A 57,671-nucleotide genomic window follows, 5' to 3' on the forward strand; every position below is an offset into this window, starting at 1 on the left:
CAAGTTGACGATCTCGATACGGCCCTCCGGATCATCGAAATCATAGATCTGCCGATGGGTGTCATGAAATGCCGTGGCGATCCGGGTCGCATCGGTCAGCCAGTCAGGCTCCAGTGCTACCTCGATCTCATAGCTCTGGCCGGCATAGCGCATATCGGCTGACAGCCGAAGCTCCGCCGCCCCGTCATGGCCCTGCGCGGCCAGCCATTCCTGCCCCTCGGCACAAAGCGCCCGGAACTCAGCGCCCAGCCCCTGCAAGGCGGCGGCATCCAGATCGGCATAGACCGTGCGGATGAAATCCCCCCGGAAATCCGCCACCAGCCCGCCAAGCGCCGAGACGACTCCCGGCCAGCGTGGTGCGATCACCCGGGGCATACCCAGTTCACGCGCAAGGAATGCGCCCAGCATCGGACCGCCGCCGCCAAAGGGCATCAGCGCGAAATCCCGCAGATCGACCCCCGCGCGGGAGGACAGCTTTTCCACCTCGACGAACATCTCGGAAATGGCGATGTCGAGAATGGCCTGTGCGGTCTCTTCCACCCCGCGCCCAAGCCGGTTAGCCAGTTCCGAGACCGCCTGCCGGGCCAGTCCGACATCCATCCGCAACTGTCCATAGGCCATCTCGGAATGACCCAGCCAACCGCAGACGGCCATCGCATCGGTCACCGTCGCCCGGTTGCCGCCGCGCCCGTAACAGGCCGGGCCGGGGCTGGAACCCGCCGATTCCGGCCCCACGCGCAGCACGCCCTGACCGTCCACCGTGGCGATGGAACCGCCGCCGATGCCGATGGAACTGACCGAGACCGAGGGGATATGCAGCGGAAAATCCCCGATCAGTTCGTCACTGCCATATTGCACCGCCCCGTCCACGATCAGCGCGAAATCCGCCGAGGTGCCGCCGATATCCAGCGTCAGCACCCGCGCCTCGCCCGCCTGCCGCGCCAGCCATGCCGCGCCTATGACGCCCGAGGCGGTGCCCGACAGCAGCATCGACACGCAATCGCGCCGTCCCTCGCCCGCGCTCATCAGGCCGCCATTCGATTTGGTCAGCATCGCCCGCGCCGGCACACCGCGATCCCGCAAGCGGTCCTCCAGTGCCGTCAGGTAGCCCGAGACACGGGGATGGACATAGCCGTTGAGGATCGCCGTCGAACTGCGTTCATATTCGCGGATCACCGGCCAGACCTCGGAAGAGGTAAAGACGAACAGCTCGCGCGCGGCGGCCTCGACCATCGCCTTGACCGCCGCCTCCTGGGCGCAATCGCGCCAGCTATGCAGAAGGGTGATGATGATGCCCTCGGCCCCGGCTTTCCGCGCTTGCGCGACGGCCTCGGCCACCGCCTCCGGATCGGGGGACAGGCTTTCGGTGCCATCGGCGCGCTGCCGTGCCGGAATGCCAAGGATGCGATCACGCGGGATCAGCGGTTCGGGGCGGTGACAGAACAGCGAATACATGTCGGGCATGCGCAGCCGGGCCAGCTCGATCACGTCCTCGAAACCCGCATTGGTGATCATCGCCAGTCGCGCACCCTTGCGCTGCAGGATGGTGTTGATCCCCACAGTAGTGCCATGCACGAAACGGCTGATCCGCGCCGCGTCCAGCCCCTCACGCTCGGCCAAAAGGTCCAACCCGGTCAGCAGTTCCGCGCCGGGATCATCGGGGGAAGTCAGTACCTTCAGCGATGCGATCCGGCCCGAACGGGTTTCGAGCGCGCAGAAATCCATGAAAGTGCCGCCGATATCGACACCTACTTTCCAATCAGCAAGCGGGATGCTGCCATCCATATGAGTCGTCCTTTTCCGGTCTGCCGTCCAAAACCGACCAGAAACCGCGTCCCGCGTCCAAGACGCATCCTGCATCATGGCATAAGGATAACTTATGGATGTTCGACCTGGATTGCCCGCAGATGCGTTCTGATGAATTCCTCGGCGCGCGACAGCGCCTTGCCGCGCAGGCTCAGCAGGGATAGCGGCAATGCCGGACCACCTGCCAGCGGACGAACCGCGATCCCGGAGAACTGCGCCCAGGGAAGCAGCGAATCCACCACCGCGACGCCCAGTCCCGCCTGCACGAAACCGGCTGCCGCGATCGAGGAATCGATCTCGATCCGGGGAGTGAAGCCGGTTCCTTCACGCCGCGCCGCCGCCTGCAATTCGTCATAGGGGCGGGTCATGCTACGATAGGAAATCACCGTTTCCTCCACCAGATCGGCAAAGCTCACCGCATCGCCTCTCACTAACGGATGCGTCCCGGGCAGCAGGCAGCAGAAGGAGGTGCGGCCGATCCGCTCCACCTCGATATCGGGCGGCAGATTATCGTCCAGCGCCAGTGCCAAGGCGGCATCACCGGCACGCAGCATGTCCACCATCGCGGCGATGGGCGCCACATGCGTGCGCAGCAGGATATCGGGATGCCGCGCCCGAAACGCCGCCAATACCTGCGGCAAAAGCGACATGGCCGGCGGCGGGGAAGCGGCGATCCGCACCAGCCCCGCCCGCCCGAGCCGCAGATCGGCGGTCTTGCGCCGCAATCCCTCCAGCCCGCCGAACAGCCGCTCTGCCTCGGGATAAAGCTCCAGCGCCTCGGGTGTGGGCTGCAACCGCCCTTTCTCGCGGTCGAACAGGGCGAAGCCCAGCTCGTCCTCGGCATGAATCAGGATCTGACTGAGCGCGGGCTGAGAAATATTGAGCAGCCGCGCCGCGCCGGTCACGGTGCCCGCCCGCATGACGGCGGTGAATACTTCAAGCTGACGTGCGCGCATGTGATCTCCATAGGCTTGACTTATAGGATGCCCCGTTTCTCGTCTTTGACGCAAGCGGTGTCGCGGCGTTCTGATGGGACAGGTATCTGGCGGGCGGAAGGCGATGGAATGAATGTTATCGTTCTGGGCGGCGGGCTGATGGGGACGGCTTCAGCCTTCTTTCTGGCGCGGCGCGGCCTGCGAGTGACGCTGATCGAGCGGCATCGCATCGGCGCAGGCGCCACAGTTGCCTCCTTCGGCAATATCCGCCGCAGCGGACGATACCTGCCGCAATTGCCGCTGGCGCATCGTTCGCTGGCCTTGTGGAATCAGGCGAACAGGTTGCTTGGCCGCGACGTGGAGTTTCGCGCTACGGGACATCTGCGATTGATCTTCGACGAGGACGGGTTGAGCGACATGCGCGGTTTTGCCGATGCAGCCCGCCCTTGCGGACTCGACCTCGAAGAGATGGAGCCCGCAGATATCCGCCGCCGCTTTCCCGGCCTTGGACCCGATGCCATCGCGGCCTCCTTCTCGCCACAGGATGGCTCGGCCAATCCCCGGCTTGTCGGCCCCGCCTTCGCAGCGGCGGCGGCAGAGGCGGGGGCCGAGATCGTCGATCAGGCGCCGGTGCTCGACATCACCCGCAATGCCTCCGGCTTTGCGGTTCGCACGGGGCGGGGCCGGTTCGAGGGCGCTGCGCTGCTCAACTGTGCCGGGGCATGGGGAACCGGAATCGCGGCGCGTTTCGGCGAGCATGTTCCGCTGGACACATTTGGCCCGCAAATGGCCGTGACCGAGCCGCTGCCCCACCGTATCCTGCCAGTCGTCGGGGTCTGGTCACGCGCCCACGGCGCCTATCTGAGGCAGGTCGAGCGTGGCAATGTCGTCTTTGGTGGCGCGGTCGAGCGCGTCCCGGTCGATCCCGATCCCGGCCATGCGCGCGCCGATCCCGCGCGGCTGCCCGAACAGCTTCGCGCGGTGCTGCGGCTGGTGCCCGCACTGCGCGACGTGGCGGTGATCCGGCAATGGTCGGGCTGCGAAGGCTATGTAAGAGACGGGTTGCCGGTCATGGGGGCCTCGGCCACGACGCCGGGCCTGTTCCACGCCTTCGGCTTCTGCGGCCACGGTTTTCAGCTTGGCCCCGGCGTGGGGGACGCCATGGCCGAACTGATCGCCACCGGCGAATGCGAAACCCCGCTTGCGCCGTTTTCGATCCGGCGCTTCGCGGCATGATCCCGGCTGTTTCGTCAGAACTTGGCCACCTTTCCCCATTGCCGCTGATCGAAGCGGGCAAGGCGGTATTGCCCGGTTGCCGTAATCGGCTGGCGACCAAGGACCAGATCGGCAACGAGATGCCCTACCCCCGGACCGATGCCAAATCCGTGCCCCGACAGCCCCGCCGCCAATACCAGCCCGGACAGACCTATGTCGGCGTCGATCACTGGCACCCCGTCGGGCGTGCTGTCGATATAGCCCGCCCATTGCGCCTGCACGGGCCGGGGCTTCAGCGCCGGCAGCAGGCGATGGGCGCGGGTCAGCGTTTCCCGTATCAGCCGGGCGGAAGGGCGCGGGTCGAGAATGCGCATGCGTTCCATCGGCGTCTCGCGGTCCAGCGCCCATTTGCTCCGGGTCTCGAAACCGGCGCGCCATGCCTGCGGTCCACCCGGCGCCAGCGATCTCCATCGGCCGGCGAACATGGGCAGGAAATGCCTGGCGCCCCGCAGTGCACCCGGCGTCGGATCGAGATTGGCCCGGCCAGAGATAGCCAGCGTATGCCCGCCATCGCCGCGCCGGGTCACCGAGACGGCGGCGGTATGCAACGCGGCGGGCAAGCCCTTGGCCCCCGGAGCGACCGACAGGATCGAGCTGCGCACCGAGGCCTGCGGAAAAGCGATCCCAAGCTGATGCAGGAAACTGGCCGCCCATGCCCCGCCCGCGACCACCGCCTGCCGGGTCCGGATGGTTCCATGTTCGGTGACAACGCCGGAGACGGCCCCGCCAGAGGTTTCGATGCCCCGCGCGGCACAGGATTGCAGCACGATGCCGCCATGCCGGATGACCCCCTTGGCGATCAGCGGTGCCGCGCGCGAGGGATCGGCAGTGCCATCGGTCGGCGACCAGACGCCACCCTTCCAGATCTTGCCGGTCGCGGCTCCACGCTCAGCCGCTTCGGCAGGGCCGATCATGCGCGTATCCACCCCCTCACCGCGCGCGAAACGGCCCCATTCCGCCCAGCCCTCGATCTCGGCCTCGTCATCCGACAGATACAGCAGCCCGCAGCGCCGGAAACCGAGATCCTCGCCGATATCGGCAGTCATCTCTTCCCACAGATCGAGGCTGCGGGTGGACAGCGGCAATTCGCGGGCGTCGCGGTTCTGCTGGCGGCACCAACCCCAGTTGCGGCTGGACTGCTCGGCGCCGACCCGGCCCTTTTCCAGCAGCACGACCCGCTGTCCCGCCCGTGCCAGCCAGTAGGCAGCGCTGACGCCGGTGATTCCGGCACCGATGACGACGCAATCTGCCTCGGCAGGCATTTTGCCGGGAGCGGTTTCGATATGCATGAGGGGCGCGGGCATGGCAGTCTCCGATCTTTTTTCGAAACCTTATCCGCACTCTGCCAAAGGCATCTGCCGGATCATTGGCAAAGGGCAGCATTTCATGTTGAAGCATGTTGACCTGGCAGGGTTATACGTCTTTCACAACAAAGCCCCGTCCTGCCGGGAGCGAAGGAGCGAACCGATGAGCACCCGTCTGAAACTGGATCGGATCGATATCAGGATTCTTGCCGAATTGCAGCGCAACGGGCGGATCACCAATGTGGAACTGGCAGAACTGGTGCATCTGTCGCCCTCTCCCTGCCTGATGCGGGTCAAGAAACTGCAGAAGGCGGGATATATCTCGGGCTATTCGGCCCAGATCGATGTCGCCAAGCTGGGCGAAACATTGACCGTCTTTACCGAGTTCACGCTCAAGAACCACCGGCAGATCGATTTCGCCCGCTTTCAGGAGGCATTGGAAAAAATCGATAGCTGCGTCGAGTGCCACCTGATTTCTGGCGGTTATGATTACCTGGCGAAATTCGTCACGGCGGGAATCGTCGATTACCAGACTATCATCGAGGCACTGATCGACCGCGAGATCGGGATCGACCGCTATTTCAGCTACGTCGTGATAAAGACCCCCTTCGTCAAGACGCAGATCCCGCTGACCCGGCTGTTTGCGGACAGGGACTGACCGATCACCGCTGCGCGAAGGCCGCGACCAGTTCGGGGTCCTGTTCCAGCCCGGCCAGCCAACCGGTATCCAGCTGCGGCACCGAGGAAATGAGCAGCCGGGAATAGGGATGCGTCGCCTCGCTGGACATCCGGGTAGCGGGCAATGCCTCGACCACCTCGCCCTTGTACATCACCAGCACGTCGTCACAGATCGCCTCGACAGTCGAAAGGTCGTGACTGATGAACATGTAACTCAGGCCCAACTCACCCTGCAGTTCCTTGAGAAGGTCGAGAATGGCGGCGGCGACCACCGTATCCAGCGCCGAAGTGATCTCGTCGCACAGGATCAGTTCCGGTTCCGCGGCAAGGGCACGGGCAAGATTGACCCGCTGCTTCTGGCCCCCTGAAAGTTCGGCAGGCAAACGGTGACGCAAAGTGGCGGGCAGGCGAACCATGTCAAGCAACTCGGCCACCCGGGCATCGCGTTTCGCGCCGCGCAATCCGTGATAGAAGCTCAACGGCCTGCCGATGATCGTGCCGATGGAATGGGCCGGGTTCAGGGCGGTATCGGCAAGCTGGAAAACGATCTGGGCACGGCGCAGGTCCTCCTTGCTGCGGGCGTGCAGGGCAGGCTCCAGTTTCTGCCCGCCCAGATGCACCGATCCGCGATAGGCGGGCAGGATACCGGCAATCGCCCGCGCCAATGTCGACTTGCCCGAGCCGCTTTCGCCGATCACGCCCAGGTTCCTGCCGCGTTCAAGGCGGAAATTCACGTTCTTCAGAACCTTCGCCTTGGGCTCGCCATTGATCGTCGCACCGTAACCCGCGCAGAGTCCGCTGACCTCAAGAACCGCCCTGTCCTCGGGCACGTCCCGCCCGCCGACGGGCACATGTGGCACGGGCTCAAACGCGGCCAGCAATTCCCTGGTATAGGGATGGTGAGGAGAGTGGATGATCTGTTCGGTCGTGCCGACCTCCTGGATCTCTCCGTCCTTCAGCACCACGATGCGATCCGCGATCTGCGCCACAACGGCAAGATCGTGGCTGACATAGACCCCCGCCATACCGGTCTTTTCCATCACCGAGCGAAAGGCGCGCAGCACCTCTATCTGGGTTGTCACGTCCAGCGCGGTAGTGGGTTCATCGAAAATCACCAGTTTCGGATCTCCGATCAGCGCCATCGCCGCCGAGAGGCGTTGCAATTGACCGCCCGAGACCTGATGCGGATAACGCTGCCCGATCCCGTCGGGATCGGGCAATGCCAGCGCCCGGAACAAGTCCCTGGCGCGCGCTTCCGCCTGTTTGCGGGGCATCAGCTTGTGGATAGCGGTAATCTCGATCACCTGATCCATGATCCGCTTGGACGGGTTGAACGCCGCCGCCGCCGATTGGGGCACGTAGGACACCTCGGTGCCTCGTAATCCCGCCCGCCTTGCCTCGGACATGCCGGTGACATCATGGTCGCCGACACGGATATTGCCACCGTCGATGCTGCACCCGCTACGGGCATGCCCCATCAGCGACAGCGCGATGGTAGTCTTGCCCGAGCCGGATTCCCCGATCAGGGCAAGGATCTCACCGGGGGCGATGTCGAAGCTTACGCCGCGGATGATCTCGACCTTGCGGCCCGCATCGGTGACGGCGCCGATCTTCAGGTCACGGACGGAAACGAGGGAAGTGCCGGTCATCAGTCGCTCCTGTCGCGGATCCTGGTGGGAAGATTGTCGATGAACATGTTCACCGATATGGTCAGAGAGGCGATGGCGATCGAGGGAAACACCACGGCCGGTGCGCCAAGGCTCAGCCCCTCGATGTTCTCCCGCACCAATGCACCCCAATCCGCATTCGGCGGCTGCACGCCCAGCCCAAGAAAAGACAGCCCCGACAGGACCAGCACGATGAATACGAAACGCAGTCCCAGATCGGCCAGCACCGGGCCGAGGATGTTGGGGAAAATCTCGCGGGTGATCAGATAGGCCGTGCCCTCGCCCCGCGCCCGGGCCACGGTAACGAAATCCATCGTGTTGATATTCACGGCCAGCGCCCGGGCGAAACGGTAGGAGCCGGGCATGTAGATTGCCGTCAGCGTCAGGATCAACACCGGGATGGATGAACCCACGGCAGCCACCACCACGAGACCGAACAACAGCGAGGGGATGCCGTTGAAGGCATCAAGCAGCCGCGACAGCAGCGTGTCGAACCAACCGCCCAGCACCGCGGCGATCATGCCGAGGACGACACCGATGGCCACGGCGAGCGTCACCGCTCCCAAGGCGATGCCGACGGTATAGCGCGCGCCCATCAGGATACGCGAAAGGATGTCACGGCCAAGATAATCGGTGCCCATCCAGAATTCGCGGCTCATTCCACCGAAATAATCCCAACCGACGATCTCGCCCGGCGGATAGGGAGCAAGCCATTGTCCGGCAATGGCGACCACCGCCCAGAACAGCATGACAGCCAGACCGATACGGCCGGCCCAGTTGAAGGAATAGCCCAGGTTCCGGGGGGTGGGCAGACGGAGAAAGCGGGTGGATCTGGAAGAAACGGTCATCAATGGCGCAGCCTCGGGTTGGAGAGGATGGCGATCATGTCGGCCAGGGTCGTCAGGCTCAGATAGCTGACGCAGAAGATCATGGCGCAGGACTGGATCAGCGGCAGGTCGCGGGTGGATACCGCATCCACCATCAGCTTGGCGACGCCGGGATAGTTGAACACCGTCTCGACGATGATCACCCCGCCGACCAGATAGGACAGCGACAGCGCCACGGCGTTGGCAATGGGTCCAAGCGCGTTGGGAAGGGCATGGACCAGCACCATGCGCCAGCGCGAGGCACCCTTGAGCAGCGCCATCTCGACATAGGGAGTGTTGATGGTTTCGATCACCGCCGCGCGAGTCATCCGGATCATCTGGGCAGACACGACGAAACTGAGCGTGATGACAGGCATCGCATAAGCGCGCAGCATGGCGCCAAGGCTATCCACATTGACGCCATAGCTGAGCGCAGGCAACCAGTCGAGCCAGACCGCGAAGATCAGCACCGCCAAAGTCGCGACCATGAATTCGGGCACAGAGATGACCGAAATGGTCAGCATCGACACCACCCGGTCAAGCAGGGTTCCCCGCCACATCGCCGCAGCGATGCCAAGGGAAAGCGCAACCGGCACGCATATGACCGTGACGATCCCGGCAAGCCGCAGCGAATTGGCCAGCCGACCGGACAGCAACTCGGCGATCTCCATCTTGTTGACATAGGAGGTGCCCAAATCCCCGGTCAGCAAGCCGCCGAGCCAGCCCAGAAAGCGCATCAGCGCGGGTTCATCAAGGCCCATCGCCTTGCGCAAACCGGCCACGGCCTCGGGGGTGGCGGCCTGTCCCAGAAGGATCTCGGCCACGTCTCCGGGCAGAAGTTCGGTCGCGAAGAAAACCGCGAAAGACACGATCACCAGCGTGATCAGCGCAATCCCGAGCCGCTTGCCGATCAGCAGCCATGTCGTTTTGGATCGAAGCAAGACCTGTCTCCCTGAATCGAAGGGGCGTTCGCCCGCGCATTGTCACATGCGCGGGCCGTGTCGGGCAGGCGGGTCAGCCTTCCAGCCAGACATATTCCGCGAAAGCGTAGCCCATCTGTCCGCCCAGGGGATTCGGACGCAAGCCCTTCAGCCGCGTCGAAAGCGCATCGACATTCGAGATATAGGCCGGGATAATCGTGCCCGCCTCGTTGGCGACCATCTCCTGCATCTCCCAATAGATGGCGGTCCGCTTCTCTTCGTCCAGAAGGCCACGCGCCTCGACCATCATCTTGTCGAATTTCTCGGACTTGTACTGGCTTTCGTTCCACGGCGCATCCGAGGCATAAAGCAGCGAGAACAGGATATCGGGCGTCGGACGCGGATTGATATTGCCGAAATGGACCGGTTCCTTCAGCCAGTAATTGGACCAATAGCCGTCGGACGGAACCCGCTGCACATCGAAGGGCATGCCGATCTCGGCCCCGGCCTGCTGCACCACCATGGCCATGTCGATGGCCGAGGTCGCGGCATCCGAGGTGACGATCGGGATCGCCTGCCCCAGCACGCCCGCCTTCTCGAACAGCGACCTGGCCTTTTCGGGATCGTATGGGCGCGGTTTCAGTTCCGGGTTGTGATAGCGGTCCACGGGGGAAACGGGCTGGTCATTGCCGATCTCGGCCAAACCGCGCAGCACGGATTTCTGGATCGCCTCGCGATTGACCAGATACTTCATCCCCTCGATGAATCCGGCCTTGGCGCCGGGTTCCAGGTCGAGCCGGATATTCAGGTTGGTATAATTTCCTCCCGTGGTGATCGATGTCTCCACATGCGATTGCCCCTCGAGCATCCGCAGCGAGCGCGGGTTCACCGCTGCCGCAAACTGGATGTCGCCCGAAAGCACCGCGTTCACCCGGGCATTGTTATCCGAGATCGCGAAATACTCAAAACTGTCGAGATAAGGTCCCTGTTCCTTGAAGTAGTTCGGGTTCTTCACCGCGATCGAGCGCACGCCGGGCTCGAAAGATTCGCAAATGAAGGCGCCGGTGCCGTCGGCGGTCGAAAAGTCAGTGACTCCGTCCGCGATGATCATGAAGTGATGCAGCGACAGAATGGTGGGCAGGTCGGCATTGGGCTCGCTCAGCACGATCTTGACGGTCAGGTCATCAACCGCCTCGATCTCGGCCATCTGCTTGGCGATCGAGTTGGCCTTGGAGCCGACGCTCTCGTCGAGATGCCGCTTGAGCGAATAGACGACATCGGCCGAACTCAGCGTCTTGCCGCTATGGAAGGTGACGCCGGATCTCAGCTTGACCTGCCAGGTCCTGGCGTCATCCGATTCGACCGTTTCGGCCAGTTCCATCTGCACATCGCCGTTCTCATCCAGGAAGGTGAGACGGTTGTAGAAGGCGCAGCAGCGCGTGTAATCGGTCGAAAGCGACGCCTTGGCCGGATCAAGCGTGTCAGCAGTCGAAGCCGACCAGCCCGCCGCCTTGAGATTGCCGCCGCTGACCGGGGTCGCGGCCACGGCCTCGCCCGCGCGCAGCAACAGCCCGCTGCCCATCGACAGCGCCACGCCCGAGCCCATCAGCATCTTCAGAAGTTCGCGACGCGACGCACCGCGACGGATCGCGTTCTCGACCATCGCATCGTCACGGCCGGTCCAGTTGGTAGGTGTATTCCTGATCATTTTCGCATTCCCTGTTGTTATGGCCCCATCCGGTTCTTGCCGCCGTTTCGGGCCTTGTGGTGAAGTGATCTCATCGACCGAAGGCGCGATCGGCCGTCTCGGCCAGTTCGATCAGCGCGTTGAAGCGGTAATCGGGTTCCGTGAACCGCGCGGGTTCGATGGTTCCGCCATATCCCTGCTGCGCATGGCGGCGCGCGATCCAGGCATTGGTCATGCCCAACTCGCGAGAGATCCCGATGTCGTGATACTGACTTTGCGCCGTGTGCAATATGTCGGCCTTGCTGCCACCATCGCGCTCTACATGCGCGAACACCTGGTGGAAAAAGGCCGGATCCGGCTTTTCCGTGCCGGTCTCATCCGTGGTGAAGCTGGCCCAGAACGGCATTCCCAGCTTTTTCTCGTATTTCTCGAAGGCCCAACGGCGCGCATTCGTCATCGCGATCAGCTTGTAGCGCGCCTTGAGCCTGGCCAGCGCCCCGATGCTGTCGGGAAAAGGCTCCGCCTCACCCACGGCATCGATCATCAGGCGGCGGTTCTCTTCATTATCCGGCAGGCCCAGTTCGGCAGCGATTTGGCTGTAGCAACGGCCAAGATCGTCGGGAAAGCGCAGTGCATCGGAATGATAGCGTGCGTTGCGATAGACGGTCAGCGCGGCTTCGCCATCGATATCGACCCCGGCTTGCCGGGCGATCCGGGCCAGCCCGTTCTTGATCGCTCCCTCGAAATCGATCAGCGTGCCGACGACATCGAAGCTGACATAGGAAAACGCGGTCAGCGGTTTCACAGCGGTTTCTATCGCCATCTTCGGCAGTCCCCTTCCTGTCTGTGCCGCAAAGCGTCATCCGCGGCGAATTCCATGTCAGCGAGCGGCGCAAAGCCCCCGGATCATCGTCCTGTTCCCCTCAGCATCATCGGAATTCCTGATATCCTTGCGCTGAATAACAGCAGGGGAGCGGCAGATTCTTTTGTATTGGGATGGGGGGCGGTCAGATATGCCGCGCCGCCCTGTGGTGTTTCAATAGCCGCGACCGGGGTCCACCAGGCCGGGAATCGGCCGGCCCTCGCGGCTGGCGCGGATCACCGCCAAGACATGGCGCGCACCCTCTTCGGGATCGGTATGCGAGGCGACATGCGGGGTCACGACGACCCTTGGATCGTGCCATGCCCAGTGACCGGGGGGCAATGGTTCGGGGTCTGTGACATCCAGCATGGCAGAAGCCAACCGGCCGCTATCCAGCGCCTCGCGCAGCGCCCCCATGTCAAGCTGCGGTCCGCGCCCCGCATGAACAAGGCGCGCCCCGCGCGGCAATCGCGCGAATAGTGGCGCGTTCAACAGCCCCCGCGTCTCACAGGTCAGGGGCAGCAGGCAGATCAGCAGATCCGTCCGCGCCAGGAAATCGCCCATGGCGTCGGCGGCAAAGACCTCCAGCCCCTCAACCGGTGCGCCAGAACGGCTCCAGCCGGCGACCGGAAAACCCAGGGCCGCAAGACTCTGCCCCGCAAGCCGCCCGATCCGGCCCATCCCCATAATGCCAACGCGGCAGGTCCGGGCCAACCGGGCGTGATGCGTCACCCATTCCCCGCGTCCGGCCTGATCCAGATAGCGCGGCATGTCCCGATGCAACATCAGCGACGCCATCACCACCCAGTCCCGGACCATCTCTTCGATGCCCGGAGCAATCGTCCGCGACAAGGCCACCCCTTTTGGCAGTGGCGGCATCTGGTCCACCCCGGCCCCGACACTGATCACGGTTTTCAGGTTGGGATAACGCGACAGATCCCGCGGCGGCATCCAGCAAGCGATATGGGTGATCGCAGCCGGGTCGGTGACCGCCTCTTCACCGATCACCATCTCCTCGCCTGCCTCGGCAAGCAGCGGCGCCCAGACCGCGATCCGCTCGGGTGTCGAGAGATAGAGCAGCGTCATCCGCGAAGCACCTCGCGGATCTCGGGATCTTCCAGCGTCAGGTCCAGCACCTTGCGGCTGCGTTCGACGATGGCGTCGATCTCGTCCGCCGTGCAGCAAAGCGGCGGCGCATAGCCAAGGATTCCCTGCGCAAAGGACCGGACGATCAGGCCCTGCTCCCATGCCCGGTCAAACAGGCGGTTGGCAGGATCCAGCGCCGCGGGAAGCGGGGTCTTGTTGTGCTTGTCCGTGACCAGCTCGACCGCCGCCAGCATGCCCCGGCCCCGCACATCGCCGACCAGGGGATGATCGCGCAGCCCCGCGAGCCCCTCCATCAGGCGCGCGCCCATCCGGCGGCCATTCTCGAAAAGCCCGCCCTCGTAGAGCGCCAGCACCTCCAGCGCGACTGCTGAGGATACCGGATGCGCGGAATAGGTGAAGCCATGCCCCACCGCCTTCGCGCCCGCGCCTTCGGCGATTGTCTCGTAGACATGGTTGCGCATGAACACCGCACCCATCGGCACATAGCCCGAGGTCAGGCCCTTTGCGACGGTCATCAGGTCCGGCACGATTCCCTCGTCCTCGCAGGCGAAAAGCGGGCCCGTGCGCCCGAAACCGGTGATAACCTCGTCGGCGACGAACAGGATCTCGTGCTCGGCGCAAAGATCGCGCATGGCCTTGATCCAGCCCTGCGGCGGCACCAGCACCCCGCCCGATCCCTGGATCGGCTCCACATAGAAAGCCGCCACGCGATCCTCGCCGATCTCGGCCAGCTTGGCGCGCAGTTCCGCCAGCGATGCATCGATAATCGCCTGCGGGTCCTGTCCCACGGGATTGCGATAGATGTAATGCGACGAAATCTTGTGCTGCCAGTCATAGGGCAGGCCGAAGCCTTCGTGGAAAACCGGCAATGCCGTAAGCCCGGCCCCGCCCGAGGCACTGCCGTGATAGCCCTGCCCGACCGAGATGAACTGGTCGCGCCGAGGCTTGCCCCTGGAATGCCAGTAATAGCGGATGAAACGGATCGTGCTGTCCACCGCATCCGAACCGCCAAGACAAAAATAGACATGATCCAGATCGCCCGGCGCCCGCTCGGCCAGTTCGGCGGCCAACCGGATCGGCGCCTCGGCCCCCAGATCGAAATAGCCGGTCGCATAGGGAAGCTGGCGCATCTGCGCGGCGGCAGCCTCGACCACGCTTTCATGGCCGTAACCGGCATTCACGCACCACAGCCCGGCGAACCCGTCGATCAGTTCACGCCCCTCGGCATCGGTCACGACCGCGCCCCGTGCGGACTGCAACAGCCTGACGCCGCGCGCCTCGTGGCCACGGAAGGACGAGACCGGGTGGACGAGGTGGCGGCGGTCCAGTTCGGCAAGGGAATTGCTCAGCATGTTCATCTCCGTGAAATCAGCCCAAAGCCTGCGAGACGAGGGCATAGGTCGTAAAATCTTTCTGTTCCGGTGCAATCGCCGCCCGGCATGTCATCGCGGTGCCCCCACCGACATGGGCAAGCCCCAGAGAGGCGGCATGATCGGACAGCCCGCGTTCCAGAGGCAGATCAACGCGCAGGAACCCGCCCGCGCAGCGCCTTACCCCTTCGGCGATCAACGCACGCGCGGTCGCCGCATCACGCGCCACGACCGGCCCCAGCACATGGCCCCTGCCGAATTCGCGCAGCATCGCAAAGCCGTCCTCGGCAAGCAGCACCTGCCCTTGCCCGGCAATCCGCCGCAGCAACTCGATCCGTGCCATCCCCGAAGCGGTGCGATCCATTGCGGCGAGCCGTTCGACATCCCCGGAATCCCCATCGCTCACCGGCAGGTCGGGTATCACGGATTTGGCGATCCCCTGGTGCTGGGCGATCTGCCCGATCGCGGAGAAACCCAGTTTTTCATACAGGGGCAATCCCTCCTGCGTCGCTACCAGCCGCATCTCGCGCGGGCCCGCCATCGCTATTACCGCCTCCATCACGCGGCGCCCCAACCCACGCCCACGCATCCGCGCATCGACGATAATCATGTTGAGCAGGGCCACGTCACCGAAAACGGTGCAAAAAGCCGTGCCGACCACCCTGCCACCCTCCAGCGCAACCACACCTCTGGAGACCGATGCATTGAGCGCCCAGTCCTCGATCCGGTGCGGCCAGCCTACCTGCTGCGAAAGTTGCAGGGCGGCGTCCAGATGCTCTTCGGAGAAATGTTCGAGCCGCAGATCCTGCGGTGCGATGACGGGGGAGGAATTCTCGGCAGAGGTCATGAGTTTTGTATCCGTATTTCGTCCTCTTCAGCCTAGGCAAGGGAGAACGGCATGTTTGCCCTGATCGCGGCGCGCAGCGGCAGTTTGCATCGCTCCCCCCGTCTTGCGCCGCAGAAAATGCCGCGCTCAGGCGGCAAGTTTTCGGCCAAGTGCCAGCACCATCTCGCACGCACCGTGCAATTCGTCGCGGGTCAGATATTCCTCGGGCCGATGTGCCCGCGCAATATCGCCCGGCCCGCAGATCACCGATGCAATGCCAGCGGCCTGGAACAACCCCGCCTCGGTGCCGAAACTGACTGCATCCAAGGGCGATCGCCCGGTCAGTTCCTGCATCAGCGAAGCCAGCGGATGCCCGGGTTCGAGCGCCAATGCCGGATAGCTTGACAACCATTCCACCTCTGTCCCTTCTCCCGCCATGGCTGCGATCGGGGCCAGCAGGTCGCGCGGCTCAACCCCCGCAATGGCGCGCGCCTCGATCTGCGCCTCGGCCCGATCCGGGATGATGTTGAGCGCCTGTCCACCCGACAGCGTGCCGATCTGCAGGCTGGACCAAGGCGGCTCGAAACGGTCGTCCTGCGGTCCCCGCTCCAACTCGCGGGCCTGCGCGGCGGCTGCCTCCAGCACCGGCAGCAAGGCATGGATCGCGTTCACGCCCAGATCCGGGCGCGAGCTGTGCCCCGACCGGCCATGCGCCACCAGCCGCAGCGCCGCCTTGCCCTTATGGGCGAGAACCGGCACCAGACCCGTGGGCTCACCCACGATGCAGCCCGCTGGCGCCGTGCAAAGCGAGGGCAGCGCCGCGATCAGATGCGGCACACCACGACAACCCGCTTCTTCGTCATAGGACAGCGCGATATGAATCGGAGATTTCAGCGGCAATGCCACGAGCCCCGGCACCATCGCCAGAACCGCCGCGACGAAACCCTTCATGTCACAGGCCCCGCGCCCGATCAGCCGTTCTCCTTCACGGCGTAGATGGAAAGGATCGCCGCGCCATTCGGGCTCACCCGCGGGAACGACATCGACATGACCCGACAGGATATATCCCGGAAGCCCGGCATCGCCGATCGTCGCGAAGAGGTTGCAGCGATCACCCTCGGGACCGGTCAGAAGCTGGCAGGAGACACCATGGGCTTTGAGGAAATCCCCGACGAAATCCATCAACCCGGTATTGGACCGGCCTACCACGGTCTCGAATCCGACCAGCCGGGCCAGCATCTCTTCGGGGGAATAACGCGCGGTCATGATGCGGCTCCGTATGCGATATATGCGACGGTGATGATCTGCTTCGGCAAGGTCATTGTTTGGCTTTCATGTGTTGAATCGGGCTTTATCTCGACCATGCCCCCTTCGCCGCCACCATCGACGCCGATCTTGGCGGACAGGCAGCACCTTTTGCCGCCAGCTGTCCGCGCAACGGAATATCCTGCGCTGAAATCGCCAAACGCGGCAATCCCTGTCGCGGCAAAGCGGTGATGCTTGGAACATCGATGACCTCCGGAGAGAATAATGACCTTCCGCCCCAAATTCATCACCTTCGACTGCCACGGCACGATGATCTTCTTCGACATGGCGGGCGCCGCGCGCCACCATTACGCCGAGAGGTTGTCTCCCGAGAAGATGGAGACATTCATCCGCGATTTCGCCGCCTATCGGCTGGACGAGGTTCTGGGGGCGTGGAAACCCTATGCCGAGGTGGTCCATAACGCGCTGGAACGAACCTGCAAGCGCAACGGAGTGGCATTCGACCCGGCAATCGCCGCCGATATCTACGAGCGAGTGCCAACATGGGGGCCGCATCCCGATGTGCCCGCCGGGCTGGCGGCAATCGGGGACAGGATCCCGCTGGTCGCGCTGACCAACTCGATGAACAGCCAGATCCCGCATAATATCGCCCGGCTCGGCGCGCCTATCGCACATGTCTTCACAGCCGAGGACGCGCGGGCCTACAAACCGCAGATGCGCGCTTTTGAGTATATGTTCGACATGCTGGGATGCGGCCCCGAGGATGTGCTGCATGTCTCGTCGAGTTTCCGTTACGATCTGATGACCGCCCATGACTTGGGCATCAGGAACAAGGTATGGGTCAATCGCGGCCACGAGCCCGCCAATCCCTTTTATGGTTATACAGAGATTCCCGACGCATCCGGCCTTGCCGCGCTGGTCGGGCTATAAGGGCCGGAGGCCGCGATGAAATACATGTCCTACTGGCATGACACCGCCTCTCCCTTCACCGGCGCCGAACCGGGGCCGGTCGAGGGAGCCTATGATGTCGCGGTGATCGGAGCCGGTTTCACCGGTCTGAATGCCGCACGCAAATTGGCCCGCGAAGGGTTGCGCGTCGCCGTGCTTGAGGCATATCACGCGGGCGCGGGCGGGTCGGGGCGCAATGGCGGCCATCTCAATAACGGGATCGCGCATGGCTATGCCGAAGCCAAGGCCCATCTGGGCGCGGAACGCGCGCATGCGCTTTATCACGCCTATGACCGCTCGATCGACATGATCGAGCAAGTCATCGCCGAAGAGGGGATCGACTGCGATTTCCGGCGCTCGGGCAAGCTGAAACTCGCGTCGAAACCCTCGCATGTGGCCGGGCTTCGGGCGAATTTCGACCTGATCCATCGCGAGGTGGATGCAGATACACGCTGGCTCGAACGCGGCGAGTTACGGGACGAGATCGGTTCGGAAGCCTTTCACGGTGCGATGCTCTATGGCAAATCCGCGATGATGCATATGGGACGCTATGTGGTCGGGCTGGCCCGTGCCGCACAGCGCCACGGCGCGCGCATCTGGGAGAATGCCCCCGTCACCGAACGCCGCGCCACCTCCGGTGGCTGGGAGCTGGTGACGCCGAAAGGCAGGCTTCGCGCCGGGCGGGTGATCGCCGCCACAGGCGCCTATTCCAGAGAGAGCCGCGGCGAGGTGCTGCGCTATTTCCGGCGGCGGATCATCTCGGTCGGCTCATTCATCATCGCGACAAGACCGCTGACCGCCAAGGAAATCGCGGCCACCCTGCCGGGCAACCGGACCTGCGTCACCTCAATGAATATCGGTAACTATTTCCGCCTGTCGCCCGACAACCGGCTGATCTTTGGCGGGCGGGCGCGGTTCTCGGCAGTCTCGAACCAGCAATCCGATGCCAGATCGGGCGAGATCCTGCGGGCATCGATGATCCGGATCTTTCCGCATCTGGCAGATGTCGAAATCGACTATTGCTGGGGCGGTCTTGTGGGCATGACCAAGGACCGGTTCCCGCGTGCAGGCGAGGCCGACGGCATGATCTATGGCATGGGATATTCCGGCCATGGCGCGCAGATGTCGACATTGGTCGGGCAGGCGCTTGCCGACATGGCACTGGGTCGCACGGACAGCAACCCGCTTGACGGGCTGGACTGGCCCGCCATCCCCTTCCACAGTGGCAAGCCGTGGTTCCTGCCGCTGGTCGGGCTGTGGTTCGGGCTGAAGGACCGGTTATCCTGACGGCCGGACGGCATCAGCCAAGGGAATGCGAGGCCAAGCCGTAGATCTGCGACCCTTCCAGCGGCCGCCGCTGCGCTCCGTGATACATCTCGGTTACCGTGTCATAAAGCCCCATGCCCGCATTGGTCAGGAATGCCGAGAAGTCCTCGCTTTGCACCGGGGTATCGAGGCGCACGAACCCGCCCTGATGGCGCTGGATCAACGGTGCGGCCAGCGCCATCGCCATACGGTCATCCTCGGCCACCAGCGGCCCGATCACCATGCCGCGCCCGAATTTCCGCTGCATCGCAAAGCCGCGAATCTCGCCATTGATCTCGCTGACGAGCCCTGAAGAAAGTTCCAGCATCCTGTCCAGCGTCACGCGCCGCTCCGCTCCATAAGCATGATGGTCAAGCGCCCGGATGGCCGGAACATCCGCAGCGGTCATCGCCCGGATGGACATTCCGGGCACGGACTCCGGCACGGCAACGCCACGAACCATCCCCTGGTGCTGCCGGATAGTATGCAGTGGCGTGAAACCCGCGCTTTCATACAGCCGATAGCCCTGCCGCGTCGCGCTCAGCCGCAGGTCGCAGCCTTCGCAATCCTGCATGACCCGGCGCAAGAGCCAGCGACCCGTTCCCAGGGTTTGCAGTCGCGGCGCGGTAACCATCATGCCGAGCATTGCGAAATCATCGCCCGCACGGAAATACATCGCCGAACCCAACGCCCGTCCGATTTCATCAGTAGCAAGATAGCCCTCGCCCAGGGAAATGAACACGTCAAGGTCATGTGCCCGATGCGGCCAGAGCACGCCAACGGTCAGTTCATGCAGCAGCGCACGATCCGCGGGGGTGATCCGTCTTGCTCGCACATCGAAATTGTCGACCCGCATGAAGTCCGTCCGAGTCGCGCCGTCCTGCCCCGTTCCATCGCCCGCCATGATCACACCACCTTGCCATACCGCGATTGACCGCTCTGCCTCCGCCGGCAGATCAGGTCCTTGCGCCAATGTCGCGCAGAACCCGCGCATTTTTCTGCCGTATCCCGCCTGCAGACCACAGCATTATGTGGCGAAGCCTACCGGGGAAAGAGACCATGGCCTGCCAACGCATAACGATCCCTCCGGCCCCCGGTTCGAACACCAGTGATCACGCAGGCTCTGCAACCGGAACGCCGTTATCACTTTTCCCGGCATTCAGGCGAAGACCGATCGGTTTCACTCCGGAAGTGGCCCTTCCGTCAGTCCTCAAGCACGAAGGCAGGATCGTAACTGATCGGGAAGTTTACCGAACGCGCGATAAAGCAGACCTCGTGGATGCGATGGTGAATTTCTGTTGCCGCCTCGATATCCGTCCCGGCTCGGACCGTGATACGTGGACGCAGCGTCGCAGAGACAAAACGTCCCGCCCCACCCTTTCCGACCTCCCCGACGGCATCCGGGCTGTCCTCGTAGCCAGTCACCACGATCCCTGCATCCGAGGCATAATGCAGATACCATAGCATGTGACATGCCGACAAAGCAGAGAGCAGCAGATCTTCAGGATTCATCTTGGCGGGATCACCACCAAGCAGCGGGTCATTCGAGCAATGCATGACGGGTTTTCCCGGCACCGCGATATCCCAGGTCCGGTCATAGGCGCGATAACCCGCCGTCCCTTCGCCCCGATTTCCGGTCCAGACCACACGCGACGAATAGCTGTGACCCATGATGCTACCCCTTGTTTTTCCATACTCATATACTTGTATGTGAAAATATATCAAAGGCATAATGGCAGGATGAGATCTGCGTCCCCCTTTCGCCATCATATCGTTGCCGCAAGGGATCGGTCGCAGGGCGGCAAGCAGGCTGCATCGCACTATCGGCTTCGCGCTACACTTTAAGACAACAGGTGACAATTTCCGGCAGATCGCTACCCTCATCCGTGTTCCGCCAAGCCGAGGAAAGATATCATGACATTCGAAGCCGCCGCCGCCGCCGTCCCCACCGTGCTTGCCGAGGACGACCGCATGAAGATCACCCGTTGGGATTTCGCGCCGGGCGCCACGACCGGTTGGCATGAGCATGAAATGGATTACGCGGTGGTCATCCTGACGGACTCGACGATGGCTTACGAGGCAAACGGCGAGGTGACCGAGAAACCCGTTAAAGCCGGTGACAGCTATATCCGCCGAAAAGGCGTGCAGCATGACGTCAAGAATGCGGGCCCCGGTCCGCTGTCGTTCATCGAGATCGAAACGAAGAGATAGCCAGGACCCCGGGATGTAAGCAGCTCCCTGGATGTTTCCGCGATATCCTTTTCGCATGAAACAGTGGGAAGAGGCGCACACATCCACGCCAAAACATTGTTGTGCGCCCCGACGGGCCCTATATAGCTGTGAGGGAGGTGGAAGTGCCATATCTCAAGCGGTTGCGTCGCCTCATTGCGGCCCTTGCCGTCTTGCTGATGGCCGCAATTCCGACAGCGGCGCAGAAATCCGACGATTCCGAAACCGGATCGTTCGTATTGATGTCTGCGATCGAGGGCCCGATCGGCCCGGCGACGGTCAGACATGCCGGACGTGTCATCGGCCTTGCCGAGGACCGGCGGGCGGCGGCTGTCATCCTGCGGCTGAACACCCCCGGCGGACTGGCCGATTCCATGCGAGAGATCATCTCGGAGATCCTCGCCTCGGATGTGCCGGTCATCGGATATGTCGCCCCCTCCGGTGCGCATGCCGCGAGCGCGGGCACATATATCCTTTACGCGGCACATGTGGCCGCGATGGCGCCCGGTACGAATATCGGCGCGGCTACTCCCGTCCAGATCGGCGGATTGCCCCAGGGTCTGCCCGAAGATGCACCCGGCGAAGAGGGCGATTCAGACGAAAGCGGCAAGGACCGGGATAGCGCCGATGAGGAGGCCCCGAAGCCTGACAGCAAACCACTGAGACCGGACGATGCGATGTCGGCCAAGGCCACGAACGACGCCGTGGCCTTGATCCGGAGCCTGGCCGAACTGCATGGCCGCAATGCCGAATGGGCCGAGCGCGCCGTCCGCGAGGCGGCAACCCTGTCATCTGACGCGGCATTGAAAGAGGGTGTCATCGACATACAGGCCGATGACGTGGACGAACTGCTTGCCGCCGCTGACGGACGGAAAATCGAAGTCGGCGGCAATGAACGGATCCTCGTCACCGCGGGGCTGCCGGTCGAGATCGTCGAGATGGACAATATCACCCGGATCCTCAGCGTTCTGTCCAATCCGAATGTTGCACTGGTCCTGATGATGATCGGAATTTACGGACTGATCTTCGAGTTCTGGAACCCCGGCGCGACGGTCCCGGGCGTGGTCGGCGCGATCAGCCTCACGCTGGGGCTTTACGCGCTCAATCAGCTTCCTTTCACCTATACCGGGCTTGCATTGATTGGTCTTGGCATCGCCTTCATGGTGGTCGAGGCGCTGACCCCGACCTTCGGCATTCTGGGATTCGGCGGACTGGTGGCTTTCGTTCTCGGGGCGTCGATGCTGATAGACACGGATCAGCCCGCCTATCAGATATCGTGGTGGATGATCGGGACCATGGCGGCGATCAGCGGCGCCGTGCTGATATTGCTGCTGGGTTTCACCCTGCGCGCCTATCGGAGCGCGCCGGTAATCGGCAAGTCATACATGATCGACAGAACGGCGAAAGTGCTGGAGTGGTCCGGTTCGGAAGGCTTCGTGCTGGCTGACGGCGAACGCTGGCACGCCAGAGGAGGCGCCGATCTTGTCCCCGGGCAGCCGGTCCGCATCCGGGACGTCATCGGACTGACACTTGTCGTCGAGTTCGCTTCGGAATCGGAAAGGATAGGTTAGTCATGCAGTTCGACATTTTCGGCTGGATATTCCCACTGGCTGGTATCGCGCTGGTGGTTCTCGTCCTCTACAATGCCATCTACATCTTTCGTGAATACGAGCGTGGCGTGGTATTCACGCTTGGGCGCTTTACCCGTGTCGGAGGCCCGGGACTGGTCATCCTGATCCCCTTCGTTCAGCAGGTGGTGCGCACCGACCTGCGCATGTTTGTCGAGGACGTTCCAAGCCAGGACGTGATCAGTCGCGACAATGTTTCGGTCAAGGTCAACGCGGTGATCTATTTCCGCATCGTCGATCCGCAGCGCGCGATCATCAATGTCGCCGATTTCGCCGTCGCCATCAGCCAGCTGGCGCAGACCACCCTGCGTTCGGTGCTGGGCAAGCATGAGCTGGACGAGATGCTGGCCGAGCGTGACAAGCTCAATGTCGATATCCAGGAAATTCTCGACCGCCAGACCGAGGCCTGGGGCCTCAAGGTGGCCAATGTCGAGATCAAGCATGTCGATATCGACGAAAGCATGGTCCGCGCCATCGCGAAACAGGCCGAGGCCGAAAGGCTGCGGCGGGCCCGGGTCATCAACGCCGAGGGGGAGCAGCAGGCAGCCGTCAAGCTGGTCGAGGCCGGCAGGATGCTGGCAACGCAGCCCAACTCGATGCAACTGCGCTTCTTCAACGCACTCAGCGACATCGCCACCGACAAGACCAGCACGGTCGTGTTTCCGCTTCCTGTCGATCTATTGCCACAGGGCTTGCGCAAGCCGGACGAAAAACCAGAATGAAAAGGTTTTCCGGAGCAGCCTTTCATTTACGTTCCGCGCCCTTCCCCGGACGGGGATATCGCTTGCCGGTCGGTTCCAGACAGGCCGTAGGTCGACGGACCTGAACGGGCCTCCAATACAGTATCCGTAACCTCGGTATGGGGGCCGGCCTGCCCGCCCGAACCCGCCGGCGCGGACGCACTGAAGGAACCGGTCGATGCGCATGCAGGCCGGTCCGCCGAAGGTTGCGGCGGCGCGGTCGGTCAACGCGGGTGACCGGCAAAGCGGAGCTTCAGGCAAGCGCGCTTGACATTTCGGTTTCGGGGACTTCGATCAGGGCGGGTTTCCGGGTATCAATGGCCGCGCGAAGCGCAGCGCGCAACGCATTGGACGCAGCCGCCTTACACGAGGCAATGCCATAAGCGGCGGCCAGAACCTTTGGCAGATCGGACAGATCCTGCAGCGTGTGGCTGAAAACCGTGACCTGCTGCATCAGTGACTGCTGATAGGGAGGTTCATGCAGATATCCTTGACCGAACTCCATATGCCGGCGGCTGCCGACGGAAGAAATCATCAGCGTGGGCAGCGATTCCGCTTAGGCCTGCGCGACCGGCGTGATGATATTCGTCACTCCGGGACCGGTAATGACAAAGCAGACACCGGGCTTGCCGGTCAGGCGCGCATAGCCACCGGCCATGAAACCGGCGCACTGCTCGTGCCGCGGGGTCACATGCCGAAACCCGCTTTCTGCCAGATCATCGTAAAGCGGTATCGTGTGGACACCGGGAATGCCGAAAACGGTATCGACGCCATAGACTGTCAACAGATCGTGGATCCACGGTCCTGCGCAGCGTTCGGACTTGCTCACGCGGATTGCTCCTCAAACGCTCAGGCTGACGCGATTGCGGCAAAATTCGGTGATGCGGCGCCCCGCCTCGATAAGGGTGCTCTCGTTCAGGGTGAAGGACAGCCGCAGATGGCCCGCCGCGCTGGCTCCGAATGCCGTGGCATCGAGGGCCGAAACCCCGGTCTCGCGGAACAGTTTCCAGGAGAAGTCGCGGGCGGACAGCCCGGTTCCCGTGATGTCGAGCATCAGGAACATCCCGGCCTCCGGCGTCAAGGCCCGGACACCCGGCGCATGCGCCAGCGCCGCAAGCAAGGCGTCGCGGCGGCGAATATAGATTTCCCGCATATCGGCCACGATGGATTCGAATTCTTCGAGTGCCGTTTCCGCAGCCTGCTGAACAAACCCCGGCAGGCCGTAAAGCATGCAGAGCGACAGGTTGCCCGCATGGGCGACCGCCTCTTGCGGACCGATCATCCAGCCGCAGCGCCAACCGGTCATGGCATGGCTTTTGGACAGGCTGGAGACGGTCAGCGTCCGCTCGGCCATCCCCGGCAGCGATGCAATGGAAACATGCGGGACTCCGAAGGTCAGGCTGGCATAAACCTCGTCGCTGATGACCCAAAGATCGTGACGCCGTGCGATTTCGGCAAGCGCCTCGGCCTCATCGCGGGTGGTCACTGTGCCGGTCGGGTTATTCGGACTGGCCAACAGCATGGCCCGCGTGCGCGATGTGACCCGCGCGGCAAAGGCCCCGGGATCCGGGCGAAAGCCACCACCGGATCTGGGTGGCACGGGAACCGGAATCGCCCCCGACGCCCGGATCGTAGCCTCGTAGGTCACATAGCAGGGATCGGGTATCAGCACCTCGTCGCCCGGGCGCAAAAGCAGCATCGACGCATAGAAAAGACCATTCTGCGCCCCGGCGGTCACGCAGACATTGGCTGTATCGACCGGCATACCCATTATGCCGGAAGCATGGCGTGCAATCGCGCCGCGCAGGGCAGCTGTGCCTTGAACGGCCACATAATGAGAATCGCCCTCGCGAAGTGCGGAAACCGCGCGTTCGGTCACCGCCGCCGGGGTATCCATGTCGGGATCCCCCACGCTCAGCACGATCACATCCTCGCCCCGGGCCCTTGCCGCCATCGCCTCGGAATGGATCGCCCATGCCGCTGCGCCTTCGCCTGCGATTCTTTCTACAAGAGGTGAATATTCCATGGCGACCTTCCAACAGCCCCTTTTCTCCCTGCTAACTATTGTTGAACGAATGTTCAACAGTATATGGGATTTTCATGGACGCCTCGCCCACCTCATGCAAGGCTGTAACGTGATGACTGACCATGCCCGCACCGAATCCTCATCTGCACCGCGCTACCGACGCCAAACCGCCGATGAACGGCGCGAGGCCCTGCTGCAGGCCGCGTTGCGCTGTATAGTGATGATGGGGATCGAACAATGCTCGATCCGCGCTATCGCCAGGGAGGCCGATGTATCGGTCGGCCTGATCAACCATCATTACGGTACGAAGGAAGCCCTGATCGCAGCAGCCTATCGGCATGTGGCCGATGACGTGCTTGCGCAGATCGAGCGGCGCGTCGCCGATGTCGGCGGAAACGCTCGTGAAAAACTCTCCGCCTTTATCCGGGCCTCCTTCTCGCCCGTAAATCTGGATGCGGATCTGTTCAGGGTATGGCTGGCCTTCTGGACGCTGCAATCCACTTCGAAAGAGATCGCGGCGGTGCACAAGGAACGCTACGGCGCCTACCGGGCGGTTGTCGAAGGTCTGATCGCCGAGTTGCAAGAAAGAGAGGGAAAGAGCCGTCTCGAGCCGCGCCTGGCCGCGATCGGCCTTTCCGGATTGCTGGACGGGCTGTGGCTGGAATGGTGTCTTGAGCCGGAAACCTTTTCTCCGGAAGAAGGGATCGTCTTGTCCGAGGCTTGGGTGGATGCGCTGGTCGCGCCTTCCATGGGTTGATCGCGTCTTAGCTCGCGTTATTATTGAACATTCGTTCAACAGCTGGTAATGTGCCGGCATGCGACAGGAAATCGACGGACCCACCGCTCGACGGGCCGCAGCGCCTCGCACGGCAGAACCCGAATTGGCCCAATCCGTTTCGGGGATGGAAAAAAGCTATAATACCCTGAAAAGTTCTGAACGGGATCAACTTCACCGCAAGGCGGGGAAGCGTGTCATCGATCATCGGGGCAAGCGGCTCGGGCAAAAGCACATTGCTTCGCTGTATGAATCTGCTGGAAACTCCGCAGGCCGGAAAACTGGTGATCGCCGGCGAAGAACTGGAGTTCACCGGCCACAGCCACCGTATCGACACCCGGAAAACCCACGGTTGCGCCGCAAGGTCGCCATGGTGTTCCAGCAGTTCACATTCTGGCCTCATTTGACCGTGCTCGGGCAGGTTCTCGAGGTCCCGGCCCATATCCATGGCGTGGAACGAAAGGAGGCGACCGACAGGGCGATGGCATATCCGGAGCGCGTCGACATGGCCGGGCGGGACAGCCCCGGATCGGCGAAGAAGAAGCATTCCGGATATGGCAAACGGCGCGAACCGCATGCTATTCCCCGGATATGCGCTTCAAGGATGAAATCCGTCTCCTGCTTCCGGAACTTCGTGCCTACGCCTTTTCGATATGCGAAAGGCGGGATGACGCGGAGGATCTGGTGCAGGATGCGGTCGCACGCGCCTTGACAGCCGGACAGCCGCCCGAAATCCTCGAACAGTTGCGCCCGTGGATGTTTCGGATCATCCGCAACCTGCATTATGATGAATTGCGGAAAATGCGGGTGCGGCGGGAATATCTCGCCCGCGAGAAACGTCTTTATGATGAATATCCGGGCACCCCGGATCGATCAGGTGACATATTGGTACGGCTGGCATTCGAAGGCTTGCCGCCGGATACCCGCGAAGTGCTTTTCCTGATCGATATCATGGGGCTCAAATACAAGGAGGCGGCGCTGGTCATGAATGTGCCGCAGGGCACCGTGATGAGCCGGATCAGCCGTGCACGGCGCGCCCTGCTGGAGCGCATAGAAGGCAAGACCGACGAGAAAGCAAAGGTGAGCCATCTGAAATGAGTGGTTTGTCCGATACGGATTGGGAGGCGCTGAGCGCCTATCATGACGGTGAGATGGCATCTGAAGAGGTGCGCTCCTTCGAGCGGCGGCTAAGGGATGAGCCGGAATTAGCCGCAACATTGGCCAGCATCAGATCGCAGTCGCATAGCCTGCGAATGCTTGGACCGCAGCGCGCCGAAGAGCCCCCTGCTCCGCGCCATACACCGCGATGGGGTTGGGTTGCTGTGGGAATGCTCGCGGCCAGCCTTGCCGTCGCGGCCTATACCGGCGTCATGTCCAGGCAATCGGTGCCGCTGATAGAATTGCACGACGCATTCTCTGCGCAGTCCTTCCCGATGGCGCAAGGTGACCTGCAACCGGTCATGCAGAAGGAATACGGGGCACTGCCCGATCTCGTCCCGGCAGGGCTTACCCTGGTTGCAACGCGGGACATTCCGGAGGGAACGGCGGCACATTACGCAGGGAAGAATGGTTGCAGGCTGACCCTGTATCTTGGCAGCGAGTCTTTCGCGCTGCCATCCGATCCCGAGATCGAAGCGACCGCATGGGAAGCTTCCGGCAAAAGCTATGCGGTCCTGGCCGACAGGATGGATCTGCAGCGGTTCGAGGCGCTGGTGGAATATCTGCGTGAACTGACGCTAGAGGACGGCACGGCAGATATGCTCGCCCTGCGCAACGCGACCCGAAGCGCTGAAAATTGCGCCTGACGGCGTTGTTTGCCCGCCGGCACCGCGGGAGGAGGAACAGTGCCGGCAGGCGGGCCCGTGCAAATCATACGGCCCATTCGAAACCCGCAAACGGATGACGCCCTACATCACTCTTTGCCCGGATCCTTCACTACAGCCGCGACATATTGCGACACCGTTTCGATTTCCTCTTCGCTCATTGTTTCTGAAAAGGCAGGCATCACGCCAATGCCGCTGGTGACTGCCGCACGGACTTGTTCCAATGTCGGCTTGAGCTGGTCGAGATTCGGGCCGACCTCGCCCACGGCCTCGGCATCGGCCAGGGCATGGCAAATGGCACAGGCCGGTTCCGAGGTTTCGGTAAAGATTTTACGACCGGCCTCAAGATCGGGCTCCGCCGCAGCAGCACTGCCGAGCGTAAGCAAAAACGAGATGGCGGCACCCGCGAGGGGCGTCGTTGGAATGGGCATATTGATACTCCGCTATCATTGTTGGCTTTCGCGCATATCCCGCGTTTCTCGTGATCGGGATATGCGCTGTATCTGCGATGCCGGCAGGGCGTCAGCTTACGGTCACCTCGACCGCGTGAGCGCGCCAGCCGTTATTGCCGTAGCCGCGCTCATTGGGTTCGAAGTTTTCCGGCTGCGCCTCGCCTTTCGCGTTCGTGGCCCGGCTCGCCAGCATATGCGTACCCTGACCAAGTTCCGCGATCAGCACGAAGGGCCGCCAAGCATAAGGCCCCATATCGGGACCGATAAAGCCTGCCTCGGTCCAGCTTTCTCCGCCATCGGTCGAAACCTCGATTTTCTCCACGGCGCTGGCTCCACCCATGGCGACCCCATGGATCTGGACCCTGCCGGCTTTCGCGTCCTCAAGAGGACCGGTAATCCAGGATTTCACCGGCATCTCGAACATCGACGGCTGCGACGGGTCGCCCTCTTCGCCAACCGGACGGGTGCGATAGCCTGTCTGCTGGATCTTGGCGGGCGATTCCTCGGCGGTAAAGGCGATACGTTTCACATATTTGATGTTGTTCACACCGTAATAGCCGGGGACGATCAGCCGAAGCGGTCCGCCATGAGCGAGTGGCAACGGCTCGCCATTCATTTCCCAGGCCAGGATTGCCCTGTCCAGAACCTCCTTGGGCACGGAGCGTTCGACCTGGATCGTCTCTTTCGGCAAGCCTTCGGGAATTTCCTCTCCGCCGGTTCCGGTCAGCCAGGTCATGCCTTCGGCAATACCACCCATGGCTTCGACCAGGTTCCGCAGGGGAACGCCCGTCCAGACCACGTTTCCTGCCGCACCGACGGACCATTGCGAACCGCTGGTCTCATGCTCGAAAAAGGCACGCCCGTTGCCGGAGCATTGCAGCACGCATACAACGGTTTCGACCGCCACCGTCTTCATCTCACCGACGGTCATCGTAACGGGGCTGCCCACGCCCTCGAAACCCACCTCCCAGGCATCCCGGTCGGCGACAATATCCTCGGGCGGGGCTGGCAGATTGTTGCGGATATATAGGTCATTGCTGGGGGTGATCAGTTCGGCCCCCTGGGCAGCGCGCTTGGTTTCAAGCGTCTGCTCGGAATGAAGAATAAGATCATCGGCATCCTTCCACGACACGTAGTCGGGAAGCGCTGCGGCATCCTCCTGGGCGATTGCCGGCATGCCGGATGCGGCAGCTCCGACAATTCCCGCAGAGCCGATCAAAAATTGGCGCCGCCTGATTTCCTGCATGACCGTCATGATTGTCCTCCCTTGGTTCAGCCTTGGTCGAGGCACCGATCGGGTTCTGCCCGCCCAGGATCGCTACCGTAAGAGAGACGGCTGGCAATGGCCGATTATTCCCGAACCACCCAGGAAAATTTCGTTGCTGCGCCAAGCGCTGAAAAGATGCCTCAATTTGCCGCTGAAACGTCCCTTGATCCAGCGGCAACGCCAGGGCATTCAGCTCGATGCGATCGCATTGACGGCCTCGGAGGCAAGCGGAGCGACGCGGCGGCGAAACTCCTCGGGCTGCCATTCCGACAGGGATCCCGCGATATGGATGGCGGCAATCGGCCGGTTGTCGGGACCGGGGACCGCTACGCCCAAGGCAACCTCACCCATCAGGATTTGCTCGACCGCAAGCGCATGGCCATTCTGACGTGTCAAGGCGATCTGTTCGCGGATGCTTTGCGGATCGGTAAGCGTTCGCGGTGTCACTGGCCGCAGGTCGGCTGCCGCAAGAAGCCGGTCGACCTCGATATCGGGCAGCATCGCCATGACCGCCCATCCCCCGGATGTGCAGAACGTGGGCACGCTGTTCCCGATCAGCGTCGCGAAAAACATTTCCCGCTTGCTCTGCATCCGTGCGGCATAGACCATTCTCTGACCGTCGAACAAAGACAGATCGACCCTTTCGCGGACATTGCGCCTCAGTTCCAGAAGAACCGGGCTAGCCCGGCGCAGCAACGGGTTCAGCCGCAGGTAATCATAGGCCAGATCCAGAATACCGAGATCGAGCAGAAAGCCCCGCCCGTCGCTGCTGAGCCGCATATATCCCAGTTCCCGGAAGCTATGCGCAATCCGCTGAGCAGCGCTTCGGGTGATTCCCGCACGCGAGGCGATCTCTGCCAGCGACAGCGGCCCATCCGCCCCCTGAAAGGCGGCCAGAACCCGAACCGCACGGCCCAGAGACTGCACGAATATCGGGTCGTCATGGGAATTCACGACATTTTTCAACTTCGCAGATGGCATTCGAGACACACCATTGACAGGTTCTGGAACTTGCTTTTATGGTCAATATTCAATGCAGGTGTATCGGATTGCAATACATTATGCGAGCTGTTGAAGAAAGCACCAATCGGGCATCCTTCCGCATTGCGGTGGCCGGCTTCGTCCATGAGAGCAATTCATTCGCACCCAGCCCCGCGGATATCGACGCTTTCAGACATGGAGGGGGCTACCTGCCGCTTTCGCGCGGAGCAGAGATCCTGCAACGCGCACGCAACGTGAACCTGCCGGTCGCAGGCGCGATCAGTTTCGGCGAGGCTGCGGGCTGGCAATTGCTTCCACTGCTATGGGCGGGCGCCGTGCCTTCGGCGCCGGTCACCTTGCAATGCTACACCACCATCACGGACGAAATCATCCAGCGGCTGCGCGACGCCATGCCGGTCGATGGCGTGTTTCTGGACCTGCATGGCGCGATGGTTGCCGAAAATACCCCAGATGGCGAAGGGCCGCTGATACGCAGGGTTCGCGAAGTGGTCGGCCCGGCCGTGCCCATCGTCGCGGCGCTGGATCTTCATGGCAACATCACCCGTGAGATGGTCGAGCATTCGGATACGCTGGTCGGATTCCGGACCTATCCTCATGTGGACATGGCCGAAACCGGCACCCGCGCCGCAGCCCAGCTTGAACGGCTGCTTAACGGCGGACCGAACTTCAAGGCATTCCGCCAACTGGATTTTCTGATCGCGATTGCCTGGCAGTCGACATTGACCCAACCGGGCAAGCGGCTTTATGCGCTGGCCTCCGAACCGATGGACGGGATCTATTCATCCTCGCTGTTCATGGGCTTTCCGGCGGCCGATTTCGCGGATTGCGGACCCTCGGTTCTGGCTTATGGCGCGACACAGGATCAGGCGGATGCGGCGGCCCGGAGGATTGCATCGGCTGTCAGCGAGGCAGAGGCGGAATTTCAGGGGCAAAGCTTCAGTCCCGAAGACGGGGTCCGAGAAGCGATGCGCCTTGCGCGAGACTCGGACCGTCCGATCGTGATTGCGGATACACAGGATAACCCCGGTGCGGGCGGGAATTCCGATACCACGGGGATGTTGCGCGCTTTGGTGGCCTGCGATGCGCAGAACGCGGCGCTCGGCCTGCTGACGGATCCCTCTGCTGCGGCCGCAGCACATGCCGCCGGTGAAGGGGCCGAGATCGACATCGCCCTTGGCGGCAATTCCGGTATTCCCGGCGACGCCCCATTCAGGGGCCGCTTCACCGTCGAAAAACTTTCCGACGGCGCATGCCACGCGACCGGCGGATTTTATGGCGGCGCGCATCTGCGCCTTGGACCATCCGCTTGCCTGCGCATCGGCGAAGTGCGCGTCGTGGTCACGTCAAGGAAGGCCCAGATGGCCGACCGCGAGATGTATCGTTTCGTGGGCATCGAACCCGAGGCCCAGACCATTCTCGTCAACAAGAGCTCGGTCCATTTCCGGGCGGATTTCAACGATATCGCCGCCGCGATCCTGACCTGCACCGCTCCCGGGCCCATGCCCGTCAGTCCGGCAAGCCTGCCTTTCCGGCATTTGCGGCCCGATATGCGATTGTCGCCCGGTGGGCCGCCATTCGCCTCGCTTGCGCAAAGCTGACGCCAAGATCGGCTAGCGCGCCATACAAACAAAACAGGGAAAATAACATGCTCAAAAAACTGACCGCTACTCTGCTCGCCTCATCCATACTGGCAGGTTCGGCCTGGGCCGAAACGACCGTGACAGCCGTGATGCATTCCGGCCTGCGCGTATTGGACCCGGTGATGACCACGGCGCATATCACCCGCGACCACGCCTACATGATCTATGACGTCCTGATCGCGCAGGATTCGGAGTTTCAGCCGCAGCCGCAAATGGCTGACTGGGAAATCTCGGAGGATCAGAAGACCTATGTCTTCACATTGCGCGACGGGCTGAAGTTCCATGACGGAGAACCGGTCACCGCCGCAGACGCGGTCGCATCGTTGAAACGTTGGGCCGAAAACGACGCGGGCGGCCAGGTCATCATGGACCGGACCGAAAGCCTCGAAGCAACCGATGACAAGACCATCACATGGGTGCTGAGCGAACCCTTCGTGCCAATGCTGGACGTGTTGTCCAAGCAATCGGCGCTTCCCCCTTTCATCATGCCCGCCCGGGTGGCCGAAACCCCCGCCGACGAGCCGATCACGGATTACACGGGCTCGGGCCCGTTCCGCTTCGTCGAGGAAGAGTTCCAGCCGGGCGTGAGCGTGACCTATGAAAAGAACCCCGACTATGTTCCGCGCGACGAACCGGCCGACTGGATGGCTGGCGGTAAGGTCGTCAATGTCGATAAGGTCAAATGGGTAAACATGGCCGATATCCAGACGGCGGTGAATGCGCTGATGAGCGGCGAGATCGACTATATCGAACAGATGCAGGTCGATTTGCTGCCGCTGCTGGAGGGCGATCCGAATGTCGTTGTCGAGGTCCGCGAACCGACCGGGATGCAGACGATGACAAGGCTCAACTTCCTGCATCCGCCATTCGACGACCCGAAAATCCGGCAGGCCGCGCTCGCGGCGATCTCTCAGGAGCCGGTGCTGGCAGCGATGATCGGCAATCCGGAATATTACCAGATCTGCGGCGCGGTGCTGGGCTGCGGCACCCCCCTTGGCAGCGAGACCGATGCGGACACGCTGACCGGCGGCGGTGGTATGGAGAAAGCCAAGGCATTGCTGGAAGAGGCCGGTTATGACGGCACCCCCGTGGTGCTGATGGCGCCGACCGATCTGGTGGCGCTGGCCACCCAGCCCGTCGTGGTGTCGCAGATGCTGCGGGATGCCGGGTTCACCGTCGATATGCAGCCGATGGACTGGCAGACCCTGGTGACCCGCCGGGCAGGACAGGCCGCGCCCGCCGATGGCGGTTGGAACATGTTCATCACCAACTGGATGGTGCCCGAGATCTCGAACCCGATCAGCAATCCGATGCTGAATGGTCGCGGCAATGACGCCTGGTTCGGCTGGCCGACCGACGAGAAGATCGAGCAGCTGAAAGCCGAGTATATCGCCGCCGAAGATCTGGATGCTCAAAAACAGGTCAGCGACAAGATCCAGGCACATGCGATCGAGAATGTCCTGCTGGTGCCGCTCGGCCAATACAGCCTTCCACAGGCGCGGCGGAGCACGATCACCGACATGATAAACTCGCCCGTCCCGGTGTTCTGGAACCTCAAGAAAACGGAATGACCTCCTCTTCCGACTTTGCCGGGATGACGGGCCAACCCGTGCCGTCCCGGCTCCGGACCTGCATGTTCTGTCGAACCGAGGAACCACGATGCTAGGCTATATCCTGCGCCGCATTCTGGCCGTCATTCCCGTGATGCTGTTGGTTGCGGTTTTTGTCTTCTTGCTGCTGAGGCTGACCCCCGGCGATCCCGCGGCAATCATCGCCGGAGACATGGCAACCCCCGCACAGCTTGAACGTATCCGCGAGGCAATGGGGCTGAACCAACCGCTGCATGTGCAATTCTTCACATGGGTCGGGCAATTGTTGCGCGGTGATTTGGGAACATCTCTGATTTCCAGCACGCCGGTGGCCGGGATGATCGCCGACCGGATGGGACCAACGCTCGCCATCGCGCTGCTGACGATCCTGATGTCGGTGGCGCTCGCGATCCCGATGGGCGTGATCGCGGCATGGAAACATCGCAGCGGTGCCGATTACGCGGTCATGACTTTCTCGGTGCTTGGTTTCTCGGTGCCGGTCTTCGTGATCGGATATGTGTTCATCCTGCTGTTCTCGCTGAAACTGGGCTGGTTTCCGGTGCAGGGCTATACGCCGATCTCGGAAGGGCTGGTTGCGTTCCTGAAGAATGCCTTCCTTCCCGCGCTGACCCTGACGACGATCTATGTCGCGCTGATCGCAAGGATGACACGCGCCAATATGCTGGAGGTCCTGGGCGAGGATTACATCCGCACGGCGCGGGCCAAGGGCGCCCCGGAACATCGGGTGCTGTTCCGTCATGCCCTGAGGAACGCCGCTGTGCCGATCCTCACCGTCATCGGCACCGGCTTTGCATTGTTGATCGGCGGTGTCGTGGTCACCGAGACCGTGTTCAACATCCCCGGTATCGGCCGTCTGACAGTAGATGCGATCCTGGCCCGCGACTATCCGGTGATCCAGGCGATGATCCTCTTGACCAGTTTCCTTTATGTGCTGGTCAACCTGATCATCGATCTCAGCTATACGTTCTTTGATCCGAGGATACGCTACTGATGTCACAGGCACCCCAGCCCTCCTCGGCGATGCAACCGGTTTTGCGCGTCATCGGCCTGCCGCATCTGGGCATCGGCCCGAAAATTGCCGCGCTCGTCCTCGCGCTGATCGTGGCTGCCACGATCCTGGCGCCATGGCTTGCGCCGCATGATCCGCTGACCATGGACCCGCTCGTGCGCCTGAAAGGTCCGATGGAGGGCCACCCCCTTGGAACCGACAATTACGGCCGCGATATCCTCAGCCGGGTGCTGATCGGCGGGCGGTTGTCACTGGTGATAGGCATCGCCGCCGCGGTCGTCTCGGTCATCCTGGGCCTGGTGATCGGAATGATCGCCGGCTTCTTCCACACCGCTGACGCGATCATCATGCGAATGATGGATGCGCTGATGGCAATTCCCGCGATCCTGCTGGCAATCGCGCTGGTGGCACTGAACGGACCGTCGGTCGGCTCGGTGATCGCAGCGATAACCATCCCCGAGATCCCGCGCGTCGTGCGGCTGGTGCGCGCCGTGGTCCTTGGTGCGCGCGAGGAACCCTATGTCGAGGCCGCCATCGCCCTCGGGTCATCCACCTTCAAGATCCTGACCCGGCATCTGCTGCCGAATACGCTTGCGCCGCTTATCGTGCAAGGCACCTATATCCTTGCCTCGGCGATCCTGACCGAAGCGATCCTGTCATTCCTCGGCGCGGGGGTAAGCACGGAAACCCCGACCTGGGGCAATATCATGGCAGAGGGGCGCCAGTTCTTCCGGATCAAGCCGGATCTCATCCTCTATCCCGGTGTAATGCTGTCCCTGTGCATCCTGTCGATCAATCTTCTGGGCGATGCCGCACGCGACATGCTGGATCCGCGGCTGAAGAAACGGGCGGGGTAAGCGATGCGTTTCAAGACAAGGAATTTCGATACATCCTCTGTCGCGCTTTCGACAGAGGATCTGAGCGTGCATCTGCCGGATACGCCGGGCCAGCCGCAGGTTCTGAAACAGATCGACGTGACCATCAGGCAGGGCGAGACGGTTTGCCTTGTCGGCGAATCCGGCTCGGGCAAATCCGTGACGTCACTGGCCATCATGGGACTTCTGCCCGAGGCGCTGAAGGTCACGGAAGGCCGGATCAACTTGCAGGACCGGGATCTGCTGCCGCTGAGCCGGGCGCAGATGCGCGAACTTCGCGCCGCCCGTATCGCGATGATCTTCCAGGAACCGATGACGGCGCTGAACCCGGTTCTGCGTGTCGGCGGCCAGATCATGGAGGTGATGGAACTGCACACGCAACTGCCCGCGGCCGAGCGGCGGGCGCGGGCCATCTCGATCATGGAGCAGGTCCATCTGCCCGATGTGGAACGTGTGTTCCGGTCCTACCCGCACCAGTTGTCAGGCGGGCAACGCCAGCGGATCATGATCGCCATGGCATTGGTGCTGGAGCCAGTGCTGCTGATCGCGGACGAACCCACCACCGCGCTGGACGTGACGACACAGCAGCAGATCCTTTCGCTGATCGAGGAACTGCAGGCCAATCATGGCACGGCAGTGCTGTTCATCACCCATGACATGGGAGTCGTCGCCGAGATCGCCGATACCGTCTATGTGATGAAACATGGCGAAATCGTCGAGCACGGCCCGGTCGAGCATGTCCTGCGCCAGCCGCAGGCGGATTATACCCGCGATCTGCTGGCCTCGGTTCCCAGCCTCTCGCCCCGCCCTGCCCGGCCGGAAGGGGACGAGATCGTCCTGAAGGTCGAGGCGCTGAACAAGATCTATGGCGGCGGCGGCATCCTGAAGAAGCTGCCGCAGACTCACGCGGCGAAAGAGGTCAGCTTCACCCTCACGCGCGGACGGACCCTCGGCATCGTTGGTGAATCCGGCTCGGGAAAATCGACAGTCGCACGCTGCATCATGCGGCTGATCGATCCGACATCGGGCAGGATCATGCTGGACGGCCAGGATATCGCCGGCCTTTCCCGCAACGCCCTGCGCCCCCATCGCAAGAAGCTGCAGGTCGTGTTCCAGGATCCGATGCGTTCGCTGAACCCGCGCTGGACCATCGCCGAAAGCCTGATCGAAGGGCCCCTGAACTACGGCACTCCGCGCAGCGAGGCGATGGCAGAGGCGGCACGGATGCTGACCGTCGTTGGATTGCCAGAAAACGCGCTGAAGCGTTACCCGCACCAGTTCTCGGGCGGACAGCGGCAACGGATCGCAATCGCCCGCGCGGTGATGATGCGTCCCGATGTCCTGGTCGCCGACGAGGCAGTCTCGGCACTGGATGTCTCGGTTCAGGCACAGGTCCTGAAACTGCTGGAACAGCTGCAGGACGAGCTGGGGATCGCCATCGTCTTCATTACCCATGATCTGCGCGTCGCGGCGCAGATCTGCGATGAGGTGATCGTCATGCAGCGCGGCGCTGTGGTCGAACACGGCACCGCCGCCGAGGTACTCGTCAGCCCCGCCCATGCCTATACCCGCTCGTTGATCGAGGCTGCTCCCGGTCGGATGTGGGACTTCCAGAACTTCAAGGAGATGCCCGAGGTGACACATGCCAATCCTAGCTGATATCGAATCCGCCGCGCCCGAGCTTGAAGCCATCTTCCGCGATCTGCACGCAAACCCGGAAATCGGTTTCGAGGAAACGCGCACTGCCGGGGTGGTTGCGGATAAACTGCGTGAATTCGGTTTCGACGAAGTGCATCAGGCCGTGGCGAAAACCGGCGTGGTCGGGGTCCTGCACGGGCGTGGACAGGGCAATCGCCGGATCGGGCTGCGTGCGGATATGGACGCCTTGCCCATTCAAGAGACGAGCGGTCTCGATTACGCATCGCAAAATCCCGGCAAGATGCATGCCTGCGGTCACGACGGGCATACCACGATGCTGCTTGGTGCCGCAAAATACCTGGCGGGGAGCCGCAATTTCGACGGCACCGCCATATTCATCTTTCAGCCTGCCGAAGAGGGGCTGGGCGGTGCGCGCGGCATGATTGCAGAGGGGTTGTTCAAGCGCTTTCCGGTCGATGAAATCTACGGCATGCACAACCAGCCGACGGGTCAGGCGAACCGCGCGACCGTCTGCAAGGGAACGGCCATGGCCGGAGCCTCGTTTTTCGACATTACCGTGACCGGCAAGGGCAGCCATGCCGCCATGCCGCATCAATCCAACGACGCACTGGTAACAGCCTCGGCGCTGATCGGACAGTTCCAGACCATTCTTGGACGCAACATGCCGGCGCTGGAAAGCGCCGTCCTGTCGGTGACGCAGATCCACGCCGGCAGCGCCTATAACGTTATACCCGAAACCGCCCGGATCGCGGGCACCATCCGCTTTTTCGAACCCGAGGCCCGCGACCTCATGCAGCGCCGCATGCGCGAGATATGTGCAGGTTTCGCAACTGGTTTCGGCGTGGTGGTCGATATCGAGTTCCGCAAGATCTTCGATGTTCTCAAGAATGATCCCGCATTGTCCGATGAATGGCTTGCCGCAGCCGCCGATATCGTCGGCACCGAAAATGTCAACGACGACAGCCGGCCTTTCACGGGATCGGAAGACTTTGCCGACATGTTGCAGGTCATACCAGGCGCCTATGGCAACCTGGGACATGCGGGCACCATCCCTCTGCACAATCCGGGCTTTGTGCTCGATCCGGCAATTCTGCCTGTTGGCGCCTCGATTTACGCGCGGCTGATCGAGCGCCGTCTACCATTGGAGGCCACATGAATCCCCTGAACCTGCCATTTGACAGCGAGGACATGCTGACGGGGCTCCGCCCCTGGATCGAATGCGAAAGCCCGACATGGGATGCCGCCGCAGTCAGCCGGATGATGGCGCTGGCCGCACGCGACCTGACAAATGCGGGCGCGGCCGTCGAGACGATCCCCGGAACCGGAGGGTTCGGGAATTCGATCCGCGCGAGCTTTCCTCATCCGGATCGCGGCAAGCCGGGCATACTTGTCTCGGGCCATCTCGATACGGTTCATCCGGTCGGCACATTGGAGAAACTGCCTTTCCGTCGCGAAGACGGGCTGTGCTATGGCCCCGGCATACAGGACATGAAGGGCGGGAATTATGTCTGCCTGGAGGCGATGCGCCAGATTCTGAAGGCGGGTCTGCAAACTCCCCTGCCGGTCACCTTCCTGTTCACGCCCGACGAAGAGGCCGGAACGCCATCGACGAGGCAATTGATCGAGGACGAAGCCCGGAACATGCGCGCGGTCCTGGTTCCCGAGCCAGCAAAGGAAGACGGAGGCGCGGTGATCGGCCGCTATGCCATCGCCCGCTTCGACCTGTTGACCAGGGGGCGGCCAAGCCATGCCGGATGGGCCTTGAAGGAAGGCCGCTCTGCCATCGCCGCCATGGCACGGAAAATCCTCGAGATCGAGGCGATGACCACGGAGGACTGCACCTTTTCGGTCGGTGTCATCCATGCCGGGCAATGGGTCAATTGCGTGTCGTCGGAATGCCGGGCCGAGGTGCTCAGCATGGCAAAGACACAAGAGGACCTGGACCGTGGCGTTGCCGCGATGGAAGCGCTTCAGGCCGAGGAAAACGGCGTTTCCTTCGAGGTTGCCCGTGGCGTCACCCGCCCGGTCTGGTCCCCCGACCATCCCGGCACGCTGGAGCTTTACGAAATCGCCAAAAAGATCTCGGCCGAGATCGGGTTCGACCTGAGCGCAGGTAGCGCCGGCGGCGGATCGGACGGTAATTTCACCGGAGCAATGGGTGTGCCGACGCTGGATTCCATCGGTGTGCGCGGCAAGGGATTGCATACTTTGAATGAGCATATCGAGATCGACAGCCTGACCGAGCGTGCCCGGCTGGCAGCAGGATTGCTGATGACCATCACTTGACTGTCGCAGGGCGCAAATATACGCGTTTCCGTTTGGTTGGGCAGAAGCTAAAGCGTCATGTCTTTAACCTGAATCGGGGGCTTCCCGGCCGAGCGCATTCATGATGCTGTTCTTGTTGGGAGGATGGATCATGTCAGCAACATTGTCATCGGCATTTCGGGTCCGGTTTCAGCATTATATCGAGGAGGGTCTGAGCGATCGGGCGGCTGCCGTGCGCTTGAAGCTCTCACCTGCGACAGGCGCGGTGGGTTCGACTTGCCCGGATGTCAGCTCATGCCCGTGATGCGAGAGTATCCGGCACGGATTATCCTTATTTATGAACCGAAGGTTCGCAAAGCGAAACATCTGTGAAGACAAATCTCACCCGGTTGCGCGGTCGGGCACCGAAAGGGCAGCGGTTGATCATGGATGCGCATTTTGGAAGCTGGGGCACTCAGACTTTCATCGCCGGTCTGACAAGCGACGCGATGATTGCGCCCCGGGTGATAAAGGGAGCGGCGGATGGTGACGCCTTCGCCGCCTATATCCGCAACGTGCTGCTGCCGGAACTCTTCAAAGCCGCGGGATATGTCTCAGGTTAAAAGAGAAATGCTTTAGAGGCCCATTCATCAAGCTTCGCAACGATATGCCGGAGACCATCGGCAATGCCCTGGGCCGGATGTGATCTGCCCTCTGCGAGCGGCAAATCTCGGGCGCGACAAAATGCATGGTTTGACAGGCTCACGCCCTCTGGCATAGTTGGGACTGTCAGCAATCTCGCGATCAATAGTAAATTCGTGCATATTCAAGCGGCAACTTGCCATTCGAACCGAAGTTGTCAGAACAGCGCCGTTCTGCTTCTTTCGGCGCAGCGCCTGATAGTTGCGATACTGTTGCTGCCGTTTTTGCTGATATCCTTGCTCGGCGACAACACGATGCTGGCCAAAGCCCCGGATAACCGGGTCATCGTGGTTCTGTGCACCGGGACCGAGCAGGTCGAGATGGTCTGGGCCGAAGATGGCAGCCTGAAGCCCGCCGATGATCCCCCCGCAAAGGATCATGACAGTTCCAACGCCTGCGAGTGGACGACATTGGCGCAGCAGGCGGTCACCGCCGAACCCTCGGATGCTCCGGATTTCGAGCCGGTCTTGCTCACCAACCGCATGTCGATCGGCCAGCCCCTTCACGCAAGGCGGATGGCCGTGCTTGCCCCCTCGGCACGAGGGCCACCGTTACTGGCCTGAACTCCTCGCAAGAAAAGCCTCGCGGCCCTCGGGCTGCATCCGGCCATCTTCGCAATCCGCATCAGCATTTCTTCGATGACGCCTGCCGCAACCAGATGGGCAAATCCGCCACTTCCAGGCGGCCAGTTTACGAGGGCAACATAATGACCAATCCGGTAATCACCGGGCAAGGCGCCGTATCCGAAACGGACCGGTCCGATCTCTACCGCGCCGTATGGCGCTGGCATTTCTATGCGGGACTTCTGGTCCTGCCCTTCCTGATCACCCTGTCGATCACCGGCGCGCTGTATCTGTTCCGCGACGAGATCGACAATTTCGTTCATGCCGATCTCAAACGCGTCGCCGTTCAGCAGGCGGAAGCCGTTGCACCGTCGCAAATGATCGCCGCAGCGCTTCACGCGCATCCGGGCAAGGCGGTGAAGTTCACCGATCCCCCACGCTCCGACGCATCGGCCGAGATCACCGTGGCAACTGCCGATAACGAGCGTATCGCCGTTTATGTCGATCCTTATGAGGGCCGGGTGCTTGGCACATTGCCGGATCGGGGGACGGTCATGTGGACGGTGCGATATCTGCACAGCCTGCGCTATTTCGGCCCGACCGCGCGGGCCTTGATCGAGATTGCCGGAGGATGGTCGATCCTGCTGGTCGGAACGGGCATTTTCCTGTGGTGGCCGCGCGGCAGGAAGGGCGGGGTGATCTCGATCCGGGCGACCCCGCGCCGCCGGGTATTCTGGCGCGATCTGCACGCGGTGACCGGCCTCTTTGTCGGCGGGGTCATCGTGTTCCTGGCGATTACCGGGATGCCTTGGTCGAATGTCTGGGGCGGCAAGGTGAACGAGTGGGCAAATGGCTCGAATTTCGGCTATCCCTCCGGGGTTCGCGTGGATGTGCCGATGTCAGACCGGAAGCTGAGCGATACCGCCAAGACCTCATGGACGCTGGAGCAAGCACAGATCCCCGAAAGCACCGGGGCGGATGGTGCGGCACCGGCGATCGGCATCGACGCAGCCGCCGAAACCTTCGACCGGTTGGGGCTGCATGACGGTTACACGATCAGCCTGCCCGGTTCGCCAAACGGCGTCTATACCGGCTCGGTCTATCCCGACGACCTGCACCAACAGCGCGTCGTGCATCTGGACCAGTATTCCGGCAAGGCGCTTGTGGATATGGACTATGACGACTACGGCCCGGCAGGCAAATGGCTGGAATTCGGCATCAACATCCATATGGGCCAGCAATTCGGGCTGGCCAACCAGCTGCTTTTGCTTGCAGCTTGCCTGGCCATCATCGCCATGTCCGTATCTGCGGCGGTGATGTGGTGGAAACGCCGTCCCGCTCGTGGCCTGGGAGTGCCACCGATGCCATCGGATCCGCGCGTGTTTCGCGGGTTGTTGGCGATCCTGGTTATCGGCGGTGTGTTGTTTCCGCTGGTCGGGCTATCGCTGCTGGCGATGCTTGCCGTCGATTGGACGATCCGCCGTATATCGAAAATCCGGCGCCATCCTCGCATGGCCTGACACGGGCAAAACATCGCCGGTCATCGCCGGATGGCAAGCAATATCCACTCCTTTCACTGCCCCGAAAACTTCGGGGCAGTGCCCATCAGTGACGGATATTGGGGTCAATCGGCCCGTTCGGTCCTCCGACAACGGCCTCGACCATTGCCGCAACCGCCAGCAATTTAGCCTCGCCGCGCGGAGGACCGATAAGCTGGATACCGATCGGCAATCCTTCCTCCGAAAATCCGACGGGGATGGAGATCGCCGGCAGGCCCGCCGTCGTGGCGAGGAATGCGAATTTCAGCCAGTCCATGTAGCCGGAAAGCTTCAGGCCATTGATCTCATCGACCCACTCGACCTCGACAGGGCGCGGCATGCAACCCACGGTCGCACAGGCCAGCACGTCATAGCGCTGCAGGTATTCATGCATGTTGTTGAAAATCACGGTGCGGTTCAGCTGCGCATCGGCGATCTGGTCCACGCTCAGCGCGCGGCCAAAGGCGATATTCCCGACGATCGTCGGCTTGAGATGTCGCGTTACCTCTTGCGGAGCCCGCTTGAAGGCCGCCGCCATCTTCAGGCCGCGAAGAACGTGGTAGGTCGGCTCCAGTTCCGACAGGTCCGGGCAGGCTTCCTCGACAACGCCGCCATTTCGTTCGACCAGCAGCATCGCGCCATGCAGAGCATCCATGATCACCGGTTCGACCGGCGCATAGCCGCCCAGATCGGGTGCAAATCCGATCCGGATCTTGTTATCCGCCTCGATCACCGATTGCTGATAGGATTTCGCGGGCGGCGGAAAGCTGGTCGGCACGGCAGGCTGGAACCCGGCCATCGCATCAAGAAACAGGGCACAATCGCGAACCGAACGCGCCATCGGCCCCTCCTGGCCTTCGATGAGGAAGGCAGTATTGCTGAGGCTGCCGCACAGTCCCGGGCTGGGCCGAAGCCCGACAATTCCGTTATAGGCCGCTGGCGTGCGCAGGCTGCCGCCATGGTCCGAGCCGTGGCTTAACCAGACCTCGCCGGTGGCCAGAGAGACCGCCGCCCCGCCCGATGATCCGGCGGCGTTCAGCCGGGTGTCATAAGCGTTCCGCGTCCGGCCGAAGACCTCGTTGAAGGTATTTCCGCCCGCGCCGAATTCCGGCGTATTGGTCTTGCCGACCACGATCCCGCCGCGCGCCTCGATCATGGTGACGAGGGGATCGCTCGCCTCCGGCACGAAATCGGCCAGACCCAACGAGCCCGATGTGCAGCGCACACCCGCAACCGCCGTCAGATCCTTGATGCCAAGCGGCAGACCAGCAAGCCAGCCGGGATGATCGCGCATCGTGTCATCCAGCCTTATCGCCGCGGCCTCTGCCCGAGAGCGGCAGGTGATCGGCATGGCATTGACCGCGGCCTCGACGGCCCCGATCCGGGCAAAGGCCGCATCGATCAGCTCGGCCGGAGACACCTCGCCCCGGCGCAGCATGTCGACCACCTGGAAGGCCTGTTTGCGGCAGATCTCATCGCCGGTATATGGCTGCTGGGTTGTCTGGTTCACGGCAGTCATCTTTCTGAATTTCCGGATACTGGGCAGCTTGAACGGGAACGAATCATTCCGAATGCCTCGCGTGGCGATGATAGGGCAAATACCCGGCCGACAGGATAGAGTGGCCCAATTTCGGAATCTACCCCGCTCGCTTCCGGGCAGGCGGCCAAGATTGCTTACGGTGCGCTCTGCACATGGATTTACCTGCCCATGAAGGATCCAGTGATACGGGAGATTCACGTAAAAGTATAAATTTATGTGTGGAATCTTGGTCTCGGTGTTACCATCTTTATTATGTGGCATGAGCAGCCGCTGTTTCCGTTCAGCAACCAATGGTGTGAAGAAAATGGAGGTTTTCAACCGTTTTTCCGAAGCTTACGACCAGTTGAAGGTCGAAGAGATGTCCTTGCAGGATTACCTTCTTGGATGTCGTGAGGATCCGACGTTACGCGCCACCGCGGCCGAGCGAATGATCTCGGCCATCGGCAAACCCGAGTTGGTCGACACGAGCCAGGACCAGCGTCTTGGACGTGTCTTCCTGAACCGCACCATCAAGCGATACCCGGCATTTTCGGAAATGCATGGCGTCGAAGACACCATCGAACGAATTGTCGGCTTCTTCCAGCATGCCAGCCAGGGATTGGAGGAGCGAAAGCAGATCCTCTACCTGCTTGGGCCGGTCGGTGGCGGCAAATCCACCATGGCGGACATCCTCAAGCGCCTGATAGAGCAGGAGCCGATCTATGTTCTCAAGGCCGGAGACCAGCTTAGTCCGCTGTTCGAATCCCCTCTCGGCCTGTTCGATGTCGAACGCTTCGGCGATCTGCTGGAGGACAAATACAATATTCCCAAACCCCTGCTGAAATATCCCCTGTCTCCCTGGGGTGTGAAACGCCTCGAAGAGTTGAATGGGGATATCTCGAAATTCACGGTCGCCAGGCTGCGCCCCTCGATGCTGCGGCAGATATGCGTGGCCAAGACGGAACCCGGAGACGAGAACAACCAGGACGTTTCCGCCCTGACCGGCAAACTCGATATCCGCCAACTCGAACATCTGAGCCAGAACGATCCGGATGCCTATGATTATTCCGGCGGGTTGAACCGGACGACGCAGGGACTTCTTGAGTTTGTCGAGATGTTCAAGGCGCCGATCAAGGTGCTGCACCCGTTGCTGACCGCGACACAGGACGGCAGCTATATGGGCACCGAGAATATCGGGGCTTTCCCCTATCAGGGCATCGTGCTGGCCCATTCCAACGAAGCAGAGTGGCAGCAGTTCAAGTCGAATCGCAATAACGAGGCTTTCCTGGACCGCATCACCGTGGTGAAGGTGCCCTATTGCCTGCGCGCCACCGAAGAGGCGCAGATCTATGATAAGCTGATCGCCAGCAGCAGCCTTACGAACGCTCCCTGCGCTCCCGAGACCCTGCCGATCATGGCCCGGTTCAGCGTGCTGACCCGCCTGCGCGAGCACGAGAACTCGACGCTATATTCCAAGCTTCGGGTCTATGACGGTGAGAATCTCAAGGATACCGACCCCAAGGCCAAGTCCATCCAGGAATATCGCGACAAGGCCGGCGTTGACGAGGGCATGACCGGCATCTCGACGCGCTTTGCCTTCAAGGTGCTGTCGGAAACCTTCAACCACGACAACCTGGAGATCGCCGCCGATCCGGTGCATCTGATGTATGTGCTTGAGCAAACCATCCTGCGCGAACAGTTCCCGGAGGAAACGCAGGGCCGTTATCTCGAGTTCATCAAGACCGAACTAGCGACGCGTTATGCCGAGTTCATCGGCGAGGAGATCCAGAAGGCCTATCTCGAATCCTATTCCGATTACGGCCAGAACCTGTTCGACCGCTATATCGCCTATGCCGATGCCTGGATCGAGGATCAGGACTACAAGGATCCCGATACCGGCCAGATGTATGACCGCGAAGTGCTGGAGCAGGAGCTCGAAAAGATCGAGAAACCGGCAGGCGTCGCCAATCCAAAGGATTTCCGTAACGAGGTGGTCAAGTTCGTGCTGCGCGCCCGGGCCGAGAACGAGGGCAAGAATCCCGACTGGCACAAATATGCCAAGCTTCGCCGGGTGATCGAGAAGCGCATGTTCTCGAATGTCGAGGACCTGCTGCCGGTCATCAGTTTCGGGGCAAAGCGCGACCGGGAGACCGATGCCAAGCACGCGGAATTCGTCGAGCGCATGACCGATCGCGGTTACACCCAGGGCCAGGTCCGGCGGCTGGTGGAATGGTACATGCGGGTCCGGAAAGCCGGATAGGCGGCGGGCCATGGCACAGTTCATCGACAGGCGGCTGAACCCCAAGGACCGCAGTCTCGCCAACAGGCGGCGCTTTATCCGGCGCGTTCGCGGGGCGGTCAAGAAAGCGGTCGATGCCTCGGTCCAGAAACGCGGCATCGCCGATGTTGATCGCGGCGAAAGCGTCACCGTTCCCGGTGGCGACATCCACGAGCCGACTTTCCACATCGCACGTGACGGCGGCCATCGCGAGCATGTCCTGCCCGGCAACAGGGCTTACCGGAAAGGCGACCGCATCGACAAGCCGCCGGGCGGTGCGGGCGCGGGCCGCGAGGGTGCGCCCGAGGGTGAAGGCGAGGACAGTTTCCTGTTCGTCCTGTCGCGTGACGAATTCCTCGACCTCTTTTTCGAGGATCTGGAGCTTCCCGACCTGATCAAGCGCAGCATGAAGCAGACCGAGTCGCACAAGCCCCGGCGTTCGGGTCTGTCGGTCACCGGGTCGCCGGCCAATCTCAGCGTCCAGCGCACCATGCGCAACTCCATCGGTCGCCGGATCGCCCTGAAGCGCCCCAAGAACGAGCATGTGGAGGAGTTGCGCGAGGAAATGCGCAGGCTGGAACTGACGCTCGATCCGGACGACAAGACAGGCTGGGCAAGGCTGGAACGGCTGCGGGCGCAGATCGATCTGCTCGTTCACCGGCAGAAGCGCATCCCCTTCCTTGACCCGCTGGACGTCCGTTACCGCTTCTTCGAGATGCAGCCCGAGCCCACGGCGAATGCGGTGATGTTCTGCCTGATGGACGTATCCGCCTCGATGGGCGAGCGCGAGAAAGACCTTGCGAAGCGGTTCTTCACCCTGCTGCACCTGTTCCTCAAGCGCCGTTATGACAAGGTAGAACTAGTCTTCATCCGCCATACGCACCAGGCGCATGAGGTGGACGAAGAAACCTTCTTTCATTCCCGCGACAGCGGCGGCACCGTGGTCAGCACCGCCCTGATCGAAATGAAGCGGATCATCGACGAGCGATATGCGCCGTCGGAATGGAACATTTATGCCGCGCAGGCCTCGGATGGCGAGAACTATTCCGGCGACTCGGCCAAATGCGTCGGGATCCTGAACAGCGGCCTGATGAAGCTCTGCCAGTATTTCGCCTATGTCGAGATCATCGACAAGGACGAGGCACTGATCCTGACCAATAACGGCAACGGCACCGAACTCTGGCGTTCCTATCTGGAGGTCGCGGCGAACTGGCCGAATTTCGCGCTGAAACGGGTTGCCAAGCGATCGGATATCTACCCGGTGTTCCGGGAACTGTTTTCGACCGAGGCGGAGACATCGGATGGCTAGGGCGGCGAAGCGCGGCGGGTTGCTGTTCGACGGCAGCGATTGGGATTTCGACACGCTATGGCGAACCTATGACGTGATCGAGGAAATCGCACAGGACGATCTGGGGCTCGACCTTTATCCCAACCAGATCGAGATCATCTCCTCCGAGCAGATGCTTGACGCCTATTCCTCGGTCGGCATGCCGTTGATGTATCACCACTGGTCATTCGGCAAGCAGTTCATCTTCCACGAGCGCCAGTATCGCAAGGGCATGCGGGGCCTCGCCTACGAGATCGTCATCAACTCCAGCCCCTGCGTCAGCTACTGCATGGAGGACAACACCATGCCCCTGCAGGCGCTGGTGATCGCCCATGCGGCCTGCGGACATAATCATTTCTTCAAGAACAACCACCTGTTCCGGCAATGGACCGATGCCGAGGGGATCCTTGATTATCTCGATTATGCGCGCGGCTATATCCAGAACTGCGAAGAGCGGCACGGCCCGGCCGAAGTCGAACAATTGCTGGACGCGGCCCATGCGCTCATGTCCTCAAGCATCTTTCGCCATCGCCGCCCGCCGACCCCATCGATGCGGGCCGAGAAAGAGCGCGAGCGCAAACGCAGCGAAGAGGCCGAGCGCGCGGTGCACTACCTGTGGTCGACACTGGATCAAGGCGGCAAGTCAAAGGGCAGCACGGAGGAGGCAGACGAATACAAGTCGAAAATGCACCTGCCCGAGGAAAACATTCTCTATTTCATCGAAAGCTACAGTCCCGCCCTGAAGCCCTGGGAACGGGAAATCCTGCGCATCGTCCGCAATATCGGCCAGTATTTCTATCCTCAGCAGCAGACGAAGATCATGAACGAGGGCTGTGCCTGTTTCGTTCATTACCATATCCTGAACAGGCTGCATCAGACCGGCCGTATCACCGATGGCGCCATGCTGGAGGTGCTGCACAATCATACGAATGTCCTGACCCAGCCCGTTTTCGACGATCCACGCTATGGCGGCCTCAATCCCTATGCGATCGGATTTGCGATGATGCAGGATATCCAGCGGATTTGCCTCGAACCCACCGAAGAGGATCGCCACTGGTTCCCGGAAATCGCGGGCTGCCGCGACTGGAGAAACGTACTCAAACAGGCCTGGGAAGGTTACCGCGACGAAAGCTTTGTCCAGCAGTTCCTCAGCCCCAAGGTCATCCGCGATTTCCGCATGTTCGCGCTGACCGAGGATGCCGGGACCGATTGGTATACGGTCTCGGGCATCCATGACGAAGCCGGCTACCAGACCGTCAGGGACACGTTGGAACGGATCGGCGACCTGTCGCTGTCGCAGCCAATCATCCAGGTGATCGATGTCGATCTTCTCGGGGACCGGGTGCTGCATCTCCAGCATCGCAAGGTCGCGGGCGTGCCGCTTGATGATGCTGATGCAAAGGCGACGCTGCAGCACTGCAAGCGCCTGTGGGGGTATGAGGTGAAGCTGGCGGAAAGCTCGGCATCCGATCCCGGATAGTCCGGCGGGGAATGACCTCATGCAAGGCATCGATACCGGAAAATGGGCCGGATTCGTGGATGATCTCCACGATGTTCCGCTTTACGACCTGTTTCCCCAAGCCCGGCAAACCCATTCAGCGCTGACGCGCTTTCCGGGGCGGATCACAAAGCCGCTGATGCCAGAGCTGGCCCAGATCCTCCAACTGCCGGACCAGCTTGTCACCATGCCGTTCCAGCCAATCCGGCACCGAGCCGAATTCCTGAATCCGGGCGCGACCCTCACGGATCGCGACGACCGGCCAGTCGCCGACCAGCGCGTTATCGATCCCGAAAAGATCGCGCCCGCTCCAGATTGCGGGACCGAAGGCATGGGGCATCTGCTGGGCATGCTTCATCGAGGCCAGAACCGAGACCGGCTCGACCGTATCGGCAATCTCGACCGCGTTGTGCCAAAGATCGAGGATCGAGGCATATTCCCAGCTCACGGCACTCCACTTCCCGGGAAAACGCCTGTTATAGGCGTCGAAGAAAGCGTGGGGACGACGAAAGAAAAAGGCGGTGTCGGCCAGTTTCGGATCATCGAAATCCGGGAACTGGAAAACGTATCGCTCCATGAAGCCGGGCGAGGTTCGCGCAATCATCTGCGGATAGTCATCTGCCGTGCAGGCAAGGATATGTCCATCAAAGCCCAACCGATAAGCGGCCTCTGTCAGGGCGTGCATCATCGGCGGCGTGGAAGAGCACCAGCACAAAACATCGGGCTTGTCGGCCATCATCGCGGCGACGATGGACGCAGCGTCGGTCTCACCCGGATCATAGCGCAATTCCCTGATGCGCGACCAGCCGACGACATCGAAAGCCGCGCGGTATACCGCGAGCGAGGGCAATCCCAGGCTGTCGCGCTGGCTGCATAACGCGACACGGCGGGCTGGTGGCAACAGGCGGGCCAGATATTCGACTCCGGTGACGTTGAACAGCGGATGGACCTCGGCGGGCGCGATCAGGAACGGCGTGTCGGGGGTCAGGTCCGAGGGCAGCAGCGTGGCGACCAGCACCCGTCGTTTCATCAGGTAGCGCAGGGCAGGGGCAAAGCTGTCGCCGCCAAGGGTCAGGATCAGCCGCACATGCAGCCTTTCGATCATGTCACGCGCCGCTTCCAGCGTTTGCTCGGCCCCCTGCGCACTGTCGAACTCGACGATCTCGACACGGTGGCGCTTGCCCGAAACCATCATGCCGCCTCGATCATTGATCCAGTCGGCCCATATCCGGCAACCGTCCAGTCCCGGCCTCCCCCAATATTGCTCGTCCCCGGAAAGCGGAGTCAGGGCTCCGATCCGCACGGGGTAACGATTCGTCGCGCCAAGGCGGGGCAAGGAGCCGCTGACGGCGAGTCTCTGGGCGAAAGTCGATCTGCTCATGACCCGGTTATAGCCTGATTACCCCGCAGGAATACGCAAGAAAATGACAGCCAGTATTCCAGTACCGGAAAAACAGTGCCACGAGTCTCAGGACCTGGATTGCAAACCGCGATTATGCAGGAGTACCAGCCTTGGACTTGACAACGCCCTCGCCTCTGCCTCAGGTGAGAGTTGCGCTGGTTCCTGCCTTGAGGCAGGCGAAGAGGGAATGCGACAAGCCGGACCGGAAAGGTCTGGTCCAAGCGCAGCCGCCCCCGCGACCGTGACCGGATAGGTCGCCCAAGCCACTGGCAAGATGCCGGGAAGGCGGGCCGACCGTTGGGGAAACCCTGAATCCGCAAGCCGGGAGACCTGCCAGCGCTGGTTGTTGACGGGCGGACGGGGTGATCCGCGACCGGCAGGCAGAAAGCTGGCCGCGCGCCTCTTTTGTCCTTCTGGCCCCACCCTTGCGCCGCGATTGGGAAAGGGGCCGCGATGCGTGCCATATTACATGTCTGCACCACCTGCCGGGGCATCGACCCGGAGGCACCGCTGGAGCCGCGCCCCGGCGCACAACTGCATGACGCCCTGTCCCTGTCCGACCTGCCCGAGGGCGTCGAGCTGCGCCCCGTCGAATGCCTCTCGGCCTGCTCGATGGGCTGCTCGGTCGCACTGTCTGCGCCGGGCAAATGGTCCTATGTCTATGGTCGCCTGACCCCCGACGACGCCGCCGACATCCTGACCGGCGCGGGCGCCTATGCCGCCGCCCCCGACGGTCTCGTGCCGTGGCGCGAGCGCCCGGCGATTTTCCGCAAGCAAAGCCTTGCCCGCATCCCCCCGCAGGAGTGATCCATGACCGATCTGACCAAGACCCCCGTCACCGTCATCACCGGCTTTCTGGGCGCCGGAAAAACGACATTGATCCGCCACCTGATGCAAAACCCGCAGGGCAGGCGGCTGGCCGTTCTGGTCAACGAGTTCGGCACCGTCGGCGTCGATGGCGAGATCCTCAAGTCATGCGCCGATGACAATTGCCCGGCCGAGAATATCGTCGAGCTGTCCAATGGCTGCATCTGCTGCACTGTCGCTGACGATTTCATCCCGACGCTGGAACGGCTGATGGCGATGCCGCACAAGCCCGATCACATCCTGATCGAAACCTCGGGCCTGGCGCTGCCCAAACCGCTGCTCAAGGCCTTCGACTGGCCGGCGATCCGCTCGCGCATCACCGTGGACGGGGTAATCGCGCTGGCCGATGCCGAGGCGGTGGCGACAGGCCGCTTCGCCCCCGACGAGGCCGCCGTGAAGGCGCAGCGCGAGGCCGATGACAGTCTCGACCACGAAACCCCGCTATCGGAAGTGTTCGAGGACCAGATCGCCTGCGCCGATGTGGTGTTGTTGACCAAGCCCGATCTGGCGGGCGATGCGGGTGTGGCCGCCGCCCGCGCCGTGATCGAGGCCGAGGCACCGCGCAGGCTGCCGATCCTGGCGGTGACGGATGGCGCCATCGATCCCTCGGTGATCCTCGGCCTTGCTGCTGCGGCCGAGGATGATCTGGAGGCCCGGCCCAGCCATCACGACGGCGCCGATGACCACGAGCATGACGATTTCGACACGGTGGTGATCGATCTGCCGGAATTCGACGATCCCGAGACGCTGGCAAGCGCCATCGAGCGGCTGGCGGCCGAGCAGAACATCCTGCGCGTGAAGGGCCATGTCGCCATCAGGGCCAAGCCGATGCGCCTGCTGGTGCAGGCGGTGGGCGCGCGGGTGCGGCATCAATATGACCGGCCCTGGGGCGATGCCCCCCGTGTCTCGCGGCTGGTGGTGATCGCCGAGCATGACGATGTGAACGAGGCGGCGATCCGTAACGTGCTGCTGGAGGCCGTGCCCGCCTGATGCATATCGTTTTCCGCGAAAGCCGCGGTCTGGAAGAGACCGACACACCATATGATCCCGGGCAGACACCTGGCGATCTGGTGGTGCTGTCGTTTTCCGACAGCGATCTGGGGGCTTTCGCGGCAGGCTGGCATCGCGCGAACGGGGGGCTGCCCTCGCTGCGGCTGTGCAACCTGGTGGCGCTGCGGCATCCGGTCTCGGTCGATACCTATATCGAGCAGACCCTGTCGGGCGCGAAAGGCATCCTGATCCGGCTGATCGGCGGAGAGGCCTATTGGCCCTATGGGCTGGCCTCGGTGCAGGATCTGGCGCGGCGGCGGGGGATTGCGCTGGCGGTGCTGCCCGGTGACGGGCGCGACGACCCGCGGCTGGAGTCGGTCTCGACCGTGCCCGCCTCGGTGCTGCGGCAGCTCAGTCGGCTCTGCGATGCAGGCGGGGCGGTGGCGGCACAGGCCGCGCTAGCGCAGATGGCCATGGCGGCGGGGCTCTGGGCCGAGCCGGTCATGGGCACGACATCCGTGCCGCAGATGGGGTTTTACGATCCCGGCCAGGGCGTGATCGCGGCCCCGCCCGACGATGGCCCGTTGGCCCTTGTCAGCTTCTACCGCAGCTATCTGACCGCTGTCGATACCGGCCCGGTCGATGCACTGATCCTGGGGCTGCGCGAGGCGGGTTTCAAAGCCTGCGGGGTCTTCGCGCCATCGCTCAAGACTCCGGGCTTCGGGGAATGGTTGACAAAGGCGCTCCCCCACCCCCCGGTGGCCATCGTGAATGCCACCGGCTTCTCCGCACGCATGGAAACCGGCTCCCCTTCTTCTTCATCCCAATATCCTCGGGGGGCGCGGGGGGCAGACAGCCCCCCGCCTTCGCCGGAACCCTTCGATTTCGGCTGCCCGGTCTGGCAGGTGGCGCTGTCCACCAACCGCCGCCGGGAATGGCAGCAGGCGGAACGCGGCCTGTCGCCATCGGATCTTGCCATGCATGTGGTCCTGCCCGAAATCGATGGCCGGATCTTCGCAGGTGTAACCAGCTTCAAGGCCCCCGAGCCGCGCGACCCCGACCTGCAATTCAGCCGCTTCGGCCATCGCGCCGAGCCTGATCGCGTCGCTGCCATTGTGGACCGGGTCAGCGCGCGACATCGCCTTGGCACGACCGCACCCGGGGATCGCCGCATCGCCATGGTCCTGTCCACCTATCCGGGGCGCGACTGGCAGACGGCCCATGCGGTGGGGCTGGACGCGCTGGCGTCAGCGGATGCCGCGCTGCAAATGCTGGATGATGCCGGTTACCGCATCGCCGCCGGTCCTGCCGCCGAGGCACTGGCGGCCGAGCGCATCGACTGGTCGCTGGCCGATTACCTGGCCGCGCTGGAGCATCTGCCCACCGAGCTTCGCGACGATCTGCGGGCCGAATGGGGAGAGGCGCAGGCCGATCCCGATTGCAGCGACGGCGCCTTCCACTTTGCCGCGATCCGGCGCGGCAACCTGCTGCTGGCGCTGCAGCCCGAGCGTGGCCGGCGCGACAGCCGCAAGGACGATTACCACGACCTGACCCGTATCCCGCGCCATGCCTATGTCGCCTTCTACCTGTGGCTACGCGCGCAGGGCCTGCATGCGCTGGTCCATATGGGCGCGCATGGCACGCTGGAATGGCTGCCCGGCAAGGCGGTGGCGCTGTCGGCCTCCTGTTGGCCCGAGGCGCTGGTGGGTAATCTGCCGGTGATCTATCCCTTCATCGTCAACGATCCCGGCGAAGCGGCGCAGGCCAAGCGCCGCCTTGGTGCGGTAACACTGGGCCATCTGCCACCACCGATGGTCGCAGCGGCCATCCCGGCGGGCTTGGGCGAGCTGGAGCGGCTGCTGGACGAATTCTCCACCGCCGACGGGCTGGACCCGGCCCGCCGCGACCGCCTGACCCAGGCTATCCGCGAAGAGGCGCGCGCGGCGGGAGTCGAGGCGGAACTGGGCATCCCGCCCGATGCCAGCCCCGCCGAGGCGATCGCCCGGATCGATCTGTTTGTCTGCGATCTCAAGGAAAGCCAGTTCGGCGAGGGGCTGCATGTCTACGGCTCGGGCGATTGCGGGGCCGAGGAACGCGCCGGGCTGCTGGCCGCGCTGGATGGCCGTCATGTCGCGCCCGGTCCTTCGGGCTCGCCCGCGCGGGGTCGCAGCGACGTGCTGCCCACCGGACGGAACCTGTTCAGCACCGATCCCCGCGCCGTGCCGACCCCTGCCGCCCATGCGCAAGGCATCAAGCTGGCCGAAGAATTCCTGCGCCGCCACCTGCAGGATCACGGCGACTGGCCAAGGGGGCTGGTCGTCGATCTGTGGGGCAGCGCGACCATGCGCACGGCGGGCGAGGAATTCGCCATGGCGCTGCATCTGGCCGGTCTGAAGCCGGTTTGGGATGCCGGATCAGGGCGGGTCTCGGGCGTCGAGGTGGTGCCGCTCACCCTGCTGAACCGCCCCCGGATCGACGTGACGCTGCGCGTCTCGGGCCTGTTCCGCGACGTGTTCCCGGTGCTGGCGCAGCTGTTCGAGACTGGTGCTGCGGCATTGGCCGGGCGCGGGGAGGATCCGGCGGACAATCCCTATCAGGCCCGCAGCCCCCGCGTCTTCGGCCCCGAGCCGGGACGATACGGGCTTGGCATGGGCTCGGCGGCGGATGATTTCACCGATCAGGCACGGCAGGCGGCGGGCGAGGCATGGCTGGCGGCGTCAAGCTGGTCCATCGGCGCCGATGGCAAACCGCGCCCCGATCGCGCGGCGCTGGAATCGCGGCTGGCGGGGGCGGACAGTTTCCTCCATGCGCAGGACCTGCCGGAAACCGACCTTCTGCTGGCCGCCGATTATGCCGCGCATGAGGCCGGCTTCGCCGCCGCCATGGCGCGGATCGGGGCGGCGGAGCCCTCGCTCTACCATCTCGACGCCACGCAACCCGACCGCCCCCGCGCCCGCAGCCTGACCGAAGAGATCGCCCGCACGGTCCGCGCCCGCGCCTCAGATCCGCAATGGGCCGATGGCATGGCCGCGCATGGATTCCGGGGCGCGGCAGAGATCGCCGCGACGCTGGATCACCTTGCCGCTTTCGCGCATCTGGCCGGGGCGGTGCCGCCGCATCTGTTCGATCTCTATCACGACGCGACGCTTGGCCGGCCCGAGATCGTGGGTTTCATGGAGGATGCCAACCCGGAAGCCCTGCAGGCAATGCGCGACCTGTTCCGCCGCCTGTCCGATGCCGGGCTGTGGGCGACCCGCCGCAACTCCATCGCGGCCTCGCTGGAGACGGAACAATAAGCGGGATCAGGGGATGGTGCCCCGGCGCGCTGCGCCCGATGGAATCGGGCGATGGCTGGATCACCCGCATCCGCCCGCATGGAGGGCGGCTGAGCCCCGTGCAGGCAACGGGGATTGCGAGTGCCGTGCGGGAACATGGTAACGGGCTGATCGATCTGACCGGACGCGCCAATCTGCAAATCCGCGGCGTGACGCCCGCCAGCCATGCCCCGCTGATCGAGGCCCTTCGCGCGCTTGACCTGATCGATGCGGATATCGGGGCCGAGCAGCGGCACAACGTCATCGTCACTCCTTTCGCCGATCCCGAAACCGACGGGCTGGCCGCGGAACTGGAGGCAGCTCTGACCGCTTCTGCCCTGCCGCTGCCCTCGAAATTCGGCTTTGCCGTCGATACCGGCCCCGCCCCGGTCCTGCAGGACATCCCCGCCGATATCCGGCTGGAGCGGGGTGCGGATGGTAGCTTGATCCTGCGAGCCGACGGGTTCCCATATGGCGCGCTCTACCGCAGTGCTGCCGAGGCGCTGGCCTTGGCCGAATGGTTCCTTGCACAGGGCGGAGCGCCCGAAGGACGGGGGCGAATGGCCGGGTTGATCGCGCGCGGAACGCCGCCAGCGGATGCGATGCTGGCCCCCGCCCCTGTCTTGCAGACACCCGCTCCGGGACCTGTTCCGCAAGGGATGTTGGTCGGCCTCGAATTCGGCCAGATCGAGGCGGGAACATTTGCCACCCTCGCCGCGTTCGGCCCGCTCCGCGTGACCCCGTGGCGGATGCTGCTGATCGAGGGTTCGGCCAAGATCCCCGCCCTGCCCGGCCTGATTGCGGAACCCGGCGATCCCCGGCTGCGGCTGCGGGCCTGCACCGGCGCACCGGGCTGCCGCCATGCCCATGCGGCGACCCGCGCCCTTGCCCGCCGGCTTGCCTCGCACGTGCCCAAGGGGCGAGTGCTGCATGTCTCGGGCTGCGCCAAGGGCTGCGGCTGGCCGCGCGCCGCCGATCTGACCCTGACGGCCACGCCCGAGGGCTTCGACCTTATCCGGGGCGGCTGCGCCTCGGATATTCCCCAGCTTCGAGGGCTGCCGCCCGCCCGACTGCCAGAGGTTCTGTGATGCCTTACGATTACGAAAAGGACGGCGCCGCGATCTATCGCCAATCCTTCGCCACCATCCGGGCCGAGGCCGATCTGGCGCGCTTCACCCCCGAAGAGGAAATTGCCGCAGTCCGCATGATCCATGCCGCCGGGATGGTCGAGCTGGCCGCGCATATCCGCTTTACCCCCGGCATGGCCATCGCCGCCCGTGCCGCGCTGGAAGGCGGCGCGCCGATCCTCTGCGATGCGCGGATGGTCAGCGAGGGCATCACCCGCGCCCGCCTGCCCGCCGGGAACGAGATCATCTGCACCCTGCCCGATCCACGCGTGCCCGCCATGGCGCGGGACATGGGCAATACCCGTTCTGCCGCCGCGCTGGAACTGTGGCGCCCGCACCTGGACGGCGCGGTGATCGCCATCGGCAACGCCCCGACCGCGCTGTTCCATCTGTTGAACATGCTGGAGGATCCCGCCTGCCCCCGCCCCGCCGCGGTCATCGGCTGCCCGGTGGGCTTCGTCGGCGCGGCGGAATCCAAGCAGGCGCTGATCTCTGCCCCGCCCGCCCCCGCGCTCATCATCGAGGGGCGCTTGGGCGGCTCGGCTATTACCGTCGCTGCCGTCAACGCGCTGGCCAGCCGCAAGGAGTAAGCCATGACCCAAGCGAAAGGCAGGATCATCTGCGCGGGCCTCGGCCCCGGCGATCCCGAACTGATCTCGGTCAAGGCCGACCGGGCGATCCGGGGCGCGCGGCATGTCGCCTATTTCCGCAAGGCCGGGCGGCAGGGGCAGGCGCGCCGGATCGT

At 62.9% G+C, this 57,671-nt stretch carries 53 protein-coding genes and 1 riboswitch (2 of these 54 cut by a window edge); of the genes, 30 read left to right on the plus strand and 23 right to left on the minus strand.

The genetic code is table 11. From position 1 onward, the window contains the following. Window positions 1-1,785, minus strand: the 5' portion of a protein-coding gene (locus C9E81_RS08475) for a hydantoinase/oxoprolinase family protein (protein WP_122111905.1). 267 nt of this gene lie to the left of the window's left edge; the window shows 1,785 of its 2,052 coding nt (coding positions 1-1,785); its start codon is at window positions 1,783-1,785; its stop codon lies beyond the left edge, outside the window. 92 nt (window positions 1,786-1,877) lie between these two features. Further along, the gene (locus tag C9E81_RS08480; protein WP_122111906.1) at window positions 1,878-2,762 is read right to left on the minus strand and encodes a LysR family transcriptional regulator; all 885 of its coding nucleotides are present in this window, start codon (window positions 2,760-2,762) and stop codon (window positions 1,878-1,880) included. 108 nt (window positions 2,763-2,870) lie between these two features. Here C9E81_RS08480 and C9E81_RS08485 point away from each other — a divergent pair, with 108 nt between their 5' ends. After that, window positions 2,871-3,977, plus strand: a complete 1,107-nt coding sequence (locus tag C9E81_RS08485) for an NAD(P)/FAD-dependent oxidoreductase (protein WP_122111907.1) — start codon at window positions 2,871-2,873, stop codon at window positions 3,975-3,977. Between the two features lie 14 nt (window positions 3,978-3,991). Here the strand turns inward: C9E81_RS08485 and C9E81_RS08490 are convergent, their stop codons facing one another. Further along, window positions 3,992-5,320, minus strand: a complete 1,329-nt coding sequence (locus tag C9E81_RS08490) for an NAD(P)/FAD-dependent oxidoreductase (RefSeq protein ID WP_122111908.1) — start codon at window positions 5,318-5,320, stop codon at window positions 3,992-3,994. A gap of 163 nt (window positions 5,321-5,483) precedes the next feature. On the opposite strand from C9E81_RS08490, the gene C9E81_RS08495 reads away from it, so the two are divergent. Continuing rightward, complete coding sequence (locus C9E81_RS08495; RefSeq protein ID WP_208021142.1) at window positions 5,484-5,978, plus strand: Lrp/AsnC family transcriptional regulator; 495 nt, start codon at window positions 5,484-5,486, stop codon at window positions 5,976-5,978. Window positions 5,979-5,982: 4 nt separating this feature from the next. Here the strand turns inward: C9E81_RS08495 and C9E81_RS08500 are convergent, their stop codons facing one another. The 10 genes from C9E81_RS08500 to C9E81_RS22680 form a co-directional block, all read right to left on the minus strand. Continuing rightward, entirely contained in the window at window positions 5,983-7,647 is a 1,665-nt protein-coding gene (locus C9E81_RS08500; RefSeq protein ID WP_122111909.1) for an ABC transporter ATP-binding protein, read from the minus strand. Beyond that, window positions 7,647-8,513 carry an ABC transporter permease gene (locus tag C9E81_RS08505; RefSeq protein WP_122111910.1) on the minus strand — a complete coding sequence of 289 codons (867 nt, stop codon included), beginning with the start codon at window positions 8,511-8,513 and terminating at the stop codon, window positions 7,647-7,649. The genes C9E81_RS08500 and C9E81_RS08505 overlap by 1 nt, the downstream gene beginning before the upstream one ends. Beyond that, entirely contained in the window at window positions 8,513-9,472 is a 960-nt protein-coding gene (locus tag C9E81_RS08510; protein WP_243698577.1) for an ABC transporter permease, read from the minus strand. The genes C9E81_RS08505 and C9E81_RS08510 overlap by 1 nt, the downstream gene beginning before the upstream one ends. Window positions 9,473-9,545: 73 nt before the next feature. Beyond that, window positions 9,546-11,159 carry an ABC transporter substrate-binding protein gene (locus C9E81_RS08515; protein WP_208021143.1) on the minus strand — a complete coding sequence of 538 codons (1,614 nt, stop codon included), beginning with the start codon at window positions 11,157-11,159 and terminating at the stop codon, window positions 9,546-9,548. Window positions 11,160-11,229: 70 nt separating this feature from the next. Beyond that, on the minus strand, window positions 11,230-11,961 hold the full coding sequence (locus C9E81_RS08520) for an HAD-IA family hydrolase (protein ID WP_122111911.1): 732 nt from the start codon (window positions 11,959-11,961) through the stop codon (window positions 11,230-11,232). A 213-nt stretch (window positions 11,962-12,174) separates the two neighbouring features. Continuing rightward, window positions 12,175-13,086 (minus strand): 2-hydroxyacid dehydrogenase, encoded by a 912-nt coding sequence (locus C9E81_RS08525; RefSeq protein ID WP_122111912.1) that lies wholly within the window; start codon window positions 13,084-13,086, stop codon window positions 12,175-12,177. After that, a complete protein-coding gene (locus tag C9E81_RS08530) occupies window positions 13,083-14,459 on the minus strand; it encodes an aspartate aminotransferase family protein (RefSeq protein WP_122111913.1) in 1,377 nt (458 codons plus the stop codon). The genes C9E81_RS08525 and C9E81_RS08530 overlap by 4 nt, the downstream gene beginning before the upstream one ends. A 16-nt stretch (window positions 14,460-14,475) precedes the next feature. Continuing rightward, window positions 14,476-15,324, minus strand: a complete 849-nt coding sequence (locus tag C9E81_RS08535; RefSeq protein WP_122111914.1) for a GNAT family N-acetyltransferase — start codon at window positions 15,322-15,324, stop codon at window positions 14,476-14,478. A gap of 126 nt (window positions 15,325-15,450) precedes the next feature. Further along, window positions 15,451-16,569, minus strand: coding sequence for an acetylornithine deacetylase (argE, locus tag C9E81_RS08540; RefSeq protein WP_122111915.1), 1,119 nt, complete (start codon window positions 16,567-16,569; stop codon window positions 15,451-15,453). Further along, entirely contained in the window at window positions 16,566-16,850 is a 285-nt protein-coding gene (locus tag C9E81_RS22680) for a hypothetical protein (RefSeq protein ID WP_147457574.1), read from the minus strand. Before C9E81_RS22680 ends, argE begins: the two co-directional genes overlap by 4 nt. On the opposite strand from C9E81_RS22680, the gene C9E81_RS08545 reads away from it, so the two are divergent. Both C9E81_RS08545 and C9E81_RS08550 read left to right on the plus strand, forming a co-directional pair. Further along, the gene (locus C9E81_RS08545) at window positions 16,834-17,499 is read left to right on the plus strand and encodes a haloacid dehalogenase type II (RefSeq protein ID WP_122111916.1); all 666 of its coding nucleotides are present in this window, start codon (window positions 16,834-16,836) and stop codon (window positions 17,497-17,499) included. The two genes, C9E81_RS22680 and C9E81_RS08545, sit on opposite strands and share 17 nt — an antisense overlap. Window positions 17,500-17,514: 15 nt before the next feature. Beyond that, complete coding sequence (locus C9E81_RS08550; protein WP_122111917.1) at window positions 17,515-18,804, plus strand: NAD(P)/FAD-dependent oxidoreductase; 1,290 nt, start codon at window positions 17,515-17,517, stop codon at window positions 18,802-18,804. 13 nt (window positions 18,805-18,817) lie between these two features. Here C9E81_RS08550 and C9E81_RS08555 read toward each other — a convergent pair whose 3' ends face one another. Then, window positions 18,818-19,816 (minus strand): GNAT family N-acetyltransferase, encoded by a 999-nt coding sequence (locus C9E81_RS08555; protein WP_122111918.1) that lies wholly within the window; start codon window positions 19,814-19,816, stop codon window positions 18,818-18,820. A gap of 209 nt (window positions 19,817-20,025) precedes the next feature. Further along, window positions 20,026-20,493, minus strand: coding sequence for an OsmC family protein (locus C9E81_RS08560; protein WP_122111919.1), 468 nt, complete (start codon window positions 20,491-20,493; stop codon window positions 20,026-20,028). Window positions 20,494-20,736: 243 nt separating this feature from the next. Between C9E81_RS08560 and C9E81_RS08565 the strand changes: the two genes are divergently transcribed. From C9E81_RS08565 to C9E81_RS08575, 3 genes are all read left to right on the plus strand, one after another. Further along, complete coding sequence (locus tag C9E81_RS08565; protein ID WP_122111920.1) at window positions 20,737-21,033, plus strand: cupin domain-containing protein; 297 nt, start codon at window positions 20,737-20,739, stop codon at window positions 21,031-21,033. Window positions 21,034-21,176: 143 nt separating this feature from the next. Beyond that, window positions 21,177-22,622, plus strand: a complete 1,446-nt coding sequence (locus C9E81_RS08570; RefSeq protein WP_208021144.1) for an NfeD family protein — start codon at window positions 21,177-21,179, stop codon at window positions 22,620-22,622. 2 nt (window positions 22,623-22,624) lie between these two features. Beyond that, entirely contained in the window at window positions 22,625-23,401 is a 777-nt protein-coding gene (locus tag C9E81_RS08575; protein ID WP_122111921.1) for a slipin family protein, read from the plus strand. Between the two features lie 271 nt (window positions 23,402-23,672). Here C9E81_RS08575 and C9E81_RS23285 read toward each other — a convergent pair whose 3' ends face one another. The 3 genes from C9E81_RS23285 to C9E81_RS08585 are packed head-to-tail and all read right to left on the minus strand — an operon-like array spanning window position 23,673 to window position 25,445. Next, window positions 23,673-23,954 (minus strand): hypothetical protein, encoded by a 282-nt coding sequence (locus tag C9E81_RS23285; RefSeq protein WP_243698578.1) that lies wholly within the window; start codon window positions 23,952-23,954, stop codon window positions 23,673-23,675. Between the two features lie 21 nt (window positions 23,955-23,975). Next, window positions 23,976-24,248 (minus strand): thiamine pyrophosphate-binding protein, encoded by a 273-nt coding sequence (locus C9E81_RS23290; protein ID WP_243698579.1) that lies wholly within the window; start codon window positions 24,246-24,248, stop codon window positions 23,976-23,978. 12 nt (window positions 24,249-24,260) lie between these two features. Further along, entirely contained in the window at window positions 24,261-25,445 is a 1,185-nt protein-coding gene (locus tag C9E81_RS08585) for a pyridoxal phosphate-dependent aminotransferase (RefSeq protein ID WP_122111922.1), read from the minus strand. Between C9E81_RS08585 and C9E81_RS08590 the strand changes: the two genes are divergently transcribed. The 4 genes from C9E81_RS08590 (at window position 25,444) to C9E81_RS08605 (ending at window position 28,025) form a co-directional block, all read left to right on the plus strand. Continuing rightward, window positions 25,444-26,202, plus strand: coding sequence for a TetR/AcrR family transcriptional regulator (locus tag C9E81_RS08590; RefSeq protein ID WP_122111923.1), 759 nt, complete (start codon window positions 25,444-25,446; stop codon window positions 26,200-26,202). The two genes, C9E81_RS08585 and C9E81_RS08590, sit on opposite strands and share 2 nt — an antisense overlap. A 185-nt stretch (window positions 26,203-26,387) precedes the next feature. After that, window positions 26,388-26,627, plus strand: a complete 240-nt coding sequence (locus C9E81_RS23665) for an ATP-binding cassette domain-containing protein (protein WP_425010636.1) — start codon at window positions 26,388-26,390, stop codon at window positions 26,625-26,627. Between the two features lie 184 nt (window positions 26,628-26,811). Further along, the gene (locus C9E81_RS08600; protein ID WP_122111925.1) at window positions 26,812-27,318 is read left to right on the plus strand and encodes an RNA polymerase sigma factor; all 507 of its coding nucleotides are present in this window, start codon (window positions 26,812-26,814) and stop codon (window positions 27,316-27,318) included. Continuing rightward, the gene (locus tag C9E81_RS08605; protein ID WP_122111926.1) at window positions 27,315-28,025 is read left to right on the plus strand and encodes an anti-sigma factor family protein; all 711 of its coding nucleotides are present in this window, start codon (window positions 27,315-27,317) and stop codon (window positions 28,023-28,025) included. The genes C9E81_RS08600 and C9E81_RS08605 overlap by 4 nt, the downstream gene beginning before the upstream one ends. 107 nt (window positions 28,026-28,132) lie before the next feature. On the opposite strand, the gene sorU is transcribed toward C9E81_RS08605, so the two are convergent. From sorU to C9E81_RS08620, 3 genes are all read right to left on the minus strand, one after another. Next, complete coding sequence (sorU, locus tag C9E81_RS08610) at window positions 28,133-28,474, minus strand: SorU family sulfite dehydrogenase c-type cytochrome subunit (protein WP_122111927.1); 342 nt, start codon at window positions 28,472-28,474, stop codon at window positions 28,133-28,135. Between the two features lie 91 nt (window positions 28,475-28,565). Beyond that, window positions 28,566-29,750 (minus strand): SorT family sulfite dehydrogenase catalytic subunit, encoded by a 1,185-nt coding sequence (gene sorT, locus C9E81_RS08615; protein ID WP_122111928.1) that lies wholly within the window; start codon window positions 29,748-29,750, stop codon window positions 28,566-28,568. A gap of 201 nt (window positions 29,751-29,951) precedes the next feature. Continuing rightward, window positions 29,952-30,716: an IclR family transcriptional regulator gene (locus tag C9E81_RS08620; RefSeq protein WP_243698580.1), complete on the minus strand. Its 765-nt coding sequence runs from the start codon at window positions 30,714-30,716 to the stop codon at window positions 29,952-29,954. A 107-nt stretch (window positions 30,717-30,823) separates the two neighbouring features. Between C9E81_RS08620 and C9E81_RS08625 the strand changes: the two genes are divergently transcribed. The 10 genes from C9E81_RS08625 (at window position 30,824) to C9E81_RS08670 (ending at window position 42,586) form a co-directional block, all read left to right on the plus strand. Further along, window positions 30,824-32,362, plus strand: a complete 1,539-nt coding sequence (locus C9E81_RS08625; protein ID WP_122111930.1) for a M81 family metallopeptidase — start codon at window positions 30,824-30,826, stop codon at window positions 32,360-32,362. Between the two features lie 47 nt (window positions 32,363-32,409). Further along, window positions 32,410-33,975 carry an ABC transporter substrate-binding protein gene (locus C9E81_RS08630; protein WP_122111931.1) on the plus strand — a complete coding sequence of 522 codons (1,566 nt, stop codon included), beginning with the start codon at window positions 32,410-32,412 and terminating at the stop codon, window positions 33,973-33,975. Between the two features lie 88 nt (window positions 33,976-34,063). After that, window positions 34,064-35,005, plus strand: coding sequence for an ABC transporter permease (locus C9E81_RS08635; protein ID WP_122111932.1), 942 nt, complete (start codon window positions 34,064-34,066; stop codon window positions 35,003-35,005). Then, window positions 35,005-35,880, plus strand: a complete 876-nt coding sequence (locus C9E81_RS08640; RefSeq protein WP_122111933.1) for an ABC transporter permease — start codon at window positions 35,005-35,007, stop codon at window positions 35,878-35,880. The genes C9E81_RS08635 and C9E81_RS08640 overlap by 1 nt, the downstream gene beginning before the upstream one ends. Window positions 35,881-35,883: 3 nt before the next feature. Next, the gene (locus C9E81_RS08645) at window positions 35,884-37,557 is read left to right on the plus strand and encodes an ABC transporter ATP-binding protein (protein ID WP_122111934.1); all 1,674 of its coding nucleotides are present in this window, start codon (window positions 35,884-35,886) and stop codon (window positions 37,555-37,557) included. Further along, window positions 37,541-38,713, plus strand: a complete 1,173-nt coding sequence (locus tag C9E81_RS08650) for a M20 aminoacylase family protein (RefSeq protein ID WP_122111935.1) — start codon at window positions 37,541-37,543, stop codon at window positions 38,711-38,713. The genes C9E81_RS08645 and C9E81_RS08650 overlap by 17 nt, the downstream gene beginning before the upstream one ends. Further along, complete coding sequence (locus C9E81_RS08655; protein ID WP_122111936.1) at window positions 38,710-39,843, plus strand: M20/M25/M40 family metallo-hydrolase; 1,134 nt, start codon at window positions 38,710-38,712, stop codon at window positions 39,841-39,843. The genes C9E81_RS08650 and C9E81_RS08655 overlap by 4 nt, the downstream gene beginning before the upstream one ends. A 398-nt stretch (window positions 39,844-40,241) precedes the next feature. Continuing rightward, a complete protein-coding gene (locus tag C9E81_RS22685) occupies window positions 40,242-40,424 on the plus strand; it encodes a hypothetical protein (protein WP_147457575.1) in 183 nt (60 codons plus the stop codon). Window positions 40,425-40,757: 333 nt separating this feature from the next. After that, window positions 40,758-41,066 (plus strand): hypothetical protein, encoded by a 309-nt coding sequence (locus C9E81_RS23670; protein ID WP_147457576.1) that lies wholly within the window; start codon window positions 40,758-40,760, stop codon window positions 41,064-41,066. A gap of 143 nt (window positions 41,067-41,209) precedes the next feature. Continuing rightward, a complete protein-coding gene (locus tag C9E81_RS08670) occupies window positions 41,210-42,586 on the plus strand; it encodes a PepSY-associated TM helix domain-containing protein (RefSeq protein WP_122111938.1) in 1,377 nt (458 codons plus the stop codon). Between the two features lie 85 nt (window positions 42,587-42,671). Here the strand turns inward: C9E81_RS08670 and C9E81_RS08675 are convergent, their stop codons facing one another. Beyond that, window positions 42,672-44,114, minus strand: a complete 1,443-nt coding sequence (locus C9E81_RS08675; protein ID WP_243698581.1) for an amidase — start codon at window positions 44,112-44,114, stop codon at window positions 42,672-42,674. A 334-nt stretch (window positions 44,115-44,448) separates the two neighbouring features. On the opposite strand from C9E81_RS08675, the gene C9E81_RS08680 reads away from it, so the two are divergent. From C9E81_RS08680 to C9E81_RS08690, 3 genes are read left to right on the plus strand one after another with little or no spacing between them, the layout of a single operon-like run. Beyond that, window positions 44,449-46,383: a PrkA family serine protein kinase gene (locus C9E81_RS08680; protein WP_122111939.1), complete on the plus strand. Its 1,935-nt coding sequence runs from the start codon at window positions 44,449-44,451 to the stop codon at window positions 46,381-46,383. 10 nt (window positions 46,384-46,393) lie between these two features. Beyond that, on the plus strand, window positions 46,394-47,710 hold the full coding sequence (locus tag C9E81_RS08685) for a YeaH/YhbH family protein (protein WP_122111940.1): 1,317 nt from the start codon (window positions 46,394-46,396) through the stop codon (window positions 47,708-47,710). Further along, complete coding sequence (locus tag C9E81_RS08690) at window positions 47,703-49,208, plus strand: SpoVR family protein (RefSeq protein ID WP_122111941.1); 1,506 nt, start codon at window positions 47,703-47,705, stop codon at window positions 49,206-49,208. Before C9E81_RS08685 ends, C9E81_RS08690 begins: the two co-directional genes overlap by 8 nt. A 115-nt stretch (window positions 49,209-49,323) precedes the next feature. On the opposite strand, the gene C9E81_RS08695 is transcribed toward C9E81_RS08690, so the two are convergent. Next, window positions 49,324-50,607: an ABC transporter substrate-binding protein gene (locus tag C9E81_RS08695; protein WP_122111942.1), complete on the minus strand. Its 1,284-nt coding sequence runs from the start codon at window positions 50,605-50,607 to the stop codon at window positions 49,324-49,326. Between the two features lie 160 nt (window positions 50,608-50,767). Then, a riboswitch (cobalamin riboswitch) is annotated at window positions 50,768-50,980 on the plus strand. Between the two features lie 101 nt (window positions 50,981-51,081). Here C9E81_RS08695 and C9E81_RS08700 point away from each other — a divergent pair. The 6 genes in view from C9E81_RS08700 to C9E81_RS08725 are tightly spaced (at most 3 nt apart) and all read left to right on the plus strand, a layout consistent with a single transcriptional unit that may run on beyond the window. After that, window positions 51,082-51,435: a DUF1636 family protein gene (locus tag C9E81_RS08700; RefSeq protein ID WP_122111943.1), complete on the plus strand. Its 354-nt coding sequence runs from the start codon at window positions 51,082-51,084 to the stop codon at window positions 51,433-51,435. A 3-nt stretch (window positions 51,436-51,438) separates the two neighbouring features. Then, window positions 51,439-52,485 carry a cobalamin biosynthesis protein CobW gene (gene cobW / locus C9E81_RS08705; RefSeq protein WP_122111944.1) on the plus strand — a complete coding sequence of 349 codons (1,047 nt, stop codon included), beginning with the start codon at window positions 51,439-51,441 and terminating at the stop codon, window positions 52,483-52,485. After that, window positions 52,485-55,781 carry a cobaltochelatase subunit CobN gene (cobN, locus tag C9E81_RS08710; protein ID WP_122111945.1) on the plus strand — a complete coding sequence of 1,099 codons (3,297 nt, stop codon included), beginning with the start codon at window positions 52,485-52,487 and terminating at the stop codon, window positions 55,779-55,781. The genes cobW and cobN overlap by 1 nt, the downstream gene beginning before the upstream one ends. Then, the gene (gene cobG / locus C9E81_RS08715) at window positions 55,730-56,887 is read left to right on the plus strand and encodes a precorrin-3B synthase (protein ID WP_279432709.1); all 1,158 of its coding nucleotides are present in this window, start codon (window positions 55,730-55,732) and stop codon (window positions 56,885-56,887) included. Before cobN ends, cobG begins: the two co-directional genes overlap by 52 nt. Then, window positions 56,887-57,516, plus strand: a complete 630-nt coding sequence (locus C9E81_RS08720; protein WP_122111947.1) for a precorrin-8X methylmutase — start codon at window positions 56,887-56,889, stop codon at window positions 57,514-57,516. The genes cobG and C9E81_RS08720 overlap by 1 nt, the downstream gene beginning before the upstream one ends. 3 nt (window positions 57,517-57,519) lie before the next feature. After that, window positions 57,520-57,671, plus strand: the 5' end (the start) of a protein-coding gene (locus tag C9E81_RS08725) for a precorrin-2 C(20)-methyltransferase (RefSeq protein WP_122111948.1). 604 nt of this gene lie beyond the right edge of the window; only the first 152 of its 756 coding nucleotides appear in the window; the start codon lies at window positions 57,520-57,522; its stop codon lies beyond the right edge, outside the window.

Origin of the sequence: Paracoccus alkanivorans, from assembly GCF_003697785.1 — a bacterium.
GTDB classification, from domain to species: Bacteria; Pseudomonadota; Alphaproteobacteria; order Rhodobacterales; family Rhodobacteraceae; genus Paracoccus; species Paracoccus alkanivorans.

Coding starts and splice junctions, on each gene's coding strand:
- C9E81_RS08605 (WP_122111926.1), top strand. CDS start 27,315: ATGAGTGGTTTGTCCGATACGGATTGGGAGGCGCTGAGCGCCTATCAT.
- C9E81_RS08640 (WP_122111933.1), top strand. CDS start 35,005: ATGTCACAGGCACCCCAGCCCTCCTCGGCGATGCAACCGGTTTTGCGC.
- C9E81_RS08585 (WP_122111922.1), bottom strand. CDS start 25,445: ATGGAATATTCACCTCTTGTAGAAAGAATCGCAGGCGAAGGCGCAGCG.
- C9E81_RS08590 (WP_122111923.1), top strand. CDS start 25,444: ATGGCGACCTTCCAACAGCCCCTTTTCTCCCTGCTAACTATTGTTGAA.
- C9E81_RS08560 (WP_122111919.1), bottom strand. CDS start 20,493: ATGGGTCACAGCTATTCGTCGCGTGTGGTCTGGACCGGAAATCGGGGC.
- C9E81_RS08490 (WP_122111908.1), bottom strand. CDS start 5,320: ATGCCCGCGCCCCTCATGCATATCGAAACCGCTCCCGGCAAAATGCCT.
- C9E81_RS08505 (WP_122111910.1), bottom strand. CDS start 8,513: ATGACCGTTTCTTCCAGATCCACCCGCTTTCTCCGTCTGCCCACCCCC.
- C9E81_RS08655 (WP_122111936.1), top strand. CDS start 38,710: ATGAATCCCCTGAACCTGCCATTTGACAGCGAGGACATGCTGACGGGG.
- C9E81_RS08530 (WP_122111913.1), bottom strand. CDS start 14,459: ATGCTGAGCAATTCCCTTGCCGAACTGGACCGCCGCCACCTCGTCCAC.
- C9E81_RS08535 (WP_122111914.1), bottom strand. CDS start 15,324: ATGACCTCTGCCGAGAATTCCTCCCCCGTCATCGCACCGCAGGATCTG.
- argE (WP_122111915.1), bottom strand. CDS start 16,569: ATGACCGCGCGTTATTCCCCCGAAGAGATGCTGGCCCGGCTGGTCGGA.
- C9E81_RS08500 (WP_122111909.1), bottom strand. CDS start 7,647: ATGACCGGCACTTCCCTCGTTTCCGTCCGTGACCTGAAGATCGGCGCC.
- C9E81_RS23285 (WP_243698578.1), bottom strand. CDS start 23,954: ATGATTTCTTCCGTCGGCAGCCGCCGGCATATGGAGTTCGGTCAAGGA.
- C9E81_RS08480 (WP_122111906.1), bottom strand. CDS start 2,762: ATGCGCGCACGTCAGCTTGAAGTATTCACCGCCGTCATGCGGGCGGGC.
- C9E81_RS08690 (WP_122111941.1), top strand. CDS start 47,703: ATGGCTAGGGCGGCGAAGCGCGGCGGGTTGCTGTTCGACGGCAGCGAT.
- C9E81_RS08515 (WP_208021143.1), bottom strand. CDS start 11,159: ATGATCAGGAATACACCTACCAACTGGACCGGCCGTGACGATGCGATG.
- C9E81_RS08565 (WP_122111920.1), top strand. CDS start 20,737: ATGACATTCGAAGCCGCCGCCGCCGCCGTCCCCACCGTGCTTGCCGAG.
- C9E81_RS08575 (WP_122111921.1), top strand. CDS start 22,625: ATGCAGTTCGACATTTTCGGCTGGATATTCCCACTGGCTGGTATCGCG.
- C9E81_RS08555 (WP_122111918.1), bottom strand. CDS start 19,816: ATGCGCGGGTTCTGCGCGACATTGGCGCAAGGACCTGATCTGCCGGCG.
- C9E81_RS08635 (WP_122111932.1), top strand. CDS start 34,064: ATGCTAGGCTATATCCTGCGCCGCATTCTGGCCGTCATTCCCGTGATG.
- C9E81_RS08545 (WP_122111916.1), top strand. CDS start 16,834: ATGACCTTCCGCCCCAAATTCATCACCTTCGACTGCCACGGCACGATG.
- C9E81_RS08645 (WP_122111934.1), top strand. CDS start 35,884: ATGCGTTTCAAGACAAGGAATTTCGATACATCCTCTGTCGCGCTTTCG.
- C9E81_RS08550 (WP_122111917.1), top strand. CDS start 17,515: ATGAAATACATGTCCTACTGGCATGACACCGCCTCTCCCTTCACCGGC.
- C9E81_RS08495 (WP_208021142.1), top strand. CDS start 5,484: ATGAGCACCCGTCTGAAACTGGATCGGATCGATATCAGGATTCTTGCC.
- C9E81_RS08700 (WP_122111943.1), top strand. CDS start 51,082: ATGCGTGCCATATTACATGTCTGCACCACCTGCCGGGGCATCGACCCG.
- C9E81_RS08720 (WP_122111947.1), top strand. CDS start 56,887: ATGCCTTACGATTACGAAAAGGACGGCGCCGCGATCTATCGCCAATCC.
- C9E81_RS08525 (WP_122111912.1), bottom strand. CDS start 13,086: ATGACGCTGCTCTATCTCTCGACACCCGAGCGGATCGCGGTCTGGGCG.
- C9E81_RS08520 (WP_122111911.1), bottom strand. CDS start 11,961: ATGGCGATAGAAACCGCTGTGAAACCGCTGACCGCGTTTTCCTATGTC.
- C9E81_RS08695 (WP_122111942.1), bottom strand. CDS start 50,607: ATGAGCAGATCGACTTTCGCCCAGAGACTCGCCGTCAGCGGCTCCTTG.
- C9E81_RS08680 (WP_122111939.1), top strand. CDS start 44,449: ATGGAGGTTTTCAACCGTTTTTCCGAAGCTTACGACCAGTTGAAGGTC.
- C9E81_RS08625 (WP_122111930.1), top strand. CDS start 30,824: ATGCGAGCTGTTGAAGAAAGCACCAATCGGGCATCCTTCCGCATTGCG.
- C9E81_RS08600 (WP_122111925.1), top strand. CDS start 26,812: ATGCGCTTCAAGGATGAAATCCGTCTCCTGCTTCCGGAACTTCGTGCC.
- cobN (WP_122111945.1), top strand. CDS start 52,485: ATGCATATCGTTTTCCGCGAAAGCCGCGGTCTGGAAGAGACCGACACA.
- cobW (WP_122111944.1), top strand. CDS start 51,439: ATGACCGATCTGACCAAGACCCCCGTCACCGTCATCACCGGCTTTCTG.
- C9E81_RS08650 (WP_122111935.1), top strand. CDS start 37,541: ATGCCAATCCTAGCTGATATCGAATCCGCCGCGCCCGAGCTTGAAGCC.
- C9E81_RS23670 (WP_147457576.1), top strand. CDS start 40,758: ATGCTGGCCAAAGCCCCGGATAACCGGGTCATCGTGGTTCTGTGCACC.
- sorT (WP_122111928.1), bottom strand. CDS start 29,750: ATGACGGTCATGCAGGAAATCAGGCGGCGCCAATTTTTGATCGGCTCT.
- C9E81_RS08670 (WP_122111938.1), top strand. CDS start 41,210: ATGACCAATCCGGTAATCACCGGGCAAGGCGCCGTATCCGAAACGGAC.
- sorU (WP_122111927.1), bottom strand. CDS start 28,474: ATGCCCATTCCAACGACGCCCCTCGCGGGTGCCGCCATCTCGTTTTTG.
- C9E81_RS08485 (WP_122111907.1), top strand. CDS start 2,871: ATGAATGTTATCGTTCTGGGCGGCGGGCTGATGGGGACGGCTTCAGCC.
- C9E81_RS08685 (WP_122111940.1), top strand. CDS start 46,394: ATGGCACAGTTCATCGACAGGCGGCTGAACCCCAAGGACCGCAGTCTC.
- C9E81_RS08630 (WP_122111931.1), top strand. CDS start 32,410: ATGCTCAAAAAACTGACCGCTACTCTGCTCGCCTCATCCATACTGGCA.